Consider the following 57,671-nt stretch of genomic DNA (forward strand, 5'->3'; position numbering starts at 1 on the left):
GTCATTTCACGATCCGCTCAGGGGGATTCTGCTTCGTTCACGCCCGAACGGGTCGCCACGATAGTATCCCATTCATGATTCGGTTCCTTCCGTCTGCTGAAAATACTGATAGCCATCCACTACATCCAGAAAGGCCCCATCAAACCCGGCAGCCAAAATGGTATCCAGATACGCATCCGGCGTTCCGTACAAAATGTTTTTCCATTCCCTGCGCCAGTATTTCACATGAAAACTGCCCCATGCCTCGTTGCGTTCCGCCAGCCAGGATGGTTTTTTTCTATCCCATTCGGGACGCCAGTAGCTGCGATAATTCTCCGCTTCCCCCACGCTCATATATGCGTAGACCAAGCGGCGCCCTCCCTGCGGCTTCTGCTGCAGCGTTCGAACCTCATGCGCGGTCAGAGCTCTGTCTCCATAAAAAAGATCGAGGATCAGCAGATCATACCCGGACTGGCGCAGCGCATCCAGATATGCTTCGCGGGAAGAAAAATGCCCCGGATTCAGCAGAACCATAAAATTGCGCACATCCCGAAGTGAGGTACAATCGTCCGCATTAACATGACGAGGCGGCTCCTCCGGCATCGTATCCAGCAGGCGATGGAAAGAAGCCCAGCTCACATAGCCCTGACGGCGGTTCTTCTCATACGAATCCTCTGCCTGGCGAGCAGTATGCACATAGTCAAGATTGAATACCGGCATGCCTGTCCGCTGAGGAACCGCCAGCGCCTTTTTAAAATAAGCGCTGGCATCATCCGGCGCCGCCGCTCCATCTTTCATATCATAACCAAAAAAAACGGACTCGACCAGCTGTCCGTCTAAATTGGACAGCTGCTTTTTGACATTTTCCGGCGTATTGCCATCATAGGGAAGAAATAACGCCGCACCACCATTGGCCAGCAATCCGAAGGAAGGCTGCCGCGCCTTGGCATACTCGTGAATCTCGTGAATCAGCCGGACCATCTCCGTATCGTATGCCTCATGCGCTCCAGCTCTTCCCGTCAGCAGGGAAAGCACGGTGGTCAAAATCCCCCCCAGCATCGTCAGCCTGCTGAAAAAACCGCTTCGTCTCCTCAGCTGTTCCATACGTTTCACCTCCTGTCCGGTTAAAAAGATTTGCTGTACATCAGACTCATGTTCCAGCCATGAAACTTCTCGCGGCCCTGATCATGGATCACATAGCGTTCCAGCCGTGCCGACAGCTGTTCCGTTTCGCTCACCTTCCGCTCATACCCCATCAGCAAAGACATCCTGTTGCGGGACCGCGAAGGATTCTGATACCAGGGAGAAAACGTCTGACCGCGGCGCGTCATGCCATTGAGGTAGGCGAAAACCGTCTGACGGGAATCATATACATGACGGAATCCCGTGCCAGCGTAAAACCGGCGCACATCATCTCCATTGACCGCAGCGGGGCCGCGAAACGAAGTTCCGGCGGCATAGTTGCCAAGGATATAGCTCTGCCAGGAGTCCTTTGCCGTAACCTGTCGGCTGTACCAGGCACTCAAATTCCAGTCATTGCCATCCCGGTAAAAATCATCCTGCTTTTCCACTTGTCCTGCCTGCAAACGAAAGGTCTGCTGCCGTGTCGCAGCGGCTTCGGTGCAATTCAGAACAACCCGCAGCTGCTCCTTCTCCCCGGCATGAAGATATTCCAGCTCCTGCTTCCATTGCCTGCCCTGCTTATATTCTGCCAGCCGCTGCCGATAAGCGGGGCGTGCATGGCCCCCTTCGTCGACGATATCAGCCAGATAGGTATAACTGCCGTGCCAGGCCAGACTGACTCTCCCGGTCAGCGTATCGCGTTCCGTAAAATGGCGCGTGACCTCAAGGCCGGGCGTGATCCCCCAGCCCTCACCGAAATTGGTAAAGCGCATCACATCATCCGGCATGGCTGCATGCGAGCTGACCCGGTATTGTCCGGTCGGTATGTTAAAATCCAACGTATAGTGAACCGAATTGACCGGATGATCTTTTTTGATCCGCCCGCCGATCGACGTATCGGTCCATCCCGTTACCGATCCGCCCGGCTGACCGTTCGCCGAAAAAAGGAATCCGGATCCCAGGGAAAGCTCATATTTCTTTTCCGTCCGATAATAATTCAGGGGCAGATAAAGCTGGTGCGCGCGAACGCCGGCACCATGCAGATTATAATACTCCGCTCCGGCAGAGAAGGATTCTCCCTCACCGAAATGTTCCAGTGCATGATCGGCTTCTTTTTTCCAGGAAAAGGTGTCCTGTAAGCTCTGTTCTGCCTGAATAAGGGATTCATCTGCTTCTGCCTTCCAGCGCATCGCCTCCTGCAGGGCCTGTTCTCCATCACGGATATCCTGACCAGCCTCCTTCTGCTCGGCCTGCCGTTCCGCTGCAAGCTCACGGGCTTCCCGCTCCGCTTCTTCAGCATCGTCCCGGGCCTGTTCCAGTGCTTCCAGCTGTCCGTTCAACTCATCCAGCCTTTCCTGCTGTTCGTCGACAGACCGGTCCAGCTCATCCAACCGCGAAGAAATCGCCGCCATCTCATCGCTGCGGTCATCCTGCCCGGCCGTATCCTGACCGGCCGCATTCACCATATTTATGACATCCGACAGGCGGTTCTGCGCATAGTCCACGCTCTGCCAGGCTTCCTCAATGCGCTGTTCCAGGCCGTCCTCCCGCGCCTGTATACTCTGCCGAACCTCCTGCTCCGCCTGATGGTACTCCTGCTGGACAGCATCCCGATCCGCCGTCAACTCACCGACCACGGTCTCCTGATCCCATACGGCAGGAAGAAAGTCCGCCACAGCCTGCTGAGCGGCAATGGCCTCCTGCGTCCGTCTGGCGCTTTCCTGTCTGGCCAGCTGAAGTTCCTCGCTGATGCGCTGAAACGAAGTCTGCGCCCGGCTGAGATTATCCCGGGCCTCTGTTATCCCCTGTTCAGCCTGATGCTGATTCTGCTGTGCAAGCTGAAGATCTTCCTTTGCCTGCTGCAGCGCCGCTGACGCTTCACGTACATTGCGCTGCGCCGTATGGAAATCCCGAATGCGGTCGCGGGCATCCTGCATGCTCTGAAAAGCCGCGGGTATATCATTCATCGTATTGATGGCCGCCGCTTCTGCCGCACCGGCAGGCAAAACCGTCAATGCGCCCAGCGACACCGCTGCAGTCGTACGTCCCAAACAGCCGCCCGGCTGATTCATGCCGAAAAACGGCCTAAGGCGCGCCTTCCGGTTCGCAAAGCGGATGCGGCGCCGACGCGACATACGGCAAAAGGTCTGCAGCGAATCACGTTCATCCCTGCGCAGATGATTCAGGCGTTTCCGCCCTCTACGGCTCATTCGCATATCCATCCTCCTCCTTTGCCGCTCCAAGATCCACATAACGATCCCCATACAGCCATCGTACCAAACGGGTCAGCCAGCCGGCCGGCGGACAATAAAAGACCGGCTGAGCACAGAATACGAAATAGTTAATCCGTCCGGCGAAATGATTCAGCCGGCAAAAGCCAAAAAGAAAGCTTCCTGCAGCAGCCAGAAAAAAAGTAAATCCATAGCTTGCCTCGCCGAAAACATGCAGGCCAAGCATACCGAAAAGAAAATGGCTGCCAAGAAACCACAGCGCCACGCGTAAAACCTCCTGCTGATAATCAAAATAAACCATCAGGATGCAGATCAGCTGAAACAATCCGGTAAAAAACGCTCCGAACAGAATGACCTGAAACATATTGACCTGGCTGGAGGTAATACCGGCTTCTGACAGGATATAGCCGCCGAGTGCCAGAAAAATCAGCGTGAATACCAGCTGAAACTCTACAATATGGCGCAATTCAAACCACAGCGTATGCAAAAGGTCTTTCCGGGCATCATCGATTTCCCGGAAATTTCCCTTGCGGGTGATGTAGGAAAAATAGACGGAATACCGTTCATAAAACGTTGTCTCCACCGAAACAACGAACATAGTCATGAGCGGAAGAATCGAAAGAAACGCATAAAAGGTCACCACATCATACACCGGTGCATAGCGAAAGGTCCCTCCGATCTCTACGCCCCACGGTCCTTGCCAGATCAGGATGTTCGGCAGAAAGAGGCCCGCCATATAACTGAACGAGATAAAAAACAGCCGCCAGTGCCGTTCCAAATAAGGGAGAAACGCAAAATTCATGCCCCCCTCCGGCGCACCGAAATAAGCGGCAATATGAAGCAGGAGCAGCAACACCATCAGGCCCATTCCGGCATTCACAGCCAGAAGCCCGGCCTGTTCCGGCAAAAGAGAGGACGATGTCAGCAGCCAGGCGGCCAAAGCAATACTGAGCATCACCCCGGCCAGATAACTGAGCAAAAGCCGTTTATACTGCTTGACTGCAGACAGATAGACATTTTCCGTCCAGACCAGCATCTGCTGGGCAAAGAACAAATAGGCCAGCCACTTTGTCCCGGCAGGCAACGGACTGCCCCAGAAAAAAGCTCCTGCCGTCAGTCCGCTGAGAACGGTCAAAATCGCTCCCATGCCGAACAACGAGGCCATGATATCCTGATATCGGCCCAGCGACAAGGAATCGGCCAAATAGCGGGTTAATACCATCGTAAAGCCGCTCGACAGAATCTGCGAAAAAACAAAGGAATAAATCACAGAAGCCGTGAAAAGCTCGGCCGATTCTCCCTTAATGCCCAACGAATGAAACAAAAACTGTATGGCCAGCACCATACTGGTCAGCAGAAAAAACGGGCCGGCCGTAATGATAACCGAATAAGAATAGGCCCGGAGATGGCCGGCAGCCGTGCGGGCCGTAAATAATTTTTTCAATTCAAACCCGACTCCGGCCATCAGCGGCTCCTCCTCTCCTGTTCATAAATCTTCCGATACGATTCAATGAAATGCTCATACGTATAGCCCCGTCTCACCCGCTCATAGCCAATATTTCCCATCCGGCGGCGAAGATCAAAATCCTTCCCAAGGCGCACGATTTCCGCCGCCATAGCTTCATAATCCATGGGAGCGACAATCGCTCCGGCCGGACCGAGCGTATCCGTACTGTCCCCGTAAATCAATTCCCGGCAGCAGCCCACATCCGTCGTGACAAACGGACGATGCGCCGCCTGCCCCTCAAGGACGGCCAGCGGCTGTCCTTCGCTGATGCTGGAAAGCATCAGCAGATCCATTTTAGGAAGATATTCCACCACACGGACCGCTCCGGTGAACGTCACATCCTGAATGCGAAGCATTTCAACCGTTTGTTTGCACAAGGCATAGTATTCCGGATCTTCTTCCAGTCCGCCCATAATGAACAGTCTGGCGTCGGGAAGGTCCCGCTTGACAAGGAAAAATGCCCGCAGCAAAGTAACAATATCCTTAATTGGCACGACGCGAACCACCGCACCAATCGTAAAGGGACCATCATGCTGCTGTAGTTCCGGGATCCCGGCAAACTGCTCCAGATGAACACCATTCGGCACAATGCCGATTTTTTCCGGATCACAGCCCAGACTTCGCTCAATTTCCGCATTATGCTCAAACAAAGTATAAACATGATCAGCTGTCTGATAGGACAGTTTAGCCAAATTATAAAAATATTGAATCCAGACGGATTTAAAATCTCCTTTCGCCCAGTCGCTTTTGATGATCTCTACTTCCCGTTCCCGGGAATAAATGCCATGCTCTGTGATCAGAAAGGGTTTTTGATAAATCTCCGCAGCCATAGCGCCAATCACACCGCAATAGCCCGTAGCTACACTATGATATACATCTGCCTCCGGCAGCTCCTGCTGAAGCAGGAAAAAAAGCGGAATAAGCATCGAACGCAGCGTCCAAAAGAAATCCGTAAAGGGAAGATATGCATATCTTTCCTCGTAAACCTGCTGAATGACCTGAAAGAAATCACTGCTCATGAAAATATCCAGCGGGCTTTGGAAGCGCCTGCGGTCACGAAAAATGGACACCAGATCTCTGATCCGGATCGGCTGATCCCCAACGACCAGCCCATAGAGCACCTTCTTCTCCGGACCAGTCAGAATATCCTCCTTCATGCCCTGTGATTTTTGCCCAAGAATATCATCGAGGAATTCTTCCTGAATGCCGATCATATTGTCGGGAAGCTGGTAGCGGAACTTTCCCCTGTCCCTGGATTCTGCGCCGATGGAATAAACCAGAAATTCATGCTCCGGAAGCCCCTGAATCAGCATCTGGCACCAGGAGGATACCCCGCCCACTACATAAGGATACGATCCTTCCGTCAACAGGCAAATACGCATCAATCGGCCTCCTTCCAGTACAGTTCTGCCTTCGGCTCCTGTATTTCAATCATATAGCAATCTTCCCCGACCCGCTGATATACGGCTCCGCTGGCATGATCGATCTCCTTTCCGGTCCGCAGGATGAAGCGCAGCGGATGCCTGTAGTTCCAGCAATACAGTTCGAGATGGTCCGCATAGCGGATCACACGATAATCCATATCCAGATAATCGGCCAGATACTCTGCACACTCCGAGTCTGTCACCGGCCGCAGCCAGCCATAACGCTGATTCAAATCCGTCAGAAAATCACGCAGTCCCTGTTCCATCATCGCCCAGCTGTACGACTGACTCTCCTCATAAAACAATTCATCCGGATGAACGAAGTGAGAAAAGCTGCCGATATAGTTGATCACACTGATCTGTTCATATCGATTCTGCCCGCTCGGTATATAACCGGCCGTCGTGCGGGGAATTTCAAAGGTTCCGTCCTCGCGCCGGGAATAATCGGTAATATATGCACGGTCCGCTGCTGCTCCGTCAAACAAGGAAGAAAAGACCCGGATTTCCGGAAAAGCCGTCCGTACAGCCTCGAGTCCTTCGGGACTAAGGATATCCGACGGAGGCACATACGAGCGGAACGAATAGGATGGATAAATATCCCGGACATACCGTCGCAGCTCCTGAAGGGACTCAATCATATCCTCCTGACTTTCCCAGGGAATATAACCGAGGTCCCCCTGATTATAGCCGACTGGCGCCAGCGACTGATGATTGTATCCATGCAGGCCAAGCTCTCCGCCCATATCCAACAGTTCCCGGCTATAGCGGATAAAATTATCGCGGTCGCGCCGGCCCGCAGGCGGCGCAAACGGGCCTTTCACCTGATCGCCATACGATTCGATGATCAGTCCGGTGTATTTCAGTCCGAAGGACTCCGCACACTGGCGCATAAACGGCCACCAGCGTTCACGATAAAAATCCTCCGTAGTCAGGTGCATCTCATCATAAATCTTCGGGTCGGTTCCCTCCGGCACCGGCGAAGGAAAATCATCGATAAAGAACAGCTTCGTCCCCAAAACCGGGTAAATCCCATCCTGTCCGCAATGTGCAAGCATAGCGGTCAGAATACCGGCATTCGTCTTGTCGTCCCGGACTGTTCCATTATAGACCAGATACCGCCCCGCTCCGACGGCATGCTGCCAAACCAGCGGCATACCGTCTTCCGAACAGATATCCGGCACGGTATCTTCCGTCAATACAGCCTGTGTACAGCTCGTAAAATACACGGACCCTTCACCAAAGGAAACGCCCTTGCCGCCGAATAAAAAATCGGTCTGAAGGCGAATCCCCCGCACTTCTGTTTCATTTCCCAGCGAGGCAATCCCCATCTCATTCAATAGTTCCGCGTCAGGCCAGATACCATCCCCGCCGCGCTCCAGACGCATAAGGACAGCAGCTGTTCCGCCATCTGCCACATACTGCCGCAGCTCTGGCAGCGCGGCCACCCGGTCCAAACGCCCTGTCGCAACCAGCACGCCCCGATAAGATGAATCCGGCTTCACCTCTTCATCATAAACCGAAGCCGAAACCGCCTCTTTTTTTTGCCGGTTCAGCAGTTCCGTCAGGCGATGACGGGCAAACACGCTTCCCACATCACGCGGGTCGTAAAGGATCAGAAATTTTTCCCGCCCGACATCGACCGGTTCTCCCTGATAAGCTCCATCAGCGAGCTGTGTCCGGCCGTTTAACGGAAAGAGATGAAGAAAACCGTCCATCCTGCTGAACTGAAAAAAGCATCCCAGCAGAAGCACCAGCGCAAAAACCAGCAAAATCTCCCGTTTATTCATTGCTCCGCGCCCCCTCATCCCAAAAACGAAGCACATCAAGCGCCCGTTTTGATAAATGAATCGGACTCGCCTTGAGTGCTCGGATCTGTTGCTGCAGCTTTTCCGAATCCCGTTCCGCCTGACAAAGCTCGATAGCCATAAGGAACGATTCCTCCCGATCCGGAAACCGCTCCATCATCGCGCCGCAAAGCTGTCCGGCCGCGCGGAAGTTTCGGATATCCAGCAGCTGACGGATCTCTTCTTCATAATATTCCATACGATCTGGCTCCAGCTGGATCAGCCGGTTCAGCAGATCAATATAGTCTCCCTGCTTTTTCCCCCAGGTGACCGGATCCACAAAAGGCTTTTGCGCCAGATATTCACGGAGCAGCGAAGCATATTCTTCCAGCCCGTCCCGATTCTGGGAAGAGTCCGCATCGATCTCGCTTTCTTTTTGAAACAATTTCGTCTCCAATTTTTCCATCCGGGTAGTCAGCATCGAAACCGCATAATAGGCGATTTCGCGGTCCCGGTCATGCATAGCCATCTGCAGGATATTCTGATTCTCAACCACAGACTGCTTGATCGCTTCCGTAAAAAAGCGCTGCCGCTGCCGACGATCCTCTACGAGAAACGCGTCGTTCAACGGAATAATCTCCTTGCCGAATTCCGTGCCGCGGAACAACGGCTCACACGGCGCGGAAAACTCGGGCGCATTCCCCTTCTTCAAGCGCAGTATCCAACAAAAAAAACGGAACAGCAAAAGAATCGCCAATCCAAAGCCCGGCAAAAAAAACACGATCCATGCATCGGCAAAAGCCTGAATCCGGCCATGGGTTCGCGCATCCAGAATAAAAAATCCCCCCGTAAGCAGGATATGAATCAGGATCAGTCCGCCCATGCTCATGCCATCACCGCCTCACAGATTTCCGTGCGGATGCCATGACGCGCCAACCGTTCCTGAACGAGCCCTGCAATCTCTTCCCGCGCATCCGGAAGCAAGAGATAAACACAACCGTCCAGCACACCGACAAAGTCCTCATTGCGGACAACCCGATCCAGCTTCTCATCCAATCGCTCATAACTCATCCCGGTCATATCCACCCGAAGAGACGCGACCGGCAGTTCCCCCTGCACCCTGCGGCGTTCTTTCAGCTCAGCGAGTATCTTGCGGAATTCCTCTTCCTTCAGGATACGCGTCGCACCGAAATACCGCCGGGACTGGATCTCCGCCTCGTACTGATAGGCCCGTCCCATCGCGGACGAAATCAGCCGAGCCGTGACAGACAACAGATTCTGCTGAGACAGGCTCCATTGATCAAAGCGCAGATCGAAAATCTCTACGACCGCAATCACACGGTCCTGCCAGACAATCGGCGCTGCCAAATCCGGCGTGTCTTTCGTCAGCTCCCGGTTCACGTAAACCGTCTTATCCCGGATCACACCCTGAAGATAGGGAACATGTTCTACCCGAAGGGAACGCGGCTGCCGGGCCGCCTGCTCCCCATGGCGCACCTTCTGTCGCAGATACTGCTGCTGAGGCTCCAGCACATAGACTGCAATATCCTCCACGTCTAAAATCTCTGCGGTTACCTCCGCCGCCCGGGTAAATATCGATTCCAGTTCCACACGATCCAGTTTGCGGATGATCCGGTACAGCCGGCCGATACTGTCTCCTTCATTGACGATCTGACGATACAAACGGTCCTTTACAGCCAGCGTTTCTTCATACAAATTCTTCAAAAAATCATACCGCTCACGGGACTGCCGCTGCTGCCAACGAAAGGCTTCCCGTTCCTGTCTGCGGCTGTCCGAAAAATAACCGGTCAGTACAGCCGTAAACAAATAAGCGATCAAATGAAGGAGCACCGCCGGCACATAAAACAGCCCGATCAAATCGTTGCCTGCGCGAAGCAATCCGCCCAACAGCAGCACGGCAGATAATCCCATGGCCAGCAGTGCCTGACCACGGCCGTACAGGATCCCCATCGCACCAATATAAACGAAATTCAAATCCAGCGCGATATCGGCACGTTCTGCTGCCCCGTTCTGAAGGTGCGCGGCCAGCGCCATCAGCATAAAACCGGCCAAATTTTCCGCATAGGGAACCGCAGCACGCAAAAACCCGCGGAAAACGCTCGCCCCATGCGCCTGTTTTCCGGGTTCTGTTTTTTCTTCATCCTGCATTGCCTCCCAGGTAAGGCGCAGGCCGGTTTTGAGGTCGTACTTTGGCTGCCAGCCCAATTCCCGCCTAGCCGCGTCGGCGGAAAGAACAGGCATCCCGAACGGTACGGCTTCTTCTGTGGAAAACACCGGCTCATGGCCAGTGATCCCGCCAATCAGACGGCAAAAGGAACGCGCATCAACCGGACTGCCTGTCACGAGATTCAAAGGCTCTCCTTCATAACAGCGGGAAACCGCCTGATAAATTCCATAGACTGCATCATTCACATAGAGCAGGTCCCGCCTGCCCGCATCATCGGACAACGGGCGAAGCGGCGTGCCATCCCGAACAGCGCGCATCCATTTTCCTGTCAGTCCAGCGGCGCCCGAACAAAGCGGACCGTAGACTTCCGGCAGACGAAGAACGGTCAAATGCCCGCCTGTCAACTCGGCCCAGGCCGCCGCGATGCGCTCTGCCATCGCGGCATTCCGGTCATCCGGCAGCCGATGATCGGGCTCTGCAACGGCTCCTGTCGAAGAGAGCAGATACACGGACCGCACCTTTCGCCTGCTGCATATGCTGAGTGTCTTCAAAAGCCGCTCCATCGGTGCCGCTTCTTCCCGTCCCTCCGACGGGCCGGTTGCGGCATAAAGAAGCACCTCAATATTGTGCAGGCGAATCGTTTCTTCCGTCTTGCAGGAATCCGGTTCACCTGTCCAGAAGCGCCATCCCTCCTTCTCAAAAAGCGCCTGCAGGGGTCTGCTCCAAAGAGCATCATCCCCTGTCAGCAGCACCGTTTTCCTGAGCGTTTCTCTTCCCTTAGCATCCATGCTTTCCACCTGCTTTCCCCATCTTATTGTTTTGAGCGGTCCCTGCCCGTCACACACGGGCGCATAAACGGATCACCACATGCTCCAGCATCTCGCTTCCTGCCTGTCCGGTCTTCATCTGATAATCCGCATCGGCCAATTCCAGCATAGACTGTTTCAGCGTCTCTTCCTTAAAACCGGATGCCGCCCTTCCCAGTTTTTCAGCAATGAACGGATTGAGTTCCAGAGGTTTTGCCAAAGCCTTGCCGCGGATCCCCTTTGCCTGAAGAACTGCGGCCTGCCACAATTGTCTCACGTGACGGGTCAGCAATGCCAGAATCACTGTGAAATAGGTTCCGTCCTCCAGCTGGCGCCGCAGCAGCATCAGCGCTTTGCGGCCGTCCCGTTCGCTGATGGCATCCATCAGCGCAAAAACCGATACCTCCGGCAGGCCGGCAAAGACCCGGGCCAGATCCCTGCGGGTAATCTGCCGCTCCGCGGTAAACAAAGCCAGCTTGTCAAATTCCTGATCCAAAAACTCCAAAGAGATCTGCTGCATCATGCTGACCGCCCCATGGAAATACAGATACGCATCCCGATCCATCGTGCGGTGCATCGCCCGCAGTTTATCCTGAAGCCACTCCTGAATGTTCCATGCCTTCACCGCCTCGGCTTCCAGTACCATTCCACCCGCCTCAACGGCCTTGTAAATACGGCGCCGCTTATCCGGCTTATCCGGTGAAACGAACACCACATAGCTGAACGGCGGCATATCGTGTAACACCTCGATCAGCCGCTCCGTTTTCTTATCTTTTCCCGCCGTCTTTTTTTCCGCGCTATCACCATGGCGGGCGCGGAATAGCGCTGCGTTGCGAACCAGCAAGACATTTTTTTCCGCAAAAAACGGCATGGTTTCCAGCAATCCGACCAGATCGTCCGGATCGATATCGCCCGGCAGAATCTGAACCGCATCTTTCGGGTCATTCTGTTCGGGAAAGAGACGCCGCAGGATTTCCTTCCACGCCCTGTCAATATAATAATGTTCTTCTCCCGCCAGCAAAAACACATGCCGGACTTCCTCCCGGCCGAGTCTTGTCATGAATTCTCCGAATTTCATCTCCGCATGCCGCTTCTTTCTGACTGATGTCCTGATCTTCCGTATTTCACACTACGTCCATTCTATTATAATCAAAGGGCACCGCTTGAACAAGCGATACCCCTATTATAATTCCCTTCAAATCAGATTAAACCAATCCATGGGCCAGCATAATATTGGCCACCCGGACAAACGCCGTGATATTTGCACCGGCAACCAGATCGTCCGGATCCGCATATTTTTCCGCATTCATCCGGGCATTTTTGTAAATATTCGACATAATGTCTTTGAGCTTCTGATCCACTTCTTCAAAGGTCCACTGCAGACGCTCGGAATTCTGCGACATCTCCAATGCCGATACGGCTACACCTCCGGCATTGGCCGCCTTCGCCGGCGCGAAAAGGACATGATTTTTCTGGAAATAATCGATAGCTGGCAGTTCAGAAGGCATATTTGCTCCCTCACCAACGGCCAAAACGCCATGCTCCACCAGAATTTTTGCACTGTCCAGATCAATCTCCCCCTGTGTAGCGCAGGGCAGCGCAATATCACAAGGAACGGTCCATACCCCACGGCAGCCTTCATGATACTCTGCATTCGGATGCGTCTGCACATATTCCCGGATCCGTCCGCGGCGTACCTGCTTGATCTCTTTGACGGCGTCCAGATCGATACCATCCGGATCATAAACATAGCCGTTGGAATCCGAACAGGTAACCACTTTCGCTCCCAGCTGATAGGCTTTTTCCATCGCATAGGTAGCCACATTGCCGGATCCCGAAACCACGATCACTTTGTCCTTCAGGCTGATACCTTTATCATCCAGCATATCTTTAACAAAATACAACAAGCCATAGCCTGTCGCCTCGGTGCGCGCCAAACTGCCCCAGTAATCCACACGCTTGCCGGTTAAAACAGCGGAGTCATAAGAATCTCGGATCCGTTTATACTGACCAAACAGATAACCGATTTCACGGCCGCCTACCCCTATGTCGCCGGCCGGCGCATCGACGTGCGGGCCAATGTGCCGATACAGCTCCGTCATGAAGCTCTGGCAAAAGCGCATCACTTCGCTATCCGAACGGCCATGCGGATCAAAATCCGAACCGCCCTTCGCTCCACCGATGGGCAATCCTGTCAGCGCATTTTTAAAGACCTGTTCAAAGGCCAGGAATTTCAAAATATCCAGACAGACGCTCGGGTGAAAACGCAGACCTCCCTTATACGGACCTACTGCGCTGTTCATCTGTACGCGGAATCCGCGGTTCACATGAATTTCACCCTGATCATCCTGCCAGGGAACCCGAAAAGAAACCACACGCTCCGGCTCAATCATGCGTTCCAGTATTTTTTGCTCCTTGAACTCCGGATGCTGTTCCAGTACTGGTACGATCGTCTCCAGCACCTTAGAAACGGTATTGCGGAACTGTTTCTGATCCGGATCGCGTTTTGTGATGATATCCAGCGTATCCTGGACATACTGTTTCATGTCTGCCAATGTAATCTCTCCTTTATCGTCGTATCATGTTCCTTGACAGGGGGTTCTCCTCTTCTCCCTGCCCCATTTAGTATACTATACGCTTCATAAAATGTACATAGATTTATGTAAAAGAGACTATTGAGAATATTCTGTTGTATATTTGTAAAGAGCAGGCTTAACCTGCTCCATACCGAACGACCATTCATTCATTATGAGTCAGGGAGCGGGGAATGGCCAGAAGGAACCGGCTCATCTGACGATAATATCCATAATGCTGCTGGCTCCACGAAAGAAATAACTGTTTTCTGGCCCGCGTGATTCCCACGTAAAACAATCGTTTTTCCTCATTCAGACTGCCATTCCGCTCCGCCCGGAACCCCGGAAAAGTCCCATCCTGAAGGCCGGCCAGAAAAACATAATCGAATTCTGCCCCCTTCGCCTGATGCACCGTGATAATCGGAATCTGCGACCTTCTGGTCAGCGCATCCAATTCCGTATTGGAAAGCGACGCATCGCGCAGGAGGCGTTCGATTGCCTCAAGCGGGGCAAGGGAGCCATCATCCAAATCCCTGGCCTGCCGGAATAAATCCCGCAAATGTTCCACGCGCTGAGGTTCATGATGTGCCAAATAATACCGGTCCAGCCCGGCCCGAACCACAATATGACCGATCAGCTGCCACGGACGCTGCACAGCAGCCTGCTGACGAAACTCGTCCATCATCTCTGCCAAAGCGGTGAATTTCTCCTGCCATTTCGCAAAAAATTCCCGCCGTTCCGCTTCAGACGGACGAATATCATGAACGATGGCAAAATGAAGGATCTCTGCCGTAGCCAGCACATCATCCGCCGCATCATGGGATGAGCGATGTTCCGTCTTGCAGTACCGCCCCAGAAACTCCAGGCGATGATTGGGCAGTTCCGGATGAAACCGGCGGAACAGCTCCAGCGTATCCACATAGGCAGCATAATCCAGCGGAGGAAGTCCGAGCCTTGACAGCTGACTGCTCAAAATATGAAGATCATACGTCACATTGTGGCCGGCCAGCACAGTGCCTGCCGCAAAGCGGCAAAAATCCTGCAGCACCTCCCGGGAATCCTGTCCATGCCGCGCCAGCCACTCATCGCTCATGCCATGCACCCGCACCGACTCGCCGACACTGCGCTCCGGCCTGAGTACCTGGCGGAATTCCGCCTTCACTTTGCCATCTGCCGTCAGACGGATACCGGCAATCTGAATGATCTCATCTCTTGCCGTATCCAGACCGGTAGACTCCACATCGAAGACGACAATATCCTCCTTCGCCCAGGCGCGCAAAAGCGCCGCAAACGGATCTCCGTTCCGACGGGCCTCTGCATCAATAAAATCCGTCAGGCGCAAGCCGGCCTGCCGGTAGGCCCGGGACGAAATCGTTCGTACGGCTGTCGGTCCGATTCCCTGCCCAAAGCGGTTCAAAATGCGGACCAGACTGAACACATCATTCGGATTAACGACCAGCCGCAGGAAAGCCAGCGCGTCCTTTACCTCCTGACGGCGAAAAAACTTCGCCTCATCCAGCAGCATAAATGGCAGCCGCTGCTCTTTTGGCAGACAGCGCCCCAGGGAACGAAACTGCTCGGAAAGAATGCGATTGCAGGCGTTATTGCGCGTCAGGACACAAACCTGCGAATAATCGGTAACCGGAAGCTGCTGGATAGTGTAATAAATCCACTGCGCTTCCTCCGCGGCATCCAGCGCTCCCTTGATAACAATCGGCGCCCCCTTCTCCCCGCCCACCGACTGCATTCCCTCCGGATAAAGCGCAGCAACGCGCTCGGGAAAAAAAGAACGCAGACAGGCAAACGACGCATCAAGAATTACCTGCGAAGAACGATAATTCTCATGCAGCACAATGCGGCGCGGCCCGCAATCCTGCTGATACTGCCGCAGCACCTGTTCGGGATGGGACCCGCGCCATTCATAAATGGTCTGAAAATAGTCGCCGCAAAGCAAGAGATGGCTGCTGCCGAAAATCCGGGAAAGAATCCGATATTCCAGTTCGCTGGTGTCCTGCACCTCATCGATATTCATATACACAAAACGGCGCGCCCATTTCAATGCAACCTCCGGATCAGAAAACAGCTGACCGGCGCGCACGATAAGATCGGTGAAGTCCAGTCCATGAAGCGAATGAAGCTGGTCATCATAACGTGAAGCCAGATCCGCTCCCCACGCCTGCCATCCCTCAAACAGACCGGCATAAAAATGATGCGAATCATCAACGGCATGCCGCCGCACCGACTCCGGGTCCGTCTGAATCAATCGGCGGATCGTCCGCTCATAATCCGCACGCGCATCATCCGTATGGATTTCGTATTCCGCCCGTTTTTCCTTCAGCTGGCCGATCAGTTCCTGCACCGGAGCAACAGGCCACTCCTCTCCGAGGCATTCCCGCAGCAATCCACGACAATCCGTTTCGTCAAATATCGTAAAATCCGCAAACCAGTCGGAATGACGCTTTGCTTCCGTCTTGACGACATCATAACAGAATCCATGAAAGGTCCGCACAATCACCCGTTTCCCCGTTTCGCCGGCATATCGGCTGATCCGCTCCCGCATCTCCCGACAGGCCTTATTGGTAAAAGTCAGACACAGGATTTCCTCCGGAAGGGCGCGGTCCTGCTCGATGATGTGGACAATGCGGCAGGCCAATGTATTCGTCTTCCCCGTTCCAGCCGGAGCCAGCAGCAAAATATTCCGGTCCAGTTCCTCGACCGCTTCCCGCTGCAGCGCATTGAGCTTTGAAAAATTCATCGTCCCGCCTCCTGACACATACGATCCGTCAATCCATCACTTCATGTCCAGATCCAGAAGCACCTTATCGGTTTCCCAAGGAGAAATCACCGTATACGATATACCGGCGCGTTCCAAAACCGCCCGAATTTCCACATCCTTTTCCCGGGCGCGTTCCAGATCGGTTTCCTTGCGGCCGTCAATGCTGATAAACGCATCATTGCGCTGCAGAAGGTATTCTGCATTGTCAAACTTGGCATGCTCATGCATCACCAGCTGATCAAACAGCTCATCGGGCGTGCAGTTATAGATGATATTCAAAGGCAGCGGTGAATCACAAACGGCATACTCCACGCCATATCGTTCCAGCGTCTTCAGTCTGTGCACCTGCTCGGCAAAAAGATACAGCTGATCCTGCACAATATCCGTGGCGTTCTGATACCAGAGCCATTTGGCGTATTCTCCGACCAGTTCCGTCTTATGCCCCTTTCGTTTCAATTTCGAAAAAATATCTGCGGCAATCGTACTCTTGCCGATGCCTGCACCGCCGTAAAAGTTCAATACTTTCAAATGTTACGCCTCGATTCACTCCAAAATTTATCCGATGCGGGAGATAAGCACCCGCAACGCCCTGAATCCATTTTATCCTGCTACATTATACACCATCGCACTCCACTTCTCCAACGATCCATGACACACACATGGAAAGGACGCCATATCCCGCAGAAACGCGATCGCTTTGCGCCGGTCAATCCAGATAAGTCCGCGCACGAATGGTTTTGCCGTTCGTAAAAAACACAATCTCACCATTCTGGTCTGTGCGCAGTATTTTGATCCCCAGCCCTTTCAGCCGTTCCAGCACCTCCGGCTTCGGGTGTCCGAAGCGGTTTCCCGCTCCGACGCAAATCACGGCATAACGCGGCGCAGCTGCTTGCAAAAAAGCTTCGGAACTGCTGGTATTCGATCCATGATGGCCCACTTTCAATACCGTACAGCGAATGTTTTTTCCTTTTTTTAAGATCATCTCTTCCCTTTCTTTCGTCAGATCGCCGGTGATCAAAAAACTGGCTCCGCCATAAACGATGCGATAGACATTCGATGCCTCATTGCCGGATGCCGCCCCCTTCCCGGAGGACGGCGGCGCAAAGACCACCTCGATCCGGACTCCGTCCAGATCAAAGCTCTGCCCTTCCTGCGCCGGCTGAAGCTTTTGCAGAAGCGCATCCGCACTTCCAATCCCCATGCTCTGCGCATAGGCTTCGCGTCCTTCATCCGCCGTGTACACTCTGCCGACCGGCATAGTTCTGAGCACCGCCCCTGCTCCCCCGGCATGATCGGCATGCGCATGGGTCAGAAATATCGCATTGAGCTCATGTATGCCATAATGCCTGAGATACGGCAGGATCACACGCTGCCCCGTATTAAAAGCCCCCGGTTCATTGCCGTCTCTCTCTCCCCCGCTGTCAAACAATACCGTTTTTCCATGCGGCGTACGCAGTAAAAGGGCATCACCCTGACCACAGTCAATAGCAGCCAGAGTCATAAGATCCGCCTGACTCAGTCTGTATCCTGTACCGGCCGCGAGAAAAAGCGCACAGACCGCCGCCAGACAGGCTTTGCGCGCATATAATCCGTCCAGTATTCTATGACGCCAGGGCTCTTTGCACGCAAAAAGAGATAGCGCCGCATAATAAATCAACACAGCCCCCCAGGAAAAAGAGGGTATCCAAACCCGGCTTCCCGGCAAAGAAGCCATCCAGCTCGTCAGCTCATAAACCGCCCCCAGCAGCAAACTGTCGCCGGCATAAGCCAGCTTTCCGGCAAAAGGAAGTACAAACGCCGCCACACCGGCCGCAATGCCTACAATAATAATGAATTCCACAATCGGCACAACGACCAGATTGGCCAAAAACGAAGACAGCGAAAGCTGGTTAAAATACCAGGCCAATATCGGAAGGGTTGCGGCCTGTGCCGCAAAGGTAATGGAAAGCCCTGCCGCCAAAGAAGAGGGTACGTGCATCCTTCGCAGCCGGGCGCGTACAACCGGGGCCACATACAAAAGCCCCGCCGTAGCTGCAAAGGAAAGCTGAAAACTGATATGAAAAAGTAGCAGCGGAGACACGGTCAGCATAAGCAATCCCGTCAATAGGAGCAGCCGCCTGGCATCCTTTTCCCGGTTCAGGGCAAGAGCCAGAAAAGACAGTCCTCCCATCAGCGCCGAACGGATAACCGGAGGGACCAGTCCGGCCAGCAAACTGTAGGCAGCGATCGCCAAAACGACCAGCATCGCCCTGACAAGCTGCGGCAGCCGAAAGAACGATCCCAGCCATGCCATAACCGCTGCCAGAAGGCTGATATGGGAACCGGAAACCGATAAAATGTGTACAATGCCGGTAATGGTAAATGCTTCCAGCAGTTCCGACTTTAATCCCTGATACCCGCCGAAGAGCATGGCAAAAATCGCTGCTGCATCCTCTTTCGGCATGACGGCCTGCATAGAAGAAAGATAATGTTCCCGCACGACCGCCAGACGGCGCAAAAGTCTCGTCCACACAGAGGCCCTGCTGTCGTTCAGCGCCTTTACCGCCGCACCGCTCTTGCCAGCAATCAGCACCGCAGTAATTCCCTGACTGCGAAGCAGGAGTTCGGTATCGATCTGTCCGGGATTGTGAATCCCGTGCGGTAAGCGCAAAGAACCATGAGCCGTCAGCGAATCGCCGATCTGCGGCAAGACAGGCGCCCTGTCTTTTGGCGATCGCGCATACACATACAGGCGCCCGCTCGCATGCTGTGTACCTGAGCCGGACAGAGTAACCGCTTCCGCCTGAATACAATACCGGACCGAACGGCTCCCATCGCTATGCTCCCGTACCTGCGGCTCTTCTGCCATTTTCCCCTCTACCTGCAGCTCCTGCCCCGCAAAATGCGAAAGATCATCAACAGGAAGGAGCAGGCTGGTCTGAAGCCGCAGCAGGCCGAGACAAAAAACGGCCAACAGGAAAACAGGCCATACCTGCATGCTGGAGCGATATATGCTCCACGCCGCCCAGACGATAAGACACCCCAGCAGGACCATCCCGGGCATAACCGGGATGACGGGAAAAAATCGTCCTGCGGCGATGCCAAGGCTGAGTGCTACCAGCAGGGAAACGAAAAATTCTTCCTGATGCTGTCCCCTTCCTGCCTCCCGCCGCCATTCTTTGAACCGATCGGCCATTTCTCCATCCCCCTGTCCGGCCTTATCCGCTTGATTCCATCGTTCAAAGACAGATTTTATCCTTCAATTTATTGAATTTGGCTTCTCCGATTCCCTTTACTTTGCGGAGATCTTCCAGAGACTGAAATCCGCCTTCCTTTTCCCGATATTCAATGATTCGCTTTGCCATGGCCGGACCGATCCCCGGCAGGGAATCCAGTTCCTTTTCTCCGGCCGTATTGATATTAACCATGCCATGATCCGATTTCGCCTGCCCTGCTGCACCGGCTGGATTTCCCGCCGCGCCAGTCTGCTTTTCCGGTATCCTCAGCTGCTCGCCGTCCTTCAAGGGACGAGCCAGATTGATGCGGTCACGATCCGCAACGGGCAGCAGACCGCCGCAGGCATTTACCGCATCAGCGGCCCGCGCTCCTTCCTCCACACAGACAACGCCCGGCTTATTGACCGCGCCGGTCACATATACGGTCAAAACATGCCCCGCCCGTCCGTTCGTCTCTTGTCCGGATGCGGAATCCACCACCTCCGCCGACTGTCCGTACCAGCCATAGATCATGCTTCCCCCGGCAGCAGCCAGCAAAACCAGCAGAATCAATAAAGGCTTTTTGTATATCGGCAATGTATTTCCACCTCCTCATTCCACTCCCAATGGACTACCAGCTACTTCGTGATAAAAGAAAAAACTCCTGCCAAAAGACAGAAGTTTTTGTTTTTTTATTTCAGTATCTATAGAAGCAGGACCATTTCAGGCGATCGAATTGCGGAAAAAATCCTCGAGCAGACGATCCCAGCCCATATCATAAATATTGCGTTCCCCCAGCTCATTCTGATACTCAGCCAAGGCAATCATCATCAGCGAATCCGCCACATACCCATCGTCCTCCATGCCTGCCTCAGCATAGCTTTCCCGCACCGTCTCGACGATTTCCGCCAGACGGACCGGACTCATGGTATCGAGAATATCATACATCGCATCCAGATACTCTCTTGTATCCTTGCGATACTCTCCCGGATTCTTTTGTACGGCTTCTACAATCTGACGAATCCGGCTCATGGCAATCAGCTTGATGCGCGTTACATACATTTCTTTTGTATACATACATCATTCCTCCAGTTACGGATAAATCGTACCATACGTTTACACATAATGCAAATTGTATGCATGTATACTTGTTTTGTACATAGACATCACCTTGCTTCACGAGCGAACCACCTTGTCCCTCCTCGCCTTACAAGCTTGCCAACCGAAATCCTTTGAAGTAAAATGTAGAACAGAAAGGGATTGACATTCTCAACACTGGAGGTTGAATTTTTGGACAAAATCACAATAAAAAAAGGGCAGGTTCTGCATCAAAGCGGCGACGCCGTCCGAACGCTGGAAATTCTGCTAGCCGGTACACTTATACTGGAGGACTGTGACGATATCGAGATTCCCTTGAGCAGCGGATCCATAATCGGCGCCTCCTATCAGCCGGAAGAAACGTATACCTTTGACTATACCGCCGGAAGCGATGCCACCTTATTAGTCCTCGATTATCAATCGGATGAGGATATTTTGGAGGCAGTAACCAACACGCCGGCTATCGCTCCGGTCATTGCTGCAACCAGCATGAAAAATGCCGCAGCGATGCTTGCCGCCCTGTCTTCCTCTTCCGAGGCGGCAGAAGCGCTTTGCCGGGAACTGGCTTATCAATACCGGGAATATACCTTTATGTGTGTAAAACTCCATCAGGCACCGGAACGCTTTGCGTTTGTCGAGGCACTATCGGCTCCGGAAGCCTCCGGACTGTCGTCCAGCTGGGAAGCCTCGCTGTGCCATTCCTGCTGCGATCAGCAGGAAGCTCTCAAACAGGGATTTTATCCTCTGGATCTGAATTTCTGCATGGGTACAGTCATGCAGGCTTCTTCTCTGGAACGAAAAATACGGCATGAATTGGAAGGGTATGCCGCATTCATCGAACAGACAAAAACGGCGGCTTCTTCCTTTACCGATGCCTATTATCAGGTAAAAGCCCGGCTGGATACCCAGCTGCGCGGAACGGCAGAAGAACGCCCGGCCATCCAAAATGCGCTGGACATGATTCTGGCCTTTTCCGGCGTTGCCCGCGAGACAGCCGATGCGTTCCGCAAGGATGTCCGGACATATACCGCCACAAAGGACCGTCTGGCAAAATCGGACGAGATGCGGCAGCTCCGCCGGCGAATTGCCGACAACTTCTACCAAATATACGAAGCAGCCTTTTTTAAGAGCATGGAAACGGAAAACGTTCCGATCGAAGTACGGATGTTCTTCCTGTTTGGATTCGTCGATGAAGAGCTTGCCGGGCGAAGCAATACAGAACTGCTTTATCGCACCGCTGTCAGCTGGCAGGAAGATTCCGAGGGCAGGATTCTTTCAATTTACGACTGGCTGACCAAAATTTTCAACGGCGCAGCAGTTCCCTCCAAGAACGAATTCGATAACGACTGGAACGAATATCTCCGCGAAGAGCAGCGCAGCGGGGCGCTTTCCTCCGAACAGGCCGAAACCCTGCAGTCGGATACGCGCGCCATGGTCCGCTTCGAGATCCAGAACATGTTCCGGATGGCCAATCGAACCACTCATGGCCGCCTGGCCTCTTTTGTTCCGATTTTCCACGCACAGGACGTAATCCGCCCGCTGGATCAGTGTCTCGCTGATCCGGCACGGGTCCGCGACGCTTTCCAGCGGGTCATCGATATCGATTACAGCTGCTTCTATCGTCCGGCCCTGACAGCTTTCTCCGAGTTTAAAATCCCGCATTTTGTCTACCATACTGAGGTCCTTCCATACATTATCCTGCTGCCGAATTTTGGCAGCAGAGGATTAATGTGGCAGGAAATCGAAGGAGCGCGCCGTTCCACACCTGCACACATGATGCTGTCGGTCTTTCATTCGGAAGATCTGTACGAAACAGCCATCCGAATGTGCGCGATGTTCCGATGGGAAATGTGCCGACGGATTCAGGGCGTACGCTACGCCGACATCTCCGAACCGTCGCTGACCTCCGAATATACGAATTACCTTCAGTTTTATCGCCGCAACAGCTATTTGTCCAGCGATGTCAAGGACCGCATCAAGTTGTCCCTGCAGAAAGCCCGCAATGATTATAAAAAGGTGTTCATGGCCGATTATGAAAAATATATCCAGAACGAAGCCTGCGGTTTGTCGAAGCTGACCAAAGCAGCACGCGAGATCCTGTTCCGCTACTGCACATTCTCAAAGAAAATTCGCGAGGAACGGGCAGCCAGTCCGCAGTATCGTCAGCTGATGGATCGCTGGTCCATCGCACAAAATACAAAAATCCATAATGTCGATCTCATCATGCGAAAGATTCAGCGAATCAATCCGGAAAATATTCCGGCAGAAGTAGAGGAAGAAGCCTCCTTCCTGTCTCGCTGAAACGTTTCCGCAAAAACCGGGCAGGAGCCCCGCGCGACGACCTCACGCGGGGCTCCTGCCCGGTTTTTACAGCTTCAGTATAGTAGATGACCGTGCTCAGACCGCATAGAAATTAACCAGTCTGGCATCAAAAATCCCTTCAATCGCCTTGACCTGTTCCAGTACCGATACGGGAATATCATCGTCCACAGTCAGAACCATAAGATTGGTTCCCTCTTCTTCGGTCTTGCCGACCTGCATCCCGGAGATGTTAATGCTCTGGCTCCCGAGCAAAGTTCCTACCGTGCCGATAACGCCCGGACGATTGATATGCGGGCAAACCAGGATCCGTGCATGCGGATCGACATCCACACGGAATTTATTGATGCGGACAATGCGTCCTTCCATCCCAAAAAGAGTTCCCTGCACAGACAGTTCCTTGCCGCCAAAGAACGCCGTCACCGTGATCAGATTGGCGAAATCCTCCGCCTCTTTTTCCCGAACCTCAGTAACTTTAATGCCGCGCTCCTTCGCCAGACCGGGCGCATTGACATAATTGACTTCGCTCTCCATGATCGGATTCAGCATGCCCTTGACCACTGCGGTCGTCAACATGCCGGTATTGACCTCTGTGATCTCTCCATTATAGGTAACCTCTACCCGTTCCACCGGCCCGTCCGCCAAAGCCGTAACCGTACCGCCCAGACGCTCGGCCAATGTCAGGTACGGGGCAATGACCTTCATAACCTGCGGAGATACCGGCGCCATATTGACCGCCGTTGCAACCGGCTTCCCGTGCAGCGCGGCAATGATTCCCCTGGAAACATCCAGCGAAACGCCGATCTGTGCCTCAACCGTCGATGCGCCCAGATGCGGCGTAAGAACAATGCCCGGCACGCCGACCAGCGGATGATCCTTTGTCACCGGCTCGCTCGTATACACATCGATAGCGGCACCGGCCACAATCCCCGACCGAACCGCCTCGGCCAGATCGTTTTCATCAATAATTCCACCGCGGGCACAATTGACCAGACGGACGCCTTTCTTCATCCGCTTCATCTGCTCCATGCCGATCATCCCCTTGGTATCCGGAGTCAGCGGCATATGAACGGTGATGAAATCCGCCTTGGTGATGACATCCTCAAAAGTCCCGACCGTTACGCCAAGAGCCTTGGCTCTTTCTTCATTAATATAAGGGTCGTAAGCGATGACGTTCATCTCAAAGGCCATGGCGCGCTTCGCTACACCGGAGCCGATGCGTCCCATACCGATCACGCCGAGCGTCTTGCCGCGCAGCTCCACTCCGACGTACTTTTTCCGATTCCATTCCCCTTTCTGCATCGTTTCATTGGCAATCGGAATGTTGCGGGACATGGCCAGCATCATGGCCATGGTATGCTCCGTCGCGGCAATCGTATTGCCGCCCGGAGAATTAATAACCAAAATGCCCCGGGCCGTAGCTGCGGGAATGTCAATATTATCCACGCCGACGCCGGCCCTTCCGATAATCTTGAGATTTTTCGCCCGCGCAATAACCTCTGCCGTCACCTTGGAAGCAGAACGGACCATCAGTGCATCGTATTCCGGAATGATCTCCAGCAGCTCTTCAGCCGGCAGTTTGTCGCGGACATCCACATCAAACTCCTTCTGTAAAAGCTCAATACCTTTCGGGGAAATACCGTCTGCAGCCAAAACCTTCATGTTCATCGCTCCTCTGAAAATTCTTGGAAAACAAAGCTCTGCCATCATGCACTGCCACGGTCCGCGCCGGCCTGAACCATCAGACAAAAAAACGCTTCGTCCCATATTTGGGACGAAGCGTTTAGTTCCGTGGTGCCACCCAAGTGATATCCGGCCAGATATCTCTCTTGCCGCTGTATCGGGCGTCCCGTCCGGCTCCTCACCGGCCGCTCCAAGGCGGAACATCGGCAGATCCGGCTGACTCGCACCTTCCGTCAGCTCTCTTTCCGGATCATCGCCTCTGCTTCCTCTTCCTCGCGTTGCAGATATTCTTGATCGTTTCGTGCATAGGTGTATTATATCCCATCCATATTATAACGTCAAGTGTGTATTTCAGAAAAACATTATTTATTTTTGCGCTTGCTTTTCATAAATTTCCGCGTTAAAATATAACAAAACGACTGATGTCCACATTCCGTGGACGAAAAAAACGTAAACATGTCAACAGTCGCCCCAACACGTATTAGGAGGTTATCTCATGGAAGCAGACCGCGTATACAATTTCAACCCAGGTCCGGCAACGCTGCCGTTGGAAGTGCTCAAGGAAGCACAAGCCGAATTTTTAAATTTCAATCACAGCGGCATGTCCATACTGGAGATCAGCCATCGCGCCCCCCAGTATGACGAAGTTCACCAAAAAGCAAAGGCAGATATCAAAGAGCTCATGGGGCTCGGCGATGACTATGAAGTGCTGTTCTGTCAGGGCGGCGCCAGCACGCAGTTCGCTACGATTCCGCTGAACTTTGCCAGCAAAGAGCATCCAGGCAGCTATGTCCTCTCCGGCAGTTTCGCCACCAAGGCATATAAAGAGGCGGAACTTCTCGGTGTCGGCGAAATCGCGGCTTCCAGCAAGGAAGTAGATTTCCGTCATATTCCGACGCAGGATGAACTGACAATCAATCCGAACGCTGCCTATGTCCACCTTTGCTACAACAATACCATCTACGGCACAGAATTCCACTACATCCCGGACACGAAGGGCGTCCCTCTGTTTGCAGATATGTCCTCGGACATGCTGTCGCGTCCGCTCGACTTCGGAAAATTTGATTTCATCTATGCCGGTGTTCAGAAAAATCTTGGTCCGGCAGGCGTTGTTCTTGTCGTTGCCAAAAAAGAACTCCTGGCGAAAAGCCCCGAAACCCTGCCGACCATGTTCCGCTACAGCACATTCCTCAAAAAGGATTCTCTCTACAATACACCGCCTGCTTTCTGTATCTACATGGTGGGCAAAGTTGCCGCCTGGATTAAAGCACAGGGCGGGCTCGCCGTCATGGAACAGAGGAATCGAAAGAAGGCAAGCGTCGTCTACGATGCCATTGACCATTCCGACGGATTCTACCGTGGGCATGCGGACAAGGACAGCCGTTCTTTTATGAACGTAACCTTCCGTCTGCCCAATGAAGAGCTGGAAAAGAAATTTGTCGCCGAAGCGCTGGAGCATCAGCTCAGCGGTGTCAAAGGGCATCGCAGCGTCGGCGGCATGCGCGCCTCCATCTACAACGCTATGCCATATGAAGGGGCTGTCGCCCTTGCTGAATTCATGGATCAATTCCGAAAAGAAAATCGCTGATAAGCAAAGCATTATACACGAACGGCTGCCGCAATGCGCGGCAGCCGTTCGTGTATGGTGCTATTTGTCACAGGGATAGCAATATTATTTTCTTCCACAGTTTGTATTGCGTCCCTGTGCTTTGGCTTCATAGAGCGCCTGATCCGCACGCCGGTAAACATCGGCAAACGTTTCATCCGGACGAACGAGGACGCCTCCCACACTGATCGTCACATCTATGCCAATCTCTGTCTGATTAAAGTAACTTTTGGAAACAGCGTTCAGACGCTGGCAAAACCTGCACAAGAACTCATAATCCGGAATTTGCGGCAAATAAATACAAAACTCATCACCGCCAAGGCGTCCAATGATATCCGTGTCCCGTACCGCCGTGCGAAGACTGTCCGATAAATTCTGCAGAACGCGGTCGCCGCTCTGATGACCCAGCGTGTCGTTAATCCCCTTGAAATGATCCACATCCAGCATGACAAAACCACTGGACACCGCTCCGGTTCGTTTCTCAAGCATCTTCCCAATCCGAAACCGCACCGTGTCAGAATTATAGACCGCGGTCAGACCATCGCGCTCGGCACGGGTCCGCAAAGCCTCCTCTTCCTGTGCTTCACGCGTCACATCGACGAGGATTCCTACCATCGAACACAACTGGCCATGCTTATCCTTGAAGGAATTGCAGCGAACACGAAAAACACCCATACTGCCGTCCATCCTCCTCATTTCCAGACGGCCGTCCTGCTTGCAGCATTCCAATATTCGCGAAATATTGCCCAGTCCTCTCTGACTCATCTGTTTCGGCAGCGCTCCCATAATCGTCGAAAACTGGTAAATATGCCGCGGCGCTCCCAATAAAGCGGCAAAATGATCTGAGAGCAGCAGTTCATCCGCAGCAATATCATATTCAAACATGTACATATTCGAGACACCCAGAACCCACCAGTACCGCTCCTGCCTGGAGTTGAGCTGAATCCGCGCATAGAACAGTTCTCCCCCCAGCAGCAGAAGAACTGCGCCCATGACCGCGATGATTCCCCATAATGCCTCGTTTGAAAAAGCTGGAGTTATCGCATTCATCCCTGTTCTCCATCGAATTCTTTCAAAATTGCATATCTATTTCTAATTTTACTACACGCTTTCCGAAATAACAAGGACTTTTTTCCTATATTCGTGCCGGTTGTTTTCGTTAGAATTTCATTCGAAAATAATTCTTTTCCCTTTGATCCTGCTGTGATATAATCTACCATATCATCTATTGCTACAAACAAAAAGGCAGGGATCCAAACCATGCATATGCGCCATACACGCTTGCTCAATATCGTCAATCGCCGAAAACGGGTTGCCGTTACCGAACTGGCACAAGAACTGGAGGTTTCTGAGGTCACCATCCGCAAGGACCTGAACCTTCTCGAACAAAAAGGGCTCCTTCGCCGGGAACATGGCTTCGCCGCCATGATCGCCAGCGACGATATTGGCAATCATCTTTCGTTTAATTATGACTGGAAGCGGCGGATCGCCCACCGGGCAGCCGAAACCATCCATAACGGGGAAACCGTGATGATTGAATCCGGCGGCTGCTGCGCGCTTCTGGCCGAAGAGCTGGCCGGCAACCGGCGCGATATCACGATCATCACCAATTCGGCCTTTATCGCAGGATATATCCGCAAGCAGCCAAATGCACATGTCATTCTGCTCGGCGGAGAATACCAGAACGAGTCGCAAGTCATGGTCGGACCAATGATTCAGACCTGCATCCGAAACTTCTACGTCAATAAATTCTTCATTGGCATTGACGGATGGAATCAGGCCGGTTTCATGTCCAACGATCTCATGCGCGCCGAAGCAGCGCGCACCATGGCGGAACACGCACAGCAGAATATCATCCTGACGGAATCCGCCAAATTCCAGCAAACCGGCGTCGTCCCGCTGCTGCCGCTGGAACGCATCGCCTCCGTTTACACGGACGATCAGGCCGACCGTTCTTCTCTGAACCGGATGAACAGCCACGGTATCCATATCTATCCGGTATCGTCAGAACATTGAGTATCCTATCCCCGGCCCTCCACCTCTTGCTAAATTCCTATAATCTGTTATAATAGGTTATAGGATCTGGTACTAACATCTGGCTATATCAAAATTTGGAGGTGGCATAATGTACGATATGAAAAAAATTCTCATTCAAAAGCTGGACAGCATTGAATTTCAGGCAGCCTGGGAGAAAAGCTCGATGGCCTATGATTTCATGGAACGCATCGCAGACGTGTGCACAAAGCTTGCCAGCGATACCGCAGCTGATAAACACTGAATGGTGCTGGCATAACATATAGAAAACGAAGGGAAGGCTCCCGTAAAAGAGAGCCTTCCCTTCGTTTTCTTTTGTGATCAGCCGGCATGACGGAAATAAGAAATTTCCTTACGCTCGCCATGCTGGATATCTGCTTCGAACATGCGGTTCCAGGGAAATGTCACCTGAATTTCTTCCAGCGAACGGAACGGCGGCAGGTTTTCCTCGACAAAACGCGCAATCATCCGCGTCGAACGAAGTGCGACAGCATCCCTCTTTGCATCCAGACTTCCATACACGCCGTCGCCGCGCAGCCAGGTCAGCTGCCGGGCTATCGTATTGCGCACATTAGCCTGATATGCCCAATCGTCAAGATACCGCGTGAGCAAAAGTGCGTCCACATCATCATCCTTCATCAGCTTCGTGAGCACTCCCTCGCCCAACACAAAGCCGGTGCTGTTTGTCGCCGTATTCCAGCCGGCATAAGCCCGTATCTTAAACAACAGTCCGCGCTGCTTGAGTTCCGCCATCAGCGCATTATCCGAACCGTTGGCATAAGCAATATCAGCGATGCCGACCGGATAGCCTTTGGCAACATAATCACTGACAATATCGGCCAGATACTTCGTCCCCTCGCGCGGCGTGCCGTCATTGGCCCGGTCATTGGCCTCATACGTTTTACCGTTTGGATTGGTATTGACGACGAGAACGAGATCCGCCTTGGCAGGATTCGTCACCATCATGCCGCCGGCCGCCATGACAGCTGAAGCAATCGACGCGCTGATCTTCTCATCGGAATAAGAAGGAACGGTATACTCCCCGCGCCCCCAATTATAGCGGACGTAAAGGAAAGGAACTTCCCTGCGCAGCGTATTCACCGCCCGCGAAAGCAGCAGCATGCCCGCTTCATCGATGCCGGCCATGGACTGAAAACTGGTTTTGCCGAGATCGGCACCTTCCTGCGACAAATGACGGCTTTCCAAATGGGTCTGCGAATACGGGGCGTTGTCATCGCGCCCCAGCACCAGATAATGAAACGTTTTTTCCCGGGTAAGGCGAATCAGCGTTTCATTGGCCGCAAAATTCTTTTTGCGGCGTCCCATCCAGTCATCCAGACTCTTTTTCGGAATCAGCTCCTCCAAAAAGGCCATTTCTTTTTTTTCGCGCCGGGTCAGGCCCTCTACCTCATTCTTATCTTTCAGCACGGTATAGCGGAAAATATCCGCTCCATAGTTGCGGTAATAAGCCGGCTCCTCATGGCCGGAAGCTTCTCCGGTACGCGGCGTACGCATAATAGAACCAAAAACATACAGCTGCAGTTTAGGAAACGCCTTGCGAAAATCGCGGAATTGCTCCGCCCGCTGTAAAATCTGCTCCTGTGTATATTCATGTTTACGCGAACCAACCAGACTGCCGTAAAGCATGGAATCCGAAGACACGACCGCCGCTTCTGCCCCCTGTGCATTTTCCTTCAGCCAGGCCCATAGCTCATCCGGGTGGCCGAGATCCTGCCGGTCTCCGAGCAGGTTATCCGGCGGGACGACCACCTGATAGCCCAGTTTTTCTACCACCTCTGCCGTCTGCTTATCGGAAATCGGCCGGTTGTCGTGCGGCACATATAAAATTTTCTGTACTTTAGGCTCTTCCTTATGATGGGCCAGTACCACCGGCGCTGCCAGAATAAAGGTAAGACATAGGATCAGAAATCCCAGAACATATCGCTTCAAAAAATCGCTCCTTTGCTCTTATCGTTTCGATCTGAGGCATCCTTACTGCACAATCTGCAGCAGTGCCTCCTTCACATCGTCCGGCACATTCAGACGCGTCGAAAACTCCAGACCGCCGTCTTTCGGAACGGCACCCGTAATCTCGATCATCTCGGACAGACGATGTCCCCGGAACTCCGTCTGTCCAAGATCCGATGCTTCCAACACCTTGCTGTAATCCACCCGTATCGTATTGTGATGGATTTTCATGGGGAGATCGTCGGAAAAATTCAGATTTCCCATCAGACGGCTGGCCATGGACAGAGAAACACGGGAAAAAACCCACGACATCAGCCCATGAGACGGCAGATTCCTTTCACGAACCCGGTACGTCATATACGACTGATCTCCCTTATGAACAAACTCCTGCAAGGACCCCGACAGCTCCACCATACCGACCCGGCAGGTGTCTGCATGAATGTCCATACGACCGTCAGCATGAGAAGCAATGGTTACGGACCGGATCGGCCCGTCCGCCGGAATCTGACGGGCCAATGCCTGATTTACGACATCATCCGGTACAAACAGCTTGCCCCGGCTGATCGCCAGCAGGGACTCCTTGTCCCATGTTGCCTGAATAACCTGCAAAACCGGCCCGTAATCTTTCACCTTATCCTGAACAGCAGACCAGTCAATCTTAGAGGCCGCTTCCTGCCATCCTGCCGGTAAATCGATCATTTTTCTGATGCCTCCGTCTGACTGTCCCGCGTTTCCCGAAGCGTCTGCCATAAATCGCGGGCCCTTTTATATATCTTGAATTCATTGTTGCGAATCTCCTGATCGCCGATGATCCGCGAAAGATACTGCGTCGCTTTCTCAAAATCGCCAAGCCGGAAATAAATAGCGCCGATCAGATACATTGCCATCGTATCCGACATGCCATTGATCGGATACCGTTCCGTCATCAGCGACTGATCATACAGTCCGGCTGCCCGTCCGAGCATCTCCTGTTCCTTTTCAGTCTCGCCGGAGAACCGGTAAATCCAGCCCAGCTCCAAGTACAGGCCAGCCCGTTTGGCCAAAGGCTGGCCGACCAGCTCGGCATAGAAGATAGCCAGCTTGAACGATGCCACAGCATCCGGAACCTTTCGCTCTTCAACGAATTTCATCGACATCTGACGCTTGGACAAAAACTCCTGAATCTTTCGCTTGTGCATAGAAGGCATCGTCCCGAGAAACGTCTTCTCATCCGCCGCAAAACCGCAGTGTTCACAGAACCAGATTTTATAAAAATATGGATTGAACTCCTTATAGTGCATGCAAAAATCTTCGTCCATGTGATCCATCAGCAGCTTGGATCTGGTCTTCACGATTCGTGTCGATTCTCCGCAGATCGGGCATGTCTTTTCCACCACAAACGTAAATTTTCCCATAATCTTCTCCTTCTTTTCCTTTTCCGAACCCTTTCAGACAATACTTTTAGGATATCACACCCGCCAAGAAAAATAAATGAAAAAATCTGGTTATTCCTTAGGATTTCATAAAAAATACCTTCCCCGGAAAGAGGAAGGTATTTCTCAGCAGCTCATCGTCCGTATTTCCGGCACAGTTCGTGCAAATGCTCCGGGTCAGCAGCCAGCAGATACTCCGGTTTCAGCCGCCAGCGCCAGTTCAGGCCGACGGTCCCCGGCGTATTCATCCGGCTCCTTTCGTCGAGCTGCAGGACATCCTGCATGGGAATGACAGCCAGACGTGCGTCTGATGCGTAGGCAAACTCGATCAGCCCCTTTACGATCTCCTGCGGGCGATCGGACCGGACATGCAGCATGTCGGCTATAGCGGGCCGGGTCGGATCGTCCAGATCCCGCAAATACCAGCCGACTGTCGTATTGTTGTCATGCGTTCCCGTGTAAACCACACTGTTCTCTGGCGCCACAAAGCCAAGACGTCCCTGTTCGTTAAAGTGAAGCAGGAATTGCAGAACTTTCATCCCCGGGAATCCACAGGCATCGCGCAGTGCTTCGACCTCATCCGTGATAATGCCGAGGTCCTCGGCGACAAGCGGCATATCTCCGAGTTCCTCGCGCAGAACATCAAAGAATGCCTTGCCCGGTCCGGGAACCCAGCGCCCATTGACAGCCGTTTCAGCCTTTCCATCAATTTCCCAGAATGACTCAAAACCGCGAAAATGATCGATGCGGACCACATCCGTCCATTCATAGAGCTTACGGAAACGGCGTTTCCACCAGTCGTACCCGTTTTTCTTCATGGCTTCCCAGTTGTACTGCGGATTCCCCCAGAGCTGTCCCGTCGCACTGAAATAATCCGGCGGCACTCCCGCAACGGTATGAGCCGTACCGTCCGGATTCAGATCAAACAAATCCTGAGCGGCCCAGACGTCAGCGCTGTCCTGAGCCAGGAAGATTGGCATATCTCCCAGAATGCGGATTCCCTGCTTTCGGGCGTACTCATGCAGCTGCCGCCATTGACGATGGAACAGATACTGCTCGAATTTCACCAGCCCGATCGAATCTTCCAGCCGTCTGGCTAATCCGGCCAAAGCAGCAGGATCACGCCGCCGTATGGATTCCGGCCAGTCCATCCATGCAGCTCCCCGGAACTCCTTTTTGGCCGCTGTAAACAGAGCGAAATCGGCCAGCCAGTAGTCTTCCTTCCGGCAAAATTCCTGATAATCCGAATGATTGTCTGCCATTTTCTGGAACTTCAGCCAGGCTTTTTTCAGCGCCTTTGTTTTGAAATTCCGCACCCATTCAAAATCGACAAAAGAAGAGCTGGCCGCAAAGGGAACACGCGCTTCGGCAGCGGACAGCCAATCCTGACGAATCAGTTCATCCAGATCGATCAGCAGCGGATTGCCGGCAAAGGCCGATGAAGATTGATACGGCGAATATCCGATATGATCCACCGGACCAAGAGGAAGTACCTGCCAGATCTTCTGCCCCGCCTTTTTCAGGAAGTCAACAAACCGGTAGGCTTCTTTCCCCAGATCGCCGATCCCATATTTGGACGGGAGCGAAGTAGGATGGAGAAGGATCCCTGCCTGACGGTCAAAATGACGCTTCTGCTGCTTCCGTTCCAGCAGAAGTCCCTTCAAGGGTTCCAGACGTACGCTCACCTTGCCGCGCTGCACCGGATACGATGCGCCGCCTCCCAACGCATCGGCAAACACGCCATCCGCAAAATCGCTGACGTCCAATACAAGCGTATGCGTTTCCGTCCTGCTCCGGTTAAACGCAGCAATAAATGCTTCGTCCTCCGCCGCATGGCCGAAAACATCCTGTCCGCCGCGGATGACGCGGGCATAGGCGATCGTATCGCCTTCGCCATAAAGCGGAAGCAGCACGCCGGTCTGCAGCGCCGCATGCTCATTGCGCAGCCGGATGATTTTCTTATACCAGCCGCGCAGATACAGATCCCCGTCTTCCCATGGATAGGGCCTGCGATTATAAGGGTCTTTGAACCCCTGCATGCCGATTTCATCCCCGTAATAAATACAGGGGACGCCCGGATACGTCATCTGCCACAGAGATGCCATCATGACCCGTGCCAGACCGAGATTATACTGAGCCTTCTCCAGCCGGGAACGCGACTGCTCCACAGCCGGCATCCCGTCATAATACGCGGCTTCTCCGAGCAGAGTGATCGCGCGCTGAACATCATGGCTGCCGATGAGATTCATCATCGCATAAAAATTTTCTGCCGGATAATTCTCACGCAGACTTTCCAGCCGGCGCAGGATCATTTGCCCATCCTGATGTCCAAGCAGATAGTCGAACAAAATCCCGCGAAGCGGGTAATTCATCGCGGAGTCCATTTCCTGCCCGCAGAGATATTCACGCGGCACCCCATAAGCGACTTTATGTGAGGCATCTTCCCATACCTCGCCAATCAGCACTGCCTCCGGATCCGTTTTCTTCAATTCCGCATAAAACGCCTGAGAAAACGGCTCCGGCAGTTCGTCAATGACGTCAAGGCGCCATCCGGCGATTCCTTCCTTCATCCAATGGTGCAGCACACTGTCCGGATCATGGATAATAAAATCCATATACGACGGCGTCGTTTCCGTGACATTCGGCAACGTATTAAAATTCCACCAGCTGTCATATTCCTGAGGAAAATTCCGGAAATGATACCACTCATAATACGGGGATTTCTTGGACTGGAACGCGCCAACCGTATCGTACTGCCCGGCCCGGTTAAAATAGCGGCTGTTGCTCCCCGTATGGCTGAACACACCATCCAGAATAATGCGGATCCCCTTTTCCCGCGCCGTTTCGACCAGATGATGGAACGCTTCATTTGTGCCAAGAATCGGATCGATTTTGTGATAATCGCCGGTATCATAATGATGATTGCTTTCCGATTCGAAAACCGGATTCAGATAAATAACGGAAATGCCCAGTTCACAGAGATAATCCAGCTTTTCCTCGATTCCCTGCAGATTGCCGCCAAAAAAGTCGTATGCGACGATTTCCTTTGTATCCGGATCCTTGTAGTAACAGGGATCATCCGACCAGTCCGCATGATAGACCGCGCCCTTCTTGGGGATGATCCGGTCACCCTTGCGAAAAAAGCGATCCGGAAAAATCTGATACATCACGGCATGCTTGAACCAGTCCGGCGTCACCGCGCCTTTATTGTAAACCGTAATCTGAAAGGACGGCGGCACATGATCATAAACTTCGCCGGGACCGCCCAACTGATCCGGATTATTGCCGTAATAGCAGGTCCCGCTGCTCGTATCGATGATGAAATAATACCAGAGCAGGCATCCCTTTTCCGGCAATTCCAGCTCTGCCCGATAAAACTTTTCCTTGGACGAATCATCATCCCGGGTCGAAAGCGCAACCAATTTTTCTCCTGTTTTTTCATGCCAAACGCGGAGCAGGACATTGCCGATCTGCTGCGGTGTACGCAGACGGATTCCTAGTCGAATGACGGAACCTGCTTCCGCTGCCCCGATTGGAGATCGGAAATAGACATTGCGGGAGTCATGCTCGACTTCGCTCTTATCCAGCATCAAAATCTCTCCTTTTTGTTTCGGTTCCCATCAGAACCGGGCGGCAGAAGCTCTCTGCCGCCTGTTCAGATGGCTCACTCGGACAGCAGCCGTTTGTAAAGCGCCTTGTATTCTCCGGCTGATTTTTTCCAGCTGAAATCCGACCGCATCGCATTTTCCACAATATGCTGCCATTCTGCGAAATTTTCATAGGCACTCAGGGCACGCTTCAGTGCATACATCATTTCATGTGCATTATAGTTGGAAAAAACAAAGCCGTTTCCGGTATTGGTATATTTGTCATACTGCTGCACCGTATCTTTCAGCCCGCCTGTCTCACGGACAACCGGAACAGCCCCATAACGCATGGCAATCAGCTGACCGATACCGCACGGCTCATAATCCGACGGCATCAGGAAAATATCCGCAGCCGCATAAATTCGCTGAGCCAGTTCATTGGAAAAACGAATATTTGCCGACACCTTGGTCGGGAAGCGCCAGGCCAGCCCCCGGAACCACTCCTCATAAACGTTGTCCCCCGTCCCAAGCAATACAAACTGGATGTTTTCATGCTGAAGGATCTCATCCATCATGCGCACGATAAGATCCAGTCCTTTGTTGGGAACCAGGCGCGACACCACAGCGACGAGAGGAATACGCCGATTGGACGGCAGTCCCAGCAAATTCTGCAGTTCCGTTTTATTGTCCGCCTTGCGGTCGCGGCTGTCCACATCATACGTTTCAAACAAATTTTTATCCGTCGCCGGATCATAAACCGAATAATCGATCCCGTTGACGATACCGAACAGCGTATCCTGACGGCTGCGCAGCAATCCATCCAAATGCTCGCCGAAATATTCGTATTGAATCTCCTGCGCATACGTCCTGCTTACCGTGGAAATGTAATCCGCATAAACGATTCCGCCCTTCATAAAGTTCACGGCATCGTAGAATTCCAAATCTCCGTTATTGAAGTATTTCCAATCCAGCCCCAGCACATCATTCATGATTTCTTTCGGGAATACGCCCTGATATTTCAGATTATGGATGGTATAAAGCGTACGAATGTCCCGGTAACGCCGATCCCCGCCATGCTCCAGTTTCAGGAACACGTTAACCAATCCCGTATGCCAGTCATTCGTATGGATAACATCCGGCCAGAAATCCATGGCGGGAAGCAGATTCAGAACAGCACGGCAGAAGAACGAAAACCGTTCCGCATCATCGTCATAACCGTAAAATCCCTCACGGTCAAAATACTCCTGATTATCCACAAAATAGTAGGTGATACCGTTCCATTCGTATTGATCCAGCCCGACGTACTTCATACGCCAGGCCACAGGGATCTCGCCGTCATAGACATGTTTCATGGCATTACGGTACGACGCATCGATTTTGCCAAACTTCGGCAGGATGACCCGGACATCGATTCCTTCCTGCTGCAATGCCTGCGGCAATGACCCGGCCACATCGGCCAGGCCTCCCGTCTTTGCAAAGGGGACGGCTTCTGATGCTACATAAAGAACTTTCATTCGTGATCCTCCTCTATTTTTTCCCGGCAAGACTGCGGCTTTTCCCAGCTGCTGTCCTGCCGACAGTATGCTTCCTGCGTTTTGTTCGCGATTCGCCGGCTGTCTTCTTCCCGGTTTTGACGCCACCGGACGCAGCAGCCGGACCAGCTGCTGCCTTCCGTGCGCCCGGCGTCTCATTAGCTGCGCCCCGCGATCTTTCCGGCAGACCGGCTGAGAGCTGACGCATCCGGCGCAGATAAAGGACCGCCATTGGCGGCACAGTCAGGACGACCGACTGCTCGCGGCTATGCCATGGAACATCCTGACTAGGAATATCCCCCGGATTCTTCACCCCGCTGCCGCCGAACCTTTCCTCATCCGAGTTGAATACCTCCTGATAGATGCCCGGCTCTGGTACGCCAATGCGGTAATCATAACGCACTTCCGGCGTAAAATTGCATACAGCCACCAAAAAATCTTCCCGGTCCTCGGCCCGCCGCAAAAAAGTCACGATGCTGTTTTCGCTGTCGTTGCAATCAATCCACTGAAAGCCATTCCAATCAAAATCCACCTGCCACAGCGCCTTGTTGTCACAATAAAATGCGTTGATCGCACGGGAATATGCCTGCATTTTTGCATGCATCTCATACTGCTGTACCAGATGCCAGTCCAGACTGTCATCGTATTTCCATTCAATAAACTGGCCAAATTCTCCGCCCATGAACAGCAATTTCTTGCCGGGATGTGCCATCCAGTAACCGAAAAAGGCACGCAGGCCGGCAAACTTCTGCCAATAATCTCCCGGCATTTTGCTGATCAGTGAACACTTTCCGTGCACGACCTCATCATGGGAAAGAGGCAGGACAAAATTCTCGGAAAAGGCATACATAAACGAGAACGTGACCTTATCATGATTCCATTTCCGGTAAATCGGATCCAGACTCATGTACTTCAGCATGTCATTCATCCAGCCCATATTCCACTTATAATTAAAGCCCATGCCGCCCATATAGACAGGCCGGGAAATAAGCGGCCAGGAGGTAGATTCTTCCGCGATCATCAGCGCCTGCGGATGATACTGGAAAATGGCTGCATTCAGCTTGCGCAGAAATTCCATTGCTTCCAGATTGCCCGTCTCCCCGTATTTATTCGGCGTCCATTCCCCATCCTTTCGTCCATAGTTCAGATAGAGCATATTCGCCACGGCATCGATGCGCAGTCCGTCAATATGAAACTCATCGAACCAGAACATGGCGTTGGAGATCAGGAAACTTTGAACCTCCGTCCGTCCATAGTCGAAATTCGTCGTCCCCCATTCCCAATTCTCGGCCCGCTGTTCGTTGTCAGATTCATAAAGGTTCTGACCATCAAAGCGGCGGAGGCCCTGCTCATCCTTGCAGAAATGTCCCGGAACCCAGTCCATGATGACCCCAATTCCGCTTTGATGCGCCCGATCCACCAAATAGCGGAAATCATCCGGCGCGCCATAGCGGCTGGTCACCGCATAATAACCAGTCGCCTGATATCCCCATGACCCGTCAAACGGATGCTCGCACAGCGGCATGAATTCAATATGCGTATAGTGCATGTCCCGAGCATAATCCACCAGCTGATCCGCCAATTCACGATAAGACAGATATTCGCCGTCAGCATTGCGCCGCCAAGAACCCGCATGCACCTCATAGATGAGCATCGGCCGCTCATAGGAGGATTCCTGCCGTTTGCGGTCCATCCAGCTCTGATCCTGCCAGTCATAATGACTCATATCATAAACGCGGGATGCCGTCGCCGGCTTTTTCTCCGCAAAAAATCCATACGGATCCGCTTTCATGATATACGGGCCGCCCCATTGCGGCTCAATCGCATATTTATAAACCGCACCTTCCGGCACATCTGGAACAAAGCACGCCCAGATTTCGCCATCTTCCAGACGCGTCATCGGATGCGACTCTTCATTCCAATCGTTAAAATCACCTGTCACGCGAACGGATCGGGCATGCGGTGCCCAAACGGCAAACCGAACGCCCCGCCGACCGTTTTTCTCCACAAAATGAGCACCGAGCATCTCATACGCACGATAATTTGTACCCTGATGAAAGAGATACCGGTCAAACTCACTGATATCGGATGTTTTCACTATAAGCCCCCCTCTGCCTGCTCCTTAGCAGAACAGGATTCCCCCACTGCCCGTTCCGCTGCTTCCTGTCACGAAATCACGACTGGCTTGACCTGCCAGATTTCACTGGCGTACTCATCGATGGTCCGGTCCGATGAAAACCGGCCGGAGTTGGCGATATTAACGGCTGACGATTTCAGCCAGTGATACCTGTCGCGGTAACGGCGCATAATTTCCTCATGTGCCGCTGCGTAGGCATCAAAATCCTTCAAGATGAAGAACTCATCATTGGCATGCACAAGATAATCGAACAGAGACTGGAAATTTCCAAATGTCCCATCCGTCAGCTGATTAACCACAGTCCGCACCCGCTCATTTGTATTGTATTCCGCCCACGCCGAATACGTACCCGTCGCATAATAATTCAAAACCTCCTCTGCTTTCAGGCCGAAAATCACGCAGTGTTCATCGCCGCCTACCGCATCGCGTATTTCCACATTGGCTCCGTCCAGCGTTCCCAGCGTAATCGCACCATTCATCATGAATTTCATATTGCCGGTACCGGATGCTTCCTTCGATGCCGTAGAAATCTGCTCGCTGACATCTGCAGCCGGATAAACGATCTCGCCAATCGATACGCCAAAATTTTCAATGAATACCACCTTGATCCTGCCTTTTACCAGCGGATCGTTATTGATGCGGTCTGCCACAGCATTGATCAGCCGAATCGTCTCCTTGGCGATATAATACCCCGGAGCCGCCTTGCCGCCGAAGATATAGGTCGTCGGCAGCATATCAAAGCTCCGATCCGTCCGGATGCGATGATACTGGTACATGATATGCAAAACATTCATGAGCTGACGCTTATACGAATGGATGCGCTTCACCTGAATATCAAAAAGGGAATCAGGATCGACCTCCATGTGATTATGCTCCCGGATATAGGCGGCCAGCGCCTCTTTTCTGAGATGCTTGATCTTGCCCAGCTCTGCCAGAAACGGCTTATCCTCCACATAGTCATTGAGCAGATCCAGCTGCTCCGGATGGCGGTGCCAGCGGCGGCTGCCTATGGTCGATGTAATGAGCACATCGAGTTCCGGATTTGCCCCCATCAGCCAACGGCGATGCGTAATGCCATTGGTTTTGTTGTTGAACATTTTCGGGTTGTACTCATAAAAATCATGCAGCGTCGTGGTCTTGAGAATCTCCGTATGAATAGCGGCGACGCCATTGACGCTGTGACCGCCGACAATGGCCAGCCGGGCCATATGCACCATGCCGTCCTGAATAATGGACAGCGCATGGACCTTTTCTTCATGATGCGGATAGCGTGCCCGCACTTCCTCCAGATGCCGGCGGTTAATCTCATCAATGATCATATAGATACGCGGCAGCAGCGGACGGAACATATCGACCGGCCATTTTTCCAGCGCCTCAGGCATGATCGTATGATTCGTATAGGCAATCGTATTCCTCGTAATATTCCATGCCTCTTCCCATCCCAGATTTTCCTCATCGACCAAAATGCGCATGAGCTCCGCCACAGCGACAGCCGGATGCGTATCATTGATGTGAATGGCAACTTTTTGCGCAAAAGCATGAATATCCATTCCGGATTTCTTATAGTGCCGGACAATGCTCTGAACGCCGGCCGATGTCATGAAATATTCCTGAATCAGGCGCATGCGGCGGCCGTCATAGGTACTGTCATCCGGATAAAGATAGCGCGTGATGCTTTCGACAAACGTCCGATAATCCTGTTTCTGACGCATCTGCTCCTGCGTGAGCATCCCATAATCGGAAAAATCGCGATTGACCTCGGCATTCCAAAGGCGCAGGGTATTGACCGTATTGTTGTGGTAGCCGACGATCGGTACATCATACGGAACAGCCATAACAATCATTGGATTTTCATAAACCAGCTTAAGACTGCCGTCGTCCATTTTTTTCATATAGGCATTGCCATTGAACTTCACATCGATGGCCTTATCCGGTTTCCGATATTCCCAAGCAAAGCCGTCTTTCAGCCAGTTATCCGGTATTTCCACCTGATTGCCGTTGATGATTTTCTGCTCGAACAACCCATACTGATAGCGAATGCTGCATCCATGCCCCGGCAGCCGATGCGCGGCCATGGAATCGATAAAGCAGGCTGCCAGACGGCCCAGCCCACCATTTCCCAAACCGGCATCCGGCTCCTCTTCATAAGTACGGGAAAGCTCCAGATGAAAGTCGTCCAGCACCTCACGCACCGCCTCTTCGATACCGAGGTTGATAAGGTTCGACTTCAGCAGCCGCCCCATCAGAAATTCAATGGAAAAATAATAAATCTGCTTCTCCTGCCGTTCGGCATAAGTTTTGTTGGTCTTTATCCAGTTATCCGATATATATTGCTTGGCCGTGGCGGCCACGGTCTGATAGATCTCATTCATCGTAAGCTCATTGAGTTCGCGCCCCCACATGATGTGAGCCGTATTGACGAAGCGCAGCTTCAGTCCTTCTTTCAGCTGCTCAAACTCCCTACTTCTCTGCTTCTTTTCTTTCTTTTCCTTTGCCAAAAAAAACACTCCCTTTTGGCCAGACATTACACTGAACGGTAAAATAGAAACGGCCGTTGTAACCTTCGCCTGCTATAGCAAACAACACAGCTCCTTACAACGGCCTGTACCAACATCAGATCACGACATTTTTGGTGACAATCAGCGGATAATTCTGCGCTCCCTTGAGCCATTTTTCCTTCGTAATCACCACATTCTTATCACAAATCACATTTTCAATCAAGGTTCCATCCTGAATATCGCACTTCTGCATGATAATGGAATTTTTGATCTTGACTCCTTTCCCGACTTTGACGCCACGGAACAAAATGCTGTTCTCCACCTCGCCGCGTATGATGCATCCATTGGCGATCAGCGAATTGCGGACATCTGCCGTTTCCTTATACTGAACCGGCACTTCATCTTTCACTTTGGTGTAAATGGAACGATCCCCCATAAAAAGCTCTTCCCAGATTTTCGGATGAAGTACGTCCATATTCGATCTATAATATGCTGCAGTGGAATCTACATGGGCCACATAACCATCATGCTCGCAGGCAAAAATATTATATTCGCCGACGCGGCGGATGATCCCGTCCATCAGAAGATCCTGCCCGCCATGTTCATAGGTATAGCGGACCATTTCAACAAAGACACGCTTCTCCATCAGATAAATACTCATTGCCACCTTGGAACCATCGTAAACCGCCGGCTTTTCAGAAATATCTGTAACCAGACCATTTTCCGCCGTTTCCAAAACAACGTTGCGGCCCACGGTTTCTTCGGAAGCGGTATGATAGATCATGGTAATATCCGCATTCGTATTCTGGTGAAAACGCAGCATCTCGTTGAAGTCAATATTGTATACAAAGCTCCCGCTCGTCAGCAAAACATATTTCTGCGTGCCATGTTCAAAAAAATCCAGATTGTGATAAAAATTTTTCAAATCGCCCTTGCGGTTCAATCCCTCCTGCTGCGGCGCCGGAAGATAAAACAAGCCATCATGGCGGCGGGCCAGATCCCAGTCCTTGCCGGAGCGCAGATGATCCAGCACGGAACGCGGTTCATCCGGCAGCATAATCCCAACATTCTGAATCCCGGAATTGACCATGCTGGATAAAGTAAAATCGATCAGCCGATAGCGTCCAGCGAAGGGGACCGACTCAACAGACCGCCGGTCCGTCAGTTCGCGAATCAGGCTGTTATCCTCCTGCAGATTGATAATTCCCATTACTGTTTTCAATTTCATCCACTCCGATCCTGCAATATCCATGTAACGGGGCTGCGGAAAATACGCCATCAGCCGGCCTGCTTGCTTCCCGCTTCCGAAAGGACCGTTTCGCCCTCCGCCAGCACGGCGATCGCGCCCTTTTCGCCGGCAATTTTTGCGTTCTCCGCCACCTCGCAGTTCTGTGCAAGAATCGCATAATCGACCACAGCATGATCGCGGATCACCGTCGACGGCATAATCACCGAATTGGAAACTCTGGCTCCCCGGCCTATACGCACACCCGGGAATATCACTGAATTGACCACTTCTCCCAAAACCATCGAGCCTTCACTGACCATCGAATTTTTAACCTTAGCGTCCGGTCCGACATAATGCGGTGGCATCGAGGGGTTCGAGGAGTAGATCTTCCAATCGCCGTTAAGTTCAAAAGGCGGAACATCCTGCAGCAAATCCATATTTGCCTGCCAAAGGCTTTCAATCGTCCCTACATCCTTCCAGTATCCGTCAAAGGCATACGAGAAAAGACGCGCTTTGTCTGACAGCATCTTCGGAATAATATTCTTCCCGAAGTCATGGCTGCTCGTTTCATCCCGGGCATCCTCTTCGAGATATTTCTCCAGAAAATTCTTGTTGAAGATATAAATTCCCATCGAAGCCAGATTGCTCTTCGGATTCGACGGTTTTTCCTCAAACGCTTCAATCCGCCCTGCCTTGTCCGTATTCATAATGCCGAAACGGGGCGCTTCCTCCCATGGAACTTCAATGACGCCAATCGTCGCTTCGGCCTTATTCATCTTATGCGCCTCAAGCATCCAGGAATAATCCATCGTGTAAATGTGATCGCCCGAAAGAATCAATACATATTCCGGATCTGCCATATCGATGAAATTCATATTCTGATAAATAGCATCTGCCGTTCCACGATACCAGTCCGCCCCTTTTTCCCGGGCATACGGCGGCAGGATAAAGACCCCGCCTTCCTTCTTATCCAGATCCCAGGCGCTGCCGGAAGCCAGATAATTATGAAGCTCCAGCGGACGGTACTGCGTCAGGACACCGACCTTATCTATGCCGGAATTCGCGCAATTACTCAAAGGAAAATCAATAATGCGATATTTCCCGCCAAACGGCACAGCCGGTTTCGCAATTTTTTTCGTCAGCGCTCCCAGACGGCTGCCTTGACCGCCAGCCAGGATCATTGCCAAGCATTCTGTCTTTCTCATAAAAAATCCCCCTTGGATTATGATAGAAAACCGAACTCCCCTTAAAAGACCGGCTTTTCTCACTACTACGCGCTGCCCAGCAGCATTTACCAGAATAGACATATGTTTGCATGATACATGCCTTTTTTCATCAGAGACATCCAGAAAATCTTTCCCCGTGCCGATAATCCCGCGGCCGATATTCCTATCTCCATGAAATCTTATTATACTTAGTTGATTCGATAAAGTTTACGTTTTTTCCTTCTATAAAAATAAAATTTATACGATATTTACAAATATTTTCTCAACTATCGCATTTTTAACGGTTTCATAGCAATCGTTATTGAAAAATAAAAAAGCGTTTTTATGAACGGAATCATCCATTCATAAAAACGCAATCAATACTGCACCAAGAAATACAGCCAGACTGAACCCTTTCATCACATTCGCCGCCGCAGGACCGGCCGGCCCCAGAAAAAGCAAAGCAAGCGGCCGCATCTCATAGATCAGGAAGGATACGCAGACAAATATCATGGAGGTATCGTCAACCACCCACTCATAGATCAGAATGACTGCGGCCAAAGCGATGGCCAGAAGCTCTCCGCGGGCATAGCCCGGACGCCGCGGCGGTAAGGCCTCATCCTTTACCGCCCTGCTGACCGGAACGCCAAACTCATCCATGCGTTCCTCTTCGTCTGCAAACCATCGATACCGCATGACGCCGACCTCCTTTCGTCAAAACCGCTCTGCCGTCATATCCACGAGATGATCCAGCATATTGTACAGGCTCCGGCCGGGACAGTCCGTAGAGTTATACTCCCGATGCCCCTTGATATGCCTCCGGTCCGGTGCAATCCCATAAAAACGGCAGAGCGCCGCCATCAATGCCGCCGCCGAATTGATCTGCGCAGCGGTCGGAACCGCCTCCATGAAATTGCCGACGACATTCACTCCGATCGTATGCCAGTTATGCTGATAGCAATGCGCGCCCAAAGCCCATACCGGCCGTCCGCGCTCAATGGTTCCATCCTTGCGGATCAGAAAATGATACCCGATTCCGGCCCAGCCATTGTTCAGATGCCATTCATGAACTTCCTCAGCCGAAACGTCGCGGTTCGTCCCGCCGATATGATGAACCACGATGCCATTGGTCGTTTCACGATTCTCCAATGAACGGAACGAAAGATTTGTTTCGCGGATGGGAACGCCGAGATCCTTGTCAACCGAAACACCGTATCCGCCGGCATTCCAGGCCGCTTCCGCGGCCTTCATCTGCCACAGACCAGGCAGAATCACAGCGCCTGTTCCCAGGCATATCATGTTTTTCAAAAACTCCCGTCGATTCATTCTCAATTCATCCCGTTCAATCCAATAGTATCTATAGTATACGACCTCTTTCTGAAAAAACAGGGAAAACGCCGGTCCGGCCAACGCCTCCGCATCCCTATCATACCTTGGCCGGAATCGACCGAATCCGCCAGCTTCCGTCGCCGAAAAGATGCAGCTCCTCCTCATGTCTGGCAAACAGCGTGGAGCGATGACCGACACTGACTACACTCATCGCCGGAAGCTGTCGGCGCAGCAGGTCATACATTTCCTGCTCACGCGCCTCATCCAGCGCCGACGTCGCCTCATCCAAAAACACACAGTCCGGCTTCACCAGCAGAACACGGGCAAAAGCAAGGCGCTGCTGCTCGCCCAAAGACAAAATACGGCTCCAGTCGTCCCGATCATCAAGACGCGCGATAAAAGCCTCCAGTCCGACCAGGCGCAGCACTTCCTTTAAGCGGTCCTCACTGCCTGAGGCCGAAAGGGGATAATACAGGGCGCGCCGCAGACTGCCGAGAGGAAGGTATGGACGCTGCGGGAGAAACAAAACGCGCGTTCCCTGCGGCAAAGTGAGGCTTCCGCTGCCATACGGCCAGATGCCAGACAACGTGCGCAGCAATGTGCTCTTCCCGCAGCCCGAAGCGCCTGTAATGAGAACGCGACATCCCTGCGGCAGTTTCAGTGTGCAATCTCTCAGCAAAGTGCGCCCGTCGGGCAGACATACCTGAAGCTCATTCAGCGAAACGGCTTTTTCCGCTCCTGCCGGAGTTTCCCGGCGCACTACGCCGTTCGGAATCGAAGCCGCTTCTTCCATATGAGAGGTAAAACCAGCAAGACGGCGGGTCACAGCGGCCAGCTGGGCAATGGTATCATACGAATCCACAAAATACGACAGCGCATCCTGAACCCGCCCAAAGGCCGAAACCGTCTGCATAAGGCCGCCCAGTGCCATCGTACCCGCAAAATACTGGGGCGCGGCCAGCACAAGAGGGACAATAATGGCCAGCTGCCCATATCCATTAACATAAAAATTCAGGAGCTTGGTCTGGCGCATAAGCTGCCAGTAATTGCGGATCACTTTGGCAAAACGCTCCCGGAACCCGACAGACTCCGGCTGTTCACCGCGATAAAACGCAACGCTCTCACTATTTTCCCGCACCCGCATCATATTAAAACGGAAATCCGCTTCAAAGCGCTGCTGATCAAAGTTCAGTCCAATCAGACGCCGTCCGACCAGATGGGCACAAACCGTGCCAACCATCGAATAAAGCAACGAGAACCAGAACATGTAGCCATAGATCACGAATTCCCGGCTTCCGAACGGAACGGTAAACGCACCGGACAAATTCCAAAGCACCACGCCGAAGGCCGCCAGCGTAGTCAGCTGTTTTAGGAAGCCGATCAACAGCTGAAGCGTCAAAGCGACAAACTGATTGATGTCCTCACTGATTCGCTGATCCGGATTATCCGTATCGCTCCGCAGCACCTGCAGGCGATAATATACCTGCTTCCGCATCCACCGCCCCAGATATTGGTCCGTCAGCCAGGTTCTCCACTTTATCTGCACCATTTGCCGCAGATAAATCGCGTAAACCGCAACGACGATATGCAGCATGGCCAAAAGGGTAAACGTTCCGACCAAAGGCCAAAACTGATCCGCCTGATACTGCTGCAGCGCATTATAAAATTTGTTATACCAGGTGTTAATGCGGACCAGAAGATACACATCAAAAAAATTCAGGGCAATGACAAATGCCAGCAAGCCTCTCGCTTTCCATTTATGCTCCGAACTCCAATATCCGCGGAAGATCCTCCAGAACCCCCGCCAAAAAATTCCCTTCAAAACGAACCACATCCTTCTCTCATTGCTGCTTCTCGCAGATACATCCAGTATAATCTTTTCCTCCGTCCATATCAAGCAAAAGAACCGTCCCAATCCGCCCAAACAGGATCCCCATTGGCATCGGATAAAAAAAGCAGTGCAGAGAAACGCTCTGCACTGCCACGAAACGCCCTGCAGTCCGCCTTGACAAAACAAGTCACGGAACACAAAAGCACATATATACTGGTGCGTCAGGAGGGATTCGAACCCCCGACCCACGGCTTAGAAGGCCGTTGCTCTATCCAACTGAGCTACTGACGCAGAATGGTCGGGATGACAGGATTCGAACCTGCGACATCCTGCTCCCAAAGCAGGCGCGCTACCAAACTGCGCTACATCCCGCAGACCACCTGTCTAGTATATCCAAATAATCTTCGCCTGTCAATCCTTATCTTGTAAAAAACAACTCCCGGCAAAACACAGGATTGACAACTTTATAGAGGAATGATAATGTTACTATGTAAAGTTGTAACGTTTGTAACAGGAGTGAGGACTTATGATAAAAGAAGCGATTGAGAAAATCGTCAGCAAACAGGATCTTACCTATCGGGAAGCGTATACTGTCATGGATGAAATCATGAGCGGAGAAACTTCTCAGGTACAAAATGCCGCCTATCTGGCCGCCCTGTCCACAAAAAGCACCAAAGCCGAGACCATCGACGAAATCTCCGGCTCGGCGGCAGCGATGCGCGACCACGCCCTGAAGGTTAATCATCAGCTGGATGTCCTCGACATCGTCGGAACCGGCGGCGACCACGCCCACAGTATCAACATTTCCACCACAGCCGCCATGATCATTGCTGCCGCAGGCGTGCGGGTTGCCAAGCACGGAAATCGTGCCGCCTCCTCAAAATGTGGCGCCGCCGACTGCCTTGAGGCGCTCGGCGTTTCGCTTGACCAGCCGCCGGAAAAGGCGGTTCGTGAACTCCAGGACATCGGTCTTTGCTTCCTGTTTGCTCAAAAATATCATGCCTCGATGAAATATGTCGGTGCCATCCGCAAAGAGCTTGGCATCCGTACCGTTTTCAATATTCTCGGACCGCTTACCAATCCGGCTCATCCCACCCGCATGATGCTCGGTGTTTACGATGAATATTTACTGGAACCGCTGGCCAAAGTCATGCTGTCCCTCGGGGTAAAAAACGGTATGGTAATCTATGGTCAGGACTGTCTCGATGAATTTTCACTCAGTGCCCCGACCAGCGTCTGCGAATTTCGTGAAGGATGGTTCCGTCGCTATACCGTAAAACCGGAAGATTTCGGCTTTGCACGCTGCACGAAGGAAGATATTCGCGGCGGCCTCCCCGAAGAAAACGCCCGCATCACACTGGACATCCTCCATGGAGCAGCCGGGCCGAAAACCGACATCGTCCTGCTCAACGCCGGTGCCGCAATCTATGTTGGGGGACAGGCCGACAGCATTGCGTCCGGCATAGAAAAAGCGCGTCAGGTCATCGCTTCCGGTGCAGCCATGAAAAAGCTGGACGAGTTCCGCTCCGCGTCACATTCCTGATCAATGCGCTGTCTCCCTCAAATGAAATGGCTCCTGCTCTTCCGGGCAGGAGCCATTTCATTTGAAAAGTTATTCGTTTTCCAGTTCCCGGCGGTTCATTTCCTGAAGAAGCTCTATCGCACCTCGTCCCATACCAGTTTCGCGTGCCGCCTCCTCCACCGAATATCCGCTGAGCAGCAACGCTCTGGCCTTGGCCGTATTCTGCACCGCATCCGGCTCCTCCTCATTCACCGCATCCTGCTGTTCCTCCGGTGGACGGCTCTCCATGGCTGCGGCCAGTCCGACAGCCTGACGCGCCTTCTCGTAAGAGATGCCATCCTGATTCCGCGCCTCATCCCGCTCCATCGACTGATGAAGTACAGCGGCAAAATCTTGGGCATCTACCCGCTCTGCCCCCGCCTGTTCCGGCAGAACAGACGCCATGGGCGGGACAGCCGGACGCATAAAGAGCTCCCGGGAAAGGCGCTGCGCCTCCTGCAGATCCTGTTCCAGCATCGCCGAACGATGCTTCCATTCTTCATCCAGTCTCCTGCTTTCCGCCAGATTCCGCTCCAATCGGTCGTTGCGCTCCTCCGCATCCTGAAGCAACGTTTCCAAATGGCGAATATGGCTGCTCAGACGATGGATAACCGCATCGGCTGAACGCTCCATTTCCGCTTTAAACTGATCGGCAGATGCCCGCATCTCTTCGGTGCTTTCCTCCGCTGTCTGCCTGTGTGAAAGCCAGCGTGCGCCCATGACCAAAGCAGCCCCGACAATAATCAGGAATCCAAACATTGTGACCATAAATGACCCCTAGCGCCTCCTATAAGCTGATATCCAGAAAATGACCGCGGGACGGATCCACTGCATAATTCACAGACTCCTCGTCGTTTTGATCCTCATGATGACGCTGCCCGGATTGAGACCCGCCCTGCTTCTGCCGATGATCCGGATCTTCCCGGATACGCCCGTCTTCCGGATTATCCTTGCCCCGGACCTGCTCCTGTTTCAGTTTATCCTCCGCTTTCTGCTGAACAGACTGAAAATCCTGCTGCAATGCATTCGCCTGATTCAGATTGTGCTGAACCTGAGTCGCGTCCGCCGCACGCGGGACCAGCATCTGCATACTCATCGGGCTGACATCCATGACGCTCCCCTTCTTTCTTAATAAGGCCCAATATCGACGTGGTCATCCTTCACCGTAAGGGTGGCCCTTTTGATTTCAGATTGTACATTCATCATGATCGAATGAATGGATATACGCGCCCCCGGATAGATCGTATCACTGACGCGAATCCTGCCATTCTGCATTTTCGAAAGTTCCTCTTCCAACCGCTTGATTTCACTTTCATCCCGTTTCAGCTTCCCTGCCAGCGGAAACTGTGAGCGTGTCAGCGCGTTGATCTGATCGATACGCTCCTGAGGCAGGCGGCTGATATCGATTTTATTCAACGTATTGAGCATTTGCGTGATTTGCTTGAGACGCTGCTTCGACTCTTTGTAGTCCTTGCACAATAATCGGTACTTCCGCTCCAATTCCGGATTGACGCCCACCGTCATACGCGTTACGACAAAAGCCTGATTGCCAACAATCTTGCAGCGAATCTCCTCACCGGCGGCGGAACTGCCTCCGGTAATCATCCCACGCCGATCCTCCAGCAGGATGCGTTTGCCGGCACTCAGTGTGGAATGCAGCGCAACATCAGAAAGATAGAGCGTCCCTCCGCACTCAATGACGGCATTTTCTGCAAAAGAGGCATGAACATCTTCCTTCGCTCGTACTTTTCCTCTGTTCATGCCGTTGACCCCGCCGCTGATCATCACATTGCGCCCTTCGACGTCGCCGCCGCTGACCATGCCTCCGATTTCAATATCGCCAGTCGCCCGGACGACAAAACCAGCCTCGACATTGCCCTTGATTTCTACGCTTCCGGCAAAATCAATGTTTCCTGTCCCCACACCGACACTGTCCCGAATAACAAGATGCGGATCCACATCGATCTTGCGTCCTTTGTCGACGATCTGCCCGTCAATAGACGCGATCAGCGTATTCTCATCCACGACCTCCGTGTTCTTGCCCTGCGGCATAGGAATAGGGCGGCCATTCCGGGCCGCTACATCATTCCCGCAGACATCTTTGCCCTGTTCGCCCGGAGTCTGCGGAATACGCACAGCCAGCACATCGCCTTTATGAACCAGCACAAAAAGATTCATATCTTTATAATTGACTCGATCATGCTCATCCACTTTCGGGCGTCCCTTGACCCCGAGATCAAAATGACGCTCGATCCGTGCGTTTTCACCATTGCGCGGCGGCTTCCCCTTCGCGGCGATAAAAGGAGAAAAGCCCTCGATGCCCGACCGGATCGCATCCGCATCAATTCCATAAACCACACCGCTGTCCGCCAACGCCTGCTCCACTGCTTCCGCAGAAGGAAGCCTTGTCCCCGTGCTGGTATCATAACGCACCGTCACGCTCATGCGGTCATGGCTGATATCCACAATGACCGCCGCATCCTGTTCTTCCTCTGCAGCATCGTTCTTATCGGATTCGTCCTCTTCTTCCGGCACATCTTCCGGTCCGTTCTCCGAGGGCAGCACACTGGTCAGTTTGGCCGGCTGTCCGGCGGCTTCGCGGACAATATGCGAGAGCCGGCTGATATCATAATCCGTAACTCCGTTATCCTGCAGAACCTGCCGAAGATCCAATAATTCAAACATAAGACCGTTTGCTGCATCGGGGAAAATCGTCAAATAAACGCCGTCTTCCCGAAATTCAAACAGGTATCCTGCTTCTTTCCCGCCTACTGCCGGGTGCAATGTCTGGTCATCCATGATACATCCCCCTTAGGATGATGATAAGCTACACAAGATTCGCTTTCATCCTGGACAGATATCCACGCAGCCGAAATACGGCTTTGGTATGAAGTTGAGAGATTCGCGCCTCGGATAAATGAAGGATCATGCTGATTTCCTTCAGCGTCAGCTCTTCATAATAATAAAGAGCAACCACTTTCTTCTCCTTCTCCGGCAGCCGTTCGATGGCCGCAGCCAGAATGCTTCGCAGCTCGGACTTCTCCACCTGTTCGGACGGACCGTCCTCTTGCGAAGCCGGCGTATCCGTCCGCAAGTAATCATCCAGCGGAATGATCGTAGCTACGCTGACCTGACTTTCCAGCTTCTGAAGCTCGCCGATCGTAAGGCCCAACTCTTCCGCCAGTTCTTCATCCGTCGCAGTATGTCCCAGACGCGTCTCCAATTCATAAACCGCCTGCTCATAACGGCGAATCTTCTGACGAACTGCTACGGGAATCCAATCCTTGGAACGCAAATAGTCGAGCATCGCTCCGCGGATGCGCACTCCGGCATATGTCTCAAATTTGTTTTTCCGCTCCATATCGTACCGGTCGATAGCATCCAGCAGACCAAAAAAACCGCTTGACAACAGATCATCGCGATCCACATGCGCGGGAAGACTGATCGCCAGACGTCCGGCCACCAGCTTCACCAGCGGAAGGTAATGCTCCGCCAGCTGATTGCGCAAATCAATGTTTTTATGCGCCAGATAACGGTGCCAGAGGGAAGTGACATCTGTCAAATTTTCATCATGGCTTTGATCCAAAGAATCCATTTGCAAGACCTCCTTCCATCGCTCATCCCTAAGCAATTCATACCAACGCCGCCTGAATCAGCGGCTTCTTCTTTCTTCTCACGACTCCGGGGGCTTCACCTGCTTCAGATTATCCTTTGTCAGCAGAGTAAACGACGGATCCTGCACCGGCTCACTGTCTTCTTTCGAATCAGCCACCTGAGCTGCCAGATCCTCAGCATCAAGCTCCTCGGGACTTTTCGGGTTCGGCTCCTCTTCACCGATCAGATCCAAATTCTTATCAAACCCGACGAGATTCTTGGCTTCCAAAAGGAAAGAAACCACCCAAACCCCTGCACAGGTCACCAAAAACCCCAGCAAACTCCGGACCAATATGGTCATCAGTCTCACATCACTGATCAGTCCGGCGAGTGCAATGACCATCGCTGCAATAAATGCAAACACCAGCGACATTCCTAATTTAAACAAAACGGCTTCACCTGCCATCGATTGGTATCAAATCTCTTTTTCGCCCTTATCAATCGTCTTCACCTTGTAAACGCCCGTTTCCAGATCGATCTGAACCGTGCGCCCGTAGGTGCCTCCCGTATCTTCGGCGATAAGCCGGATATTCATATCCTGCAGAATTTTTTTCGCCGCCTCAGCATTGCGGGCTCCCACACGCATAATATCCGTCGCATTGGCGAAGGCAAACATCTGCGCTCCACCAGCCATCTTTGCCACTAACCGGCTCCGCGATGCTCCCAAATCCAGCACCTTCTGCAGCATCAGCGGCAGGCCAGTATCCGCGAATTTTGCCGGATTATCCGTTGGCCGCGCCTGAGTGCTGTCCGGAAGCATAATGTGAAGCAGCCCCCCTACTTTTGCCTGCGGGTCATAAAGCGAAATACCTATGCATGAGCCAAGGCCATAGCTGATAAGCGAAGCGGGAGCGCGCCCTACCTTATAGTCGGCCATACCGACCCGGATAAGCTCTGCCATATCATTCAACTCCCACTGCGTCAATAATCGTACTCAAGGATCCCGGATCAGGCACCAGGAAAAATTGTCCGCTGATTCCATCATCCTCAGAGAGGAATTCGGTTTCAATAACCAGCGCCTGATCCCCCATCTGCCCCAACTGAGCCAAAACCACATTCAAAATGGCACCGGCCATATCCATAGCCAAAGCAGGAATGGACGGCAGCATGGTAATCTTCGTAAAGGTAAAAAAGGCGTTGAGATACGCACCGGAAAGAATGTTGCCGATCTCCATCAGCGCAGACTGATCCATGGCATCCAGACTGGACGTCGAGCCATGCGGTTTTCCCATCAGGGTATCTACCAAATAGAATGCACTCTGCTGCGGCAAAAGAAACAGGATATTGCTCGGTGCCTTGCCATAAACGCGCAGAAAAATCCCTACCACGACGGCATCCGGGCCGCCGACCAGATCCGGAACAGCATCCAGCGGAACCAACGCGACTTTCGGCACATTCATATCAATGCGGCGGTTAATGACCTGCGACAGCGCCGTAGCGGAATTCCCGGCACCGACATTGCCGATCTCCCGCAAAGCATCCAGCTGAGCGGCGGAAAGGTTCAATTCATCTGTCATAATCTGACTCCTCATGTTATATGAATGGGACGTACCGTGAAGCACGTCCCGTGTCCACACGGCCGGATGTTTACTTTCCCTCTCCCGCCGTGCCGATAATCTCTTCCAGATTCAGCATGATGATGAGACGTCCGTCCACATTGCCGATGCCGCTTAAAAAGCGGGACCCGCTCTTATCATTCATCGCCTTTTTCGTATCGATCGGCTTGCTGTCAATCGTCAATACCTCCGTAACTGCATCAACGAGCATGCCAACATGCAGATCATCGATATTGACTGTGACGATCCGCGTATCATCCGTATACGGGGTCTCGGCCAAACCCAGCCGCTTTTTCAGGTCAATAACCGGCAAAACCGATCCGCGGAGATTGATGACCCCCTTGATGAAGTCAGAAGAAAAAGGCACACGCGTGATATCGGTGAGATTGCGGATTTCCTGAACATTCAGGATGCTTACCCCATATTCTTCATCACGAAGCTTGAAGGCAACGACCTGACGTCCTTCATCCATCTCATTCATTTTATCTTCATTTGCCATCCCAAAAACCTCCTCTTACTGCTGCATCATCGTAGCGACATCCAGAATCAGTGCCACACGTCCATCGCCCAGAACCGTTGCTCCGGAGAACATCTTCAGTCCGGCAAAAAGATTGCCCAGCGTCTTAATAACGATTTCCTGCTGTCCGATCAGATTATCCACAACGATACCAGCTTTCGCTTCGCCGGCATGGACCACAACGACAAAGATCTCATCCGAATCCTTGACATGCGGAACCTGCAAGGTTTCCTCCATACGGATAATCGGAATGATTTCACCGCGAAGTACGATGACCTCTTTATTCCGGACGGTCTTGATATCCGTCGGCTGAATATTGATCGTGCTGTCGATCGAACCGAGCGGAATCGCATACATCTCTTCCTGAACTTTGACCAGCATAGCCTGAATGATAGCCAGCGTCAGAGGCAGCTTGATCTTGAATACCGAGCCTTCATCGATTTTCGTCTCAACATCCACATGGCCGGATAACGCTTCGATCTTGCTGCGGACTACATCCATGCCGACGCCGCGTCCGGAAATATCCGTGATCTTATCCGCCGTAGAAAAGCCCGGCAGGAAGATCAGGCGGACTGCATCGGCATCGTCCATCTTCTCGGCATCTTCCTGACTGATCATGCCTTTCTCCACGGCTTTGCGGCGAATGACATCCGCATTGATCCCCGCGCCGTCATCCGTCACCATGATGACGACGTTGTTGCCCTCATGGCGGGCAATCAGACCGACCTCACCCGTACGAGGCTTGCCTTTTGCCTCGCGTTCGTCCGGATGCTCGACACCGTGATCCAGAGAATTGCGGAGCAGGTGCATGATCGGATCGCCGATCTCGTCGATGACCGTACGGTCCAGCTCTGTTTCCTCACCTTCAATGGTCAGGTTAATCTCTTTATTGAGTTCCTTCGAGACATCGCGCACCATACGCGGGAAGCGGTTGAATACCGCGCTGACCGGCACCATGCGGACTTTCATGACGATATTTTGCAGGTCCGTCGTAACGCGGTCCATCTGTTCCAGCGTCTCAGTGAGTTCGGCCAGGCGATGCGTCTGACCGATCTGTTCCAGACGAACCTTATTGATGACCAGCTCGCCCATCAGATTCATAAGCGTATCCAGCTTTTCGATATCGACACGGACAGACTGGCTGGCATGATGCTGCTTCTTGGCCGGCGCTGCCTTTGCCGCAGATTTTGCCGCAGGCTTGGCTGCAGGTTTGGCTGCAGCTGCGGGGGCCGTCTTCGGCGCCGCTTTTTCTTCTTTTTTAGGCTGTGCAGCCGGCTCCGGTGCAGCGGACTTCGCATCAGGATCTACGATCTCCGTCTCTATCTTTTCAATCTCGGAAATACTGTTCAGCGCGTCTTCCACCGCTTTCGCATCAGACGCGGTAATGACCAGTACATCAAAAGAATGGTCAAATTTTTCCTGTTCCAGATCCTCAGCCGACGGCACTGATTTAATGACATCCCCCAGCTCATCGAGTGCGTTCATGACCATATACGAACGAGCGGACTTAAGCAGACAGGTATCCGCCAGCGTAACGCGCACATGGATGCCGAGCAGGCCGCCCTCCTTTGCCTGATGGAGCACATCGCGGTCCACATCCGTCAGTTCTATGCCGGCAGGAGCAGGTTCCCCAGCAGACTGTTCCTGCTTGGCTGGCGAAGCGGCGGAAACGGGCTCCCCTTTGGAAATGGCACTCAGCTTGGCCACAAGATCCGTTACATCCACAACATCTTCCGATTCACCATCGCCAACGCTGTTAATCATCTGTTCCAACGAATCCAGACATTTAAACAAGGTATCAATGATATCTTCATTGAGCTTCAGCTGTTCTTTGCGAATTAAATCGAGAACATCCTCCATCTCATGCGTCAGTTCTGCAATCTTATTGTAGCCCATCGTCGCCGACATACCCTTCAGCGTATGCGCATTGCGGAAAATCTCATTGACGACCGATACGTCTTCGGAATTCTCTTCCAAACTCAGAAGGCCCTCATTCAGGGACTGCAGATGTTCGTGCGATTCATCCAAAAACATATCCATATACTGATTCGTATCCATGCGTATTCCCCCTATATCCTTTCTATCTCCTTACCGCTTTGACAATCGCCCGGGCAATGTCCTGAACAGGACAAACTTCGTCAGCCAATCCAGCCTCTACGACGACTTTCGGCATGCCATAAACCACGCAGGTCGCTTCATCCTGAGCAATACTATACCCACCGGCCGCCTTGATTTTTTTCATTCCTTCGCAGCCATCGCTTCCCATACCGGTCATGATGACGGCGACCAACTGCCTTCCCAGCGATGCAACCGAATCATACATCACATTGACCGCAGGGCGATGATTGCCGACCGGAGGATCCTGTCCGAGACAAATATACATTGACGTCTGCCGAGCTTCAACTCTCAGATGATAACCGCCGGGCGCGATATATACATGACCCGGCCGAATGAGTTCTCCGTCCTCCGCCTCCTTGACCGCAATCCGGGAAATGGAGTTCAGCCGGTCGGCCAGTGCCTTGGTAAAGCCAGCCGGCATGTGCTGAACCACCACGACGCCGCACGGAAGATCGGCCGGCAGCTGCACAATGACACGCTGCAGGGCCTGCGGCCCGCCGGTAGAAGTACCGACTGCAACCAGACGACAGCCGGCCGGCCGCGTTTCTGAGCCCGCTGCCGGTATGATATTCAGCTTATTCATCCCGTCCGGCAAAGGACTTCGTTTTTTCAGCAGCGGATTTTCCCGTCTGGCCAGCCGTACCGCATGAGCTGAAGTCGGCTCTTTGGAAGTTGTTGGCGGCCGCAGCCCATGGCGCGTTGAAAGTTCAATCCGCTTTTTCACCGGCAAAGCAGCAGGCGGCTCCTTTGCCATCACAATCGGCTGCACATGCGCACGCGCCGCGTTGCGGCATTTACTCAGGATCTCCTCCTCAATCGTATCGATGCTGGAGATCGATCCGCCGGCCTTACTGATGAAATCCACTGCGCCAAGACTCAGCGCCTGTATCGTCGCTTCCGTCCCTTCCTGCGTCAAGCTGCTCAGCATAACGACGGGAAGCGGACATTCCTTCATGATGACGGCCAACGCATCCAGTCCGTTCATCACAGGCATGTTGACGTCCATGGTCATCAGATCCGGTCTCTGTTCCTTGACTTTGCTGATCGCATCCCTGCCATTGAGCGCCGTTCCCACCAGCTCAAAATCCGGCTGCCGGCTGAACAAGTCCCCCAATACTTTTCGCATAAATGCCGAATCGTCAGCGACCAAGACACGAATCATCTCGTTCACCTCGTTCACACAGTCCTTCTGCATGCTGCTTCAGGCTTCAATG

Annotated in this window: 44 protein-coding genes and 2 tRNA genes (1 of these 46 running past the window's edge); 5 read left to right on the forward strand and 41 right to left on the reverse strand. The window is 52.6% G+C overall.

Going from position 1 to position 57,671, the window contains the following annotated elements; translation table 11 throughout:
* Positions 1-72: 72 nt before the first annotated feature.
* From FYJ78_RS02150 to FYJ78_RS02215, 14 genes are all read right to left on the reverse strand, one after another.
* Positions 73-1,083 carry an endo alpha-1,4 polygalactosaminidase gene (locus FYJ78_RS02150; protein ID WP_235899769.1) on the reverse strand — a complete coding sequence of 337 codons (1,011 nt, stop codon included), beginning with the start codon at positions 1,081-1,083 and terminating at the stop codon, positions 73-75.
* Between the two features lie 20 nt (positions 1,084-1,103).
* Positions 1,104-3,317 (reverse strand): transporter, encoded by a 2,214-nt coding sequence (locus FYJ78_RS02155; RefSeq protein ID WP_154619741.1) that lies wholly within the window; start codon positions 3,315-3,317, stop codon positions 1,104-1,106.
* Positions 3,301-4,797, reverse strand: a complete 1,497-nt coding sequence (gene pelG / locus FYJ78_RS02160) for an exopolysaccharide Pel transporter PelG (protein WP_154619742.1) — start codon at positions 4,795-4,797, stop codon at positions 3,301-3,303. The genes FYJ78_RS02155 and pelG overlap by 17 nt, the downstream gene beginning before the upstream one ends.
* Positions 4,797-6,221, reverse strand: a complete 1,425-nt coding sequence (pelF, locus tag FYJ78_RS02165) for a GT4 family glycosyltransferase PelF (protein WP_154619743.1) — start codon at positions 6,219-6,221, stop codon at positions 4,797-4,799. Before pelF ends, pelG begins: the two co-directional genes overlap by 1 nt.
* Positions 6,221-8,050 (reverse strand): DUF2194 domain-containing protein, encoded by a 1,830-nt coding sequence (locus FYJ78_RS02170; RefSeq protein ID WP_154619744.1) that lies wholly within the window; start codon positions 8,048-8,050, stop codon positions 6,221-6,223. Before FYJ78_RS02170 ends, pelF begins: the two co-directional genes overlap by 1 nt.
* Positions 8,043-8,936: a hypothetical protein gene (locus FYJ78_RS02175; protein WP_154619745.1), complete on the reverse strand. Its 894-nt coding sequence runs from the start codon at positions 8,934-8,936 to the stop codon at positions 8,043-8,045. Before FYJ78_RS02175 ends, FYJ78_RS02170 begins: the two co-directional genes overlap by 8 nt.
* Complete coding sequence (locus FYJ78_RS02180) at positions 8,933-11,023, reverse strand: NAD-dependent epimerase/dehydratase family protein (RefSeq protein WP_154619746.1); 2,091 nt, start codon at positions 11,021-11,023, stop codon at positions 8,933-8,935. The genes FYJ78_RS02175 and FYJ78_RS02180 overlap by 4 nt, the downstream gene beginning before the upstream one ends.
* Positions 11,024-11,072: 49 nt before the next feature.
* A complete protein-coding gene (holA, locus tag FYJ78_RS02185) occupies positions 11,073-12,119 on the reverse strand; it encodes a DNA polymerase III subunit delta (protein ID WP_154619747.1) in 1,047 nt (348 codons plus the stop codon).
* 127 nt (positions 12,120-12,246) lie between these two features.
* Complete coding sequence (gene gdhA / locus FYJ78_RS02190) at positions 12,247-13,596, reverse strand: NADP-specific glutamate dehydrogenase (RefSeq protein WP_154619748.1); 1,350 nt, start codon at positions 13,594-13,596, stop codon at positions 12,247-12,249.
* Between the two features lie 184 nt (positions 13,597-13,780).
* Positions 13,781-16,369, reverse strand: a complete 2,589-nt coding sequence (locus FYJ78_RS02195; protein ID WP_154619749.1) for a 3'-5' exonuclease — start codon at positions 16,367-16,369, stop codon at positions 13,781-13,783.
* A 36-nt stretch (positions 16,370-16,405) separates the two neighbouring features.
* Positions 16,406-16,918: an AAA family ATPase gene (locus FYJ78_RS02200; protein WP_154619750.1), complete on the reverse strand. Its 513-nt coding sequence runs from the start codon at positions 16,916-16,918 to the stop codon at positions 16,406-16,408.
* Positions 16,919-17,096: 178 nt separating this feature from the next.
* On the reverse strand, positions 17,097-19,565 hold the full coding sequence (locus FYJ78_RS02205) for a DNA internalization-related competence protein ComEC/Rec2 (protein ID WP_154619751.1): 2,469 nt from the start codon (positions 19,563-19,565) through the stop codon (positions 17,097-17,099).
* A 43-nt stretch (positions 19,566-19,608) separates the two neighbouring features.
* The gene (locus FYJ78_RS02210; protein ID WP_154619752.1) at positions 19,609-20,181 is read right to left on the reverse strand and encodes a ComEA family DNA-binding protein; all 573 of its coding nucleotides are present in this window, start codon (positions 20,179-20,181) and stop codon (positions 19,609-19,611) included.
* A 126-nt stretch (positions 20,182-20,307) separates the two neighbouring features.
* A complete protein-coding gene (locus tag FYJ78_RS02215; protein WP_154619753.1) occupies positions 20,308-20,661 on the reverse strand; it encodes a hypothetical protein in 354 nt (117 codons plus the stop codon).
* A gap of 213 nt (positions 20,662-20,874) precedes the next feature.
* On the opposite strand from FYJ78_RS02215, the gene FYJ78_RS02220 reads away from it, so the two are divergent.
* On the forward strand, positions 20,875-22,983 hold the full coding sequence (locus FYJ78_RS02220) for a DUF8509 domain-containing protein (protein ID WP_154619754.1): 2,109 nt from the start codon (positions 20,875-20,877) through the stop codon (positions 22,981-22,983).
* Positions 22,984-23,079: 96 nt separating this feature from the next.
* Here FYJ78_RS02220 and serA read toward each other — a convergent pair whose 3' ends face one another.
* The gene (gene serA / locus FYJ78_RS02225) at positions 23,080-24,663 is read right to left on the reverse strand and encodes a phosphoglycerate dehydrogenase (RefSeq protein WP_154619755.1); all 1,584 of its coding nucleotides are present in this window, start codon (positions 24,661-24,663) and stop codon (positions 23,080-23,082) included.
* A gap of 517 nt (positions 24,664-25,180) precedes the next feature.
* Here serA and serC point away from each other — a divergent pair.
* Entirely contained in the window at positions 25,181-26,272 is a 1,092-nt protein-coding gene (gene serC / locus FYJ78_RS02230) for a 3-phosphoserine/phosphohydroxythreonine transaminase (RefSeq protein ID WP_154619756.1), read from the forward strand.
* Between the two features lie 84 nt (positions 26,273-26,356).
* On the opposite strand, the gene FYJ78_RS02235 is transcribed toward serC, so the two are convergent.
* Entirely contained in the window at positions 26,357-27,340 is a 984-nt protein-coding gene (locus tag FYJ78_RS02235; RefSeq protein WP_154619757.1) for a sensor domain-containing diguanylate cyclase, read from the reverse strand.
* A 216-nt stretch (positions 27,341-27,556) separates the two neighbouring features.
* Here FYJ78_RS02235 and FYJ78_RS02240 point away from each other — a divergent pair, with 216 nt between their 5' ends.
* Both FYJ78_RS02240 and FYJ78_RS02245 read left to right on the forward strand, forming a co-directional pair.
* On the forward strand, positions 27,557-28,306 hold the full coding sequence (locus tag FYJ78_RS02240) for a DeoR/GlpR family DNA-binding transcription regulator (RefSeq protein WP_235899771.1): 750 nt from the start codon (positions 27,557-27,559) through the stop codon (positions 28,304-28,306).
* A gap of 109 nt (positions 28,307-28,415) precedes the next feature.
* Positions 28,416-28,568: a hypothetical protein gene (locus FYJ78_RS02245; protein ID WP_154619759.1), complete on the forward strand. Its 153-nt coding sequence runs from the start codon at positions 28,416-28,418 to the stop codon at positions 28,566-28,568.
* 77 nt (positions 28,569-28,645) lie between these two features.
* Here the strand turns inward: FYJ78_RS02245 and FYJ78_RS02250 are convergent, their stop codons facing one another.
* The 14 genes from FYJ78_RS02250 to FYJ78_RS02315 form a co-directional block, all read right to left on the reverse strand.
* Complete coding sequence (locus FYJ78_RS02250; protein ID WP_408014412.1) at positions 28,646-30,214, reverse strand: DUF4127 family protein; 1,569 nt, start codon at positions 30,212-30,214, stop codon at positions 28,646-28,648.
* 102 nt (positions 30,215-30,316) lie between these two features.
* On the reverse strand, positions 30,317-30,991 hold the full coding sequence (locus FYJ78_RS02255) for a hypothetical protein (protein WP_154619760.1): 675 nt from the start codon (positions 30,989-30,991) through the stop codon (positions 30,317-30,319).
* Positions 30,988-31,686, reverse strand: a complete 699-nt coding sequence (locus tag FYJ78_RS02260; RefSeq protein WP_154619761.1) for a DUF2225 domain-containing protein — start codon at positions 31,684-31,686, stop codon at positions 30,988-30,990. Before FYJ78_RS02260 ends, FYJ78_RS02255 begins: the two co-directional genes overlap by 4 nt.
* A gap of 152 nt (positions 31,687-31,838) precedes the next feature.
* The gene (gene malQ, locus FYJ78_RS02265) at positions 31,839-35,294 is read right to left on the reverse strand and encodes a 4-alpha-glucanotransferase (RefSeq protein ID WP_154619762.1); all 3,456 of its coding nucleotides are present in this window, start codon (positions 35,292-35,294) and stop codon (positions 31,839-31,841) included.
* Positions 35,295-35,368: 74 nt separating this feature from the next.
* A complete protein-coding gene (gene glgA / locus FYJ78_RS02270) occupies positions 35,369-36,805 on the reverse strand; it encodes a glycogen synthase GlgA (RefSeq protein WP_154619763.1) in 1,437 nt (478 codons plus the stop codon).
* A 13-nt stretch (positions 36,806-36,818) separates the two neighbouring features.
* Positions 36,819-38,921, reverse strand: a complete 2,103-nt coding sequence (glgB, locus tag FYJ78_RS02275) for a 1,4-alpha-glucan branching protein GlgB (protein WP_328597614.1) — start codon at positions 38,919-38,921, stop codon at positions 36,819-36,821.
* 68 nt (positions 38,922-38,989) lie between these two features.
* Positions 38,990-41,485 (reverse strand): glycogen/starch/alpha-glucan phosphorylase, encoded by a 2,496-nt coding sequence (locus FYJ78_RS02280; protein ID WP_154619764.1) that lies wholly within the window; start codon positions 41,483-41,485, stop codon positions 38,990-38,992.
* An 88-nt stretch (positions 41,486-41,573) separates the two neighbouring features.
* On the reverse strand, positions 41,574-42,680 hold the full coding sequence (glgD, locus tag FYJ78_RS02285) for a glucose-1-phosphate adenylyltransferase subunit GlgD (RefSeq protein ID WP_154619915.1): 1,107 nt from the start codon (positions 42,678-42,680) through the stop codon (positions 41,574-41,576).
* Positions 42,681-42,736: 56 nt separating this feature from the next.
* The gene (locus FYJ78_RS02290) at positions 42,737-43,891 is read right to left on the reverse strand and encodes a glucose-1-phosphate adenylyltransferase (protein ID WP_154619765.1); all 1,155 of its coding nucleotides are present in this window, start codon (positions 43,889-43,891) and stop codon (positions 42,737-42,739) included.
* A 363-nt stretch (positions 43,892-44,254) separates the two neighbouring features.
* Positions 44,255-44,587 carry a hypothetical protein gene (locus FYJ78_RS02295; RefSeq protein WP_154619766.1) on the reverse strand — a complete coding sequence of 111 codons (333 nt, stop codon included), beginning with the start codon at positions 44,585-44,587 and terminating at the stop codon, positions 44,255-44,257.
* Between the two features lie 18 nt (positions 44,588-44,605).
* Complete coding sequence (locus FYJ78_RS02300) at positions 44,606-45,217, reverse strand: peptidoglycan recognition protein family protein (protein ID WP_154619767.1); 612 nt, start codon at positions 45,215-45,217, stop codon at positions 44,606-44,608.
* 100 nt (positions 45,218-45,317) lie between these two features.
* On the reverse strand, positions 45,318-47,054 hold the full coding sequence (locus FYJ78_RS02305) for an ABC transporter ATP-binding protein/permease (RefSeq protein WP_154619768.1): 1,737 nt from the start codon (positions 47,052-47,054) through the stop codon (positions 45,318-45,320).
* Positions 47,055-47,265: 211 nt separating this feature from the next.
* A tRNA-Arg gene (locus FYJ78_RS02310) sits at positions 47,266-47,342 on the reverse strand.
* A 4-nt stretch (positions 47,343-47,346) separates the two neighbouring features.
* Positions 47,347-47,423, reverse strand: a tRNA-Pro gene (locus tag FYJ78_RS02315).
* Positions 47,424-47,577: 154 nt separating this feature from the next.
* Between FYJ78_RS02315 and trpD the strand changes: the two genes are divergently transcribed.
* Entirely contained in the window at positions 47,578-48,594 is a 1,017-nt protein-coding gene (gene trpD / locus FYJ78_RS02320) for an anthranilate phosphoribosyltransferase (protein WP_154619769.1), read from the forward strand.
* 69 nt (positions 48,595-48,663) lie between these two features.
* Here trpD and FYJ78_RS02325 read toward each other — a convergent pair whose 3' ends face one another.
* From FYJ78_RS02325 to FYJ78_RS02375, 11 genes are all read right to left on the reverse strand, one after another.
* Positions 48,664-49,380, reverse strand: coding sequence for a hypothetical protein (locus FYJ78_RS02325; protein ID WP_154619770.1), 717 nt, complete (start codon positions 49,378-49,380; stop codon positions 48,664-48,666).
* A gap of 19 nt (positions 49,381-49,399) precedes the next feature.
* Positions 49,400-49,708 carry a hypothetical protein gene (locus FYJ78_RS02330; RefSeq protein WP_154619916.1) on the reverse strand — a complete coding sequence of 103 codons (309 nt, stop codon included), beginning with the start codon at positions 49,706-49,708 and terminating at the stop codon, positions 49,400-49,402.
* Positions 49,709-49,740: 32 nt separating this feature from the next.
* Positions 49,741-51,411, reverse strand: a complete 1,671-nt coding sequence (locus FYJ78_RS02335; protein ID WP_154619771.1) for a flagellar assembly protein A — start codon at positions 51,409-51,411, stop codon at positions 49,741-49,743.
* Between the two features lie 28 nt (positions 51,412-51,439).
* Entirely contained in the window at positions 51,440-52,207 is a 768-nt protein-coding gene (locus FYJ78_RS02340; protein ID WP_154619772.1) for a FliA/WhiG family RNA polymerase sigma factor, read from the reverse strand.
* Positions 52,208-52,285: 78 nt separating this feature from the next.
* On the reverse strand, positions 52,286-52,672 hold the full coding sequence (locus FYJ78_RS02345) for a hypothetical protein (RefSeq protein ID WP_195847828.1): 387 nt from the start codon (positions 52,670-52,672) through the stop codon (positions 52,286-52,288).
* Between the two features lie 9 nt (positions 52,673-52,681).
* Positions 52,682-53,167 carry a chemotaxis protein CheD gene (locus FYJ78_RS02350; RefSeq protein WP_154619774.1) on the reverse strand — a complete coding sequence of 162 codons (486 nt, stop codon included), beginning with the start codon at positions 53,165-53,167 and terminating at the stop codon, positions 52,682-52,684.
* 1 nt (position 53,168) lies between these two features.
* Entirely contained in the window at positions 53,169-53,783 is a 615-nt protein-coding gene (locus FYJ78_RS02355; protein WP_154619775.1) for a chemotaxis protein CheC, read from the reverse strand.
* 70 nt (positions 53,784-53,853) lie between these two features.
* Positions 53,854-54,321 carry a chemotaxis protein CheW gene (locus FYJ78_RS02360; RefSeq protein WP_154619776.1) on the reverse strand — a complete coding sequence of 156 codons (468 nt, stop codon included), beginning with the start codon at positions 54,319-54,321 and terminating at the stop codon, positions 53,854-53,856.
* Positions 54,322-54,336: 15 nt separating this feature from the next.
* Positions 54,337-56,397 (reverse strand): chemotaxis protein CheA, encoded by a 2,061-nt coding sequence (locus FYJ78_RS02365; protein WP_154619777.1) that lies wholly within the window; start codon positions 56,395-56,397, stop codon positions 54,337-54,339.
* A 22-nt stretch (positions 56,398-56,419) separates the two neighbouring features.
* Positions 56,420-57,637, reverse strand: a complete 1,218-nt coding sequence (locus FYJ78_RS02370; protein ID WP_328597615.1) for a protein-glutamate methylesterase/protein-glutamine glutaminase — start codon at positions 57,635-57,637, stop codon at positions 56,420-56,422.
* 28 nt (positions 57,638-57,665) lie between these two features.
* Positions 57,666-57,671: the end of a flagellar brake protein gene (locus tag FYJ78_RS02375; protein ID WP_154619778.1), read on the reverse strand. 678 nt of this gene lie beyond the right edge of the window; 6 of the gene's 684 nt are visible here — the last part of the coding sequence; its start codon lies beyond the right edge, outside the window; it ends in the stop codon at positions 57,666-57,668.

The sequence above is a fragment of the Wylensekiella montiformis genome (genome assembly GCF_009697385.1).
In the GTDB taxonomy this organism is placed as follows: domain Bacteria; phylum Bacillota; class Negativicutes; order Selenomonadales; family Selenomonadaceae; genus Selenomonas_A; species Selenomonas_A montiformis.

What these genes read in the sequence shown, in the direction of transcription:
- FYJ78_RS02325 (WP_154619770.1), bottom strand. Translation starts at nt 49,380, where the DNA reads ATGGTCACAATGTTTGGATTCCTGATTATTGTCGGGGCTGCTTTGGTC.
- FYJ78_RS02365 (WP_154619777.1), bottom strand. Translation starts at nt 56,397, where the DNA reads ATGGATACGAATCAGTATATGGATATGTTTTTGGATGAATCGCACGAA.
- FYJ78_RS02335 (WP_154619771.1), bottom strand. Translation starts at nt 51,411, where the DNA reads ATGGATGACCAGACATTGCACCCGGCAGTAGGCGGGAAAGAAGCAGGA.
- FYJ78_RS02150 (WP_235899769.1), bottom strand. Translation starts at nt 1,083, where the DNA reads ATGGAACAGCTGAGGAGACGAAGCGGTTTTTTCAGCAGGCTGACGATG.
- FYJ78_RS02245 (WP_154619759.1), top strand. Translation starts at nt 28,416, where the DNA reads ATGTACGATATGAAAAAAATTCTCATTCAAAAGCTGGACAGCATTGAA.
- FYJ78_RS02155 (WP_154619741.1), bottom strand. Translation starts at nt 3,317, where the DNA reads ATGCGAATGAGCCGTAGAGGGCGGAAACGCCTGAATCATCTGCGCAGG.
- FYJ78_RS02350 (WP_154619774.1), bottom strand. Translation starts at nt 53,167, where the DNA reads ATGGCAGAGCTTATCCGGGTCGGTATGGCCGACTATAAGGTAGGGCGC.
- holA (WP_154619747.1), bottom strand. Translation starts at nt 12,119, where the DNA reads ATGAAATTCGGAGAATTCATGACAAGACTCGGCCGGGAGGAAGTCCGG.
- FYJ78_RS02195 (WP_154619749.1), bottom strand. Translation starts at nt 16,369, where the DNA reads ATGAATTTTTCAAAGCTCAATGCGCTGCAGCGGGAAGCGGTCGAGGAA.
- serA (WP_154619755.1), bottom strand. Translation starts at nt 24,663, where the DNA reads ATGAAGGTTTTGGCTGCAGACGGTATTTCCCCGAAAGGTATTGAGCTT.
- FYJ78_RS02290 (WP_154619765.1), bottom strand. Translation starts at nt 43,891, where the DNA reads ATGAGAAAGACAGAATGCTTGGCAATGATCCTGGCTGGCGGTCAAGGC.
- FYJ78_RS02205 (WP_154619751.1), bottom strand. Translation starts at nt 19,565, where the DNA reads ATGGCCGATCGGTTCAAAGAATGGCGGCGGGAGGCAGGAAGGGGACAG.
- FYJ78_RS02360 (WP_154619776.1), bottom strand. Translation starts at nt 54,321, where the DNA reads ATGGCAAATGAAGATAAAATGAATGAGATGGATGAAGGACGTCAGGTC.
- FYJ78_RS02240 (WP_235899771.1), top strand. Translation starts at nt 27,557, where the DNA reads ATGCGCCATACACGCTTGCTCAATATCGTCAATCGCCGAAAACGGGTT.
- FYJ78_RS02215 (WP_154619753.1), bottom strand. Translation starts at nt 20,661, where the DNA reads ATGTATACAAAAGAAATGTATGTAACGCGCATCAAGCTGATTGCCATG.
- malQ (WP_154619762.1), bottom strand. Translation starts at nt 35,294, where the DNA reads ATGCTGGATAAGAGCGAAGTCGAGCATGACTCCCGCAATGTCTATTTC.
- FYJ78_RS02180 (WP_154619746.1), bottom strand. Translation starts at nt 11,023, where the DNA reads ATGGATGCTAAGGGAAGAGAAACGCTCAGGAAAACGGTGCTGCTGACA.
- FYJ78_RS02260 (WP_154619761.1), bottom strand. Translation starts at nt 31,686, where the DNA reads ATGGGAAAATTTACGTTTGTGGTGGAAAAGACATGCCCGATCTGCGGA.
- pelF (WP_154619743.1), bottom strand. Translation starts at nt 6,221, where the DNA reads ATGCGTATTTGCCTGTTGACGGAAGGATCGTATCCTTATGTAGTGGGC.
- FYJ78_RS02330 (WP_154619916.1), bottom strand. Translation starts at nt 49,708, where the DNA reads ATGAGTATGCAGATGCTGGTCCCGCGTGCGGCGGACGCGACTCAGGTT.
- FYJ78_RS02255 (WP_154619760.1), bottom strand. Translation starts at nt 30,991, where the DNA reads ATGATCGATTTACCGGCAGGATGGCAGGAAGCGGCCTCTAAGATTGAC.
- FYJ78_RS02170 (WP_154619744.1), bottom strand. Translation starts at nt 8,050, where the DNA reads ATGAATAAACGGGAGATTTTGCTGGTTTTTGCGCTGGTGCTTCTGCTG.
- FYJ78_RS02340 (WP_154619772.1), bottom strand. Translation starts at nt 52,207, where the DNA reads ATGGATTCTTTGGATCAAAGCCATGATGAAAATTTGACAGATGTCACT.
- glgA (WP_154619763.1), bottom strand. Translation starts at nt 36,805, where the DNA reads ATGAAAGTTCTTTATGTAGCATCAGAAGCCGTCCCCTTTGCAAAGACG.
- pelG (WP_154619742.1), bottom strand. Translation starts at nt 4,797, where the DNA reads ATGGCCGGAGTCGGGTTTGAATTGAAAAAATTATTTACGGCCCGCACG.
- FYJ78_RS02305 (WP_154619768.1), bottom strand. Translation starts at nt 47,054, where the DNA reads ATGTGGTTCGTTTTGAAGGGAATTTTTTGGCGGGGGTTCTGGAGGATC.
- serC (WP_154619756.1), top strand. Translation starts at nt 25,181, where the DNA reads ATGGAAGCAGACCGCGTATACAATTTCAACCCAGGTCCGGCAACGCTG.
- FYJ78_RS02280 (WP_154619764.1), bottom strand. Translation starts at nt 41,485, where the DNA reads ATGTCTGGCCAAAAGGGAGTGTTTTTTTTGGCAAAGGAAAAGAAAGAA.
- trpD (WP_154619769.1), top strand. Translation starts at nt 47,578, where the DNA reads ATGATAAAAGAAGCGATTGAGAAAATCGTCAGCAAACAGGATCTTACC.
- FYJ78_RS02300 (WP_154619767.1), bottom strand. Translation starts at nt 45,217, where the DNA reads ATGAATCGACGGGAGTTTTTGAAAAACATGATATGCCTGGGAACAGGC.
- FYJ78_RS02295 (WP_154619766.1), bottom strand. Translation starts at nt 44,587, where the DNA reads ATGCGGTATCGATGGTTTGCAGACGAAGAGGAACGCATGGATGAGTTT.
- FYJ78_RS02355 (WP_154619775.1), bottom strand. Translation starts at nt 53,783, where the DNA reads ATGACAGATGAATTGAACCTTTCCGCCGCTCAGCTGGATGCTTTGCGG.
- FYJ78_RS02235 (WP_154619757.1), bottom strand. Translation starts at nt 27,340, where the DNA reads ATGAATGCGATAACTCCAGCTTTTTCAAACGAGGCATTATGGGGAATC.
- FYJ78_RS02175 (WP_154619745.1), bottom strand. Translation starts at nt 8,936, where the DNA reads ATGAGCATGGGCGGACTGATCCTGATTCATATCCTGCTTACGGGGGGA.
- FYJ78_RS02345 (WP_195847828.1), bottom strand. Translation starts at nt 52,672, where the DNA reads ATGGCAGGTGAAGCCGTTTTGTTTAAATTAGGAATGTCGCTGGTGTTT.